Source organism: Pseudidiomarina woesei, assembly GCF_001418345.1.
GTDB lineage: Bacteria > Pseudomonadota > Gammaproteobacteria > Enterobacterales > Alteromonadaceae > Pseudidiomarina > Pseudidiomarina woesei.
In genome coordinates, this window is sequence record NZ_LIPW01000002.1 from 288,358 (window position 1) to 344,027 (window position 55,670).

The 55,670-nt window shown below is 47.8% G+C and carries 59 protein-coding genes (2 of these 59 only partly in view); 35 read left to right on the top strand and 24 right to left on the bottom strand.

Annotated features, from left to right (window positions below; all coding sequences use genetic code 11):
* On the top strand, positions 1–902 hold the 3' portion of the coding sequence (locus ASC40_RS05385) for a hypothetical protein (protein ID WP_141656111.1). The gene continues 490 nt to the left of window position 1, outside the view; 902 of the gene's 1,392 nt are visible here — the last part of the coding sequence; its start codon lies beyond the left edge, outside the window; its stop codon occupies positions 900–902.
* A gap of 13 nt (positions 903–915) precedes the next feature.
* Here the strand turns inward: ASC40_RS05385 and ASC40_RS05390 are convergent, their stop codons facing one another.
* Positions 916–1,476, bottom strand: coding sequence for an FMN-dependent NADH-azoreductase (locus ASC40_RS05390; protein WP_055438753.1), 561 nt, complete (start codon positions 1,474–1,476; stop codon positions 916–918).
* 156 nt (positions 1,477–1,632) lie between these two features.
* Here ASC40_RS05390 and ASC40_RS05395 point away from each other — a divergent pair, with 156 nt between their 5' ends.
* The 4 genes from ASC40_RS05395 (at position 1,633) to ASC40_RS05410 (ending at position 5,695) form a co-directional block, all read left to right on the top strand.
* Positions 1,633–2,565 carry a LysR substrate-binding domain-containing protein gene (locus ASC40_RS05395; RefSeq protein WP_055438754.1) on the top strand — a complete coding sequence of 311 codons (933 nt, stop codon included), beginning with the start codon at positions 1,633–1,635 and terminating at the stop codon, positions 2,563–2,565.
* A 72-nt stretch (positions 2,566–2,637) separates the two neighbouring features.
* Positions 2,638–3,864, top strand: a complete 1,227-nt coding sequence (locus tag ASC40_RS05400; RefSeq protein WP_055438755.1) for an acyl-CoA dehydrogenase family protein — start codon at positions 2,638–2,640, stop codon at positions 3,862–3,864.
* Positions 3,865–4,929: a phosphotransferase family protein gene (locus ASC40_RS05405; RefSeq protein ID WP_055438756.1), complete on the top strand. Its 1,065-nt coding sequence runs from the start codon at positions 3,865–3,867 to the stop codon at positions 4,927–4,929.
* Between the two features lie 13 nt (positions 4,930–4,942).
* Positions 4,943–5,695, top strand: a complete 753-nt coding sequence (locus ASC40_RS05410; protein ID WP_055438757.1) for an SDR family oxidoreductase — start codon at positions 4,943–4,945, stop codon at positions 5,693–5,695.
* A 32-nt stretch (positions 5,696–5,727) separates the two neighbouring features.
* Here the strand turns inward: ASC40_RS05410 and ASC40_RS05415 are convergent, their stop codons facing one another.
* The gene (locus ASC40_RS05415) at positions 5,728–6,207 is read right to left on the bottom strand and encodes a hypothetical protein (protein WP_055438758.1); all 480 of its coding nucleotides are present in this window, start codon (positions 6,205–6,207) and stop codon (positions 5,728–5,730) included.
* Positions 6,208–6,218: 11 nt separating this feature from the next.
* Positions 6,219–7,139, bottom strand: coding sequence for a pirin family protein (locus ASC40_RS05420; RefSeq protein ID WP_055438759.1), 921 nt, complete (start codon positions 7,137–7,139; stop codon positions 6,219–6,221).
* A gap of 173 nt (positions 7,140–7,312) precedes the next feature.
* Here ASC40_RS05420 and ASC40_RS11845 point away from each other — a divergent pair, with 173 nt between their 5' ends.
* The 7 genes from ASC40_RS11845 to glnS all read left to right on the top strand — a co-directional run bounded on the left by ASC40_RS11845 (position 7,313) and on the right by glnS (position 12,349).
* Positions 7,313–7,480: a hypothetical protein gene (locus tag ASC40_RS11845; protein WP_157558842.1), complete on the top strand. Its 168-nt coding sequence runs from the start codon at positions 7,313–7,315 to the stop codon at positions 7,478–7,480.
* Positions 7,481–7,482: 2 nt separating this feature from the next.
* On the top strand, positions 7,483–7,773 hold the full coding sequence (locus ASC40_RS05425) for a hypothetical protein (RefSeq protein WP_055438760.1): 291 nt from the start codon (positions 7,483–7,485) through the stop codon (positions 7,771–7,773).
* A gap of 9 nt (positions 7,774–7,782) precedes the next feature.
* Positions 7,783–8,199: a hypothetical protein gene (locus tag ASC40_RS05430; RefSeq protein ID WP_055438761.1), complete on the top strand. Its 417-nt coding sequence runs from the start codon at positions 7,783–7,785 to the stop codon at positions 8,197–8,199.
* Positions 8,186–8,947, top strand: a complete 762-nt coding sequence (locus tag ASC40_RS05435) for a 5-oxoprolinase subunit PxpA (protein WP_342666841.1) — start codon at positions 8,186–8,188, stop codon at positions 8,945–8,947. Before ASC40_RS05430 ends, ASC40_RS05435 begins: the two co-directional genes overlap by 14 nt.
* Before the next feature lie 2 nt (positions 8,948–8,949).
* The gene (pxpB, locus tag ASC40_RS05440; protein ID WP_055438763.1) at positions 8,950–9,636 is read left to right on the top strand and encodes a 5-oxoprolinase subunit PxpB; all 687 of its coding nucleotides are present in this window, start codon (positions 8,950–8,952) and stop codon (positions 9,634–9,636) included.
* Complete coding sequence (locus tag ASC40_RS05445) at positions 9,633–10,589, top strand: 5-oxoprolinase subunit C family protein (protein WP_055438764.1); 957 nt, start codon at positions 9,633–9,635, stop codon at positions 10,587–10,589. The genes pxpB and ASC40_RS05445 overlap by 4 nt, the downstream gene beginning before the upstream one ends.
* An 83-nt stretch (positions 10,590–10,672) precedes the next feature.
* Positions 10,673–12,349 (top strand): glutamine--tRNA ligase, encoded by a 1,677-nt coding sequence (glnS, locus tag ASC40_RS05450; RefSeq protein WP_055438765.1) that lies wholly within the window; start codon positions 10,673–10,675, stop codon positions 12,347–12,349.
* Between the two features lie 108 nt (positions 12,350–12,457).
* Here the strand turns inward: glnS and fur are convergent, their stop codons facing one another.
* The 4 genes from fur to ASC40_RS05470 form a co-directional block, all read right to left on the bottom strand.
* Positions 12,458–12,904 carry a ferric iron uptake transcriptional regulator gene (fur, locus tag ASC40_RS05455; protein ID WP_055438766.1) on the bottom strand — a complete coding sequence of 149 codons (447 nt, stop codon included), beginning with the start codon at positions 12,902–12,904 and terminating at the stop codon, positions 12,458–12,460.
* A gap of 25 nt (positions 12,905–12,929) precedes the next feature.
* A complete protein-coding gene (gene fldA, locus ASC40_RS05460; protein WP_055438767.1) occupies positions 12,930–13,454 on the bottom strand; it encodes a flavodoxin FldA in 525 nt (174 codons plus the stop codon).
* A gap of 40 nt (positions 13,455–13,494) precedes the next feature.
* Complete coding sequence (locus ASC40_RS05465; protein ID WP_055438768.1) at positions 13,495–13,710, bottom strand: DUF2788 domain-containing protein; 216 nt, start codon at positions 13,708–13,710, stop codon at positions 13,495–13,497.
* A gap of 79 nt (positions 13,711–13,789) precedes the next feature.
* Entirely contained in the window at positions 13,790–14,572 is a 783-nt protein-coding gene (locus ASC40_RS05470) for an alpha/beta fold hydrolase (RefSeq protein WP_055438769.1), read from the bottom strand.
* Between the two features lie 76 nt (positions 14,573–14,648).
* Here ASC40_RS05470 and seqA point away from each other — a divergent pair, with 76 nt between their 5' ends.
* Together seqA and pgm are read left to right on the top strand one after the other, a co-directional pair.
* Positions 14,649–15,206 carry a replication initiation negative regulator SeqA gene (gene seqA, locus ASC40_RS05475; protein ID WP_055438770.1) on the top strand — a complete coding sequence of 186 codons (558 nt, stop codon included), beginning with the start codon at positions 14,649–14,651 and terminating at the stop codon, positions 15,204–15,206.
* A complete protein-coding gene (gene pgm / locus ASC40_RS05480; protein ID WP_055438850.1) occupies positions 15,206–16,846 on the top strand; it encodes a phosphoglucomutase (alpha-D-glucose-1,6-bisphosphate-dependent) in 1,641 nt (546 codons plus the stop codon). The genes seqA and pgm overlap by 1 nt, the downstream gene beginning before the upstream one ends.
* Here pgm and ASC40_RS05485 read toward each other — a convergent pair.
* A complete protein-coding gene (locus ASC40_RS05485) occupies positions 16,843–18,144 on the bottom strand; it encodes an MFS transporter (protein WP_055438771.1) in 1,302 nt (433 codons plus the stop codon). The two genes, pgm and ASC40_RS05485, sit on opposite strands and share 4 nt — an antisense overlap.
* Positions 18,145–18,286: 142 nt before the next feature.
* Between ASC40_RS05485 and ASC40_RS05490 the strand changes: the two genes are divergently transcribed.
* Positions 18,287–19,348, top strand: a complete 1,062-nt coding sequence (locus ASC40_RS05490; RefSeq protein ID WP_055438772.1) for a DUF2066 domain-containing protein — start codon at positions 18,287–18,289, stop codon at positions 19,346–19,348.
* Entirely contained in the window at positions 19,345–20,028 is a 684-nt protein-coding gene (gene hda / locus ASC40_RS05495; protein WP_055438773.1) for a DnaA regulatory inactivator Hda, read from the top strand. Before ASC40_RS05490 ends, hda begins: the two co-directional genes overlap by 4 nt.
* Here the strand turns inward: hda and ASC40_RS05500 are convergent.
* The 3 genes from ASC40_RS05500 to arsC are packed head-to-tail and all read right to left on the bottom strand — an operon-like array spanning position 20,025 to position 21,367.
* On the bottom strand, positions 20,025–20,429 hold the full coding sequence (locus tag ASC40_RS05500; RefSeq protein WP_055438774.1) for a DUF2069 domain-containing protein: 405 nt from the start codon (positions 20,427–20,429) through the stop codon (positions 20,025–20,027). The genes hda and ASC40_RS05500 overlap by 4 nt on opposite strands.
* A complete protein-coding gene (locus ASC40_RS05505) occupies positions 20,426–21,013 on the bottom strand; it encodes a flavodoxin family protein (protein WP_055438775.1) in 588 nt (195 codons plus the stop codon). Before ASC40_RS05505 ends, ASC40_RS05500 begins: the two co-directional genes overlap by 4 nt.
* The gene (gene arsC, locus ASC40_RS05510; protein ID WP_055438776.1) at positions 21,014–21,367 is read right to left on the bottom strand and encodes an arsenate reductase (glutaredoxin); all 354 of its coding nucleotides are present in this window, start codon (positions 21,365–21,367) and stop codon (positions 21,014–21,016) included.
* A 49-nt stretch (positions 21,368–21,416) separates the two neighbouring features.
* Here arsC and ASC40_RS05515 point away from each other — a divergent pair, with 49 nt between their 5' ends.
* Positions 21,417–21,881, top strand: a complete 465-nt coding sequence (locus ASC40_RS05515; protein WP_055438777.1) for a TlpA family protein disulfide reductase — start codon at positions 21,417–21,419, stop codon at positions 21,879–21,881.
* Here the strand turns inward: ASC40_RS05515 and bepA are convergent.
* Positions 21,846–23,306 carry a beta-barrel assembly-enhancing protease gene (bepA, locus tag ASC40_RS05520; protein ID WP_055438778.1) on the bottom strand — a complete coding sequence of 487 codons (1,461 nt, stop codon included), beginning with the start codon at positions 23,304–23,306 and terminating at the stop codon, positions 21,846–21,848. The two genes, ASC40_RS05515 and bepA, sit on opposite strands and share 36 nt — an antisense overlap.
* Positions 23,307–23,464: 158 nt before the next feature.
* Here bepA and ASC40_RS05525 point away from each other — a divergent pair, with 158 nt between their 5' ends.
* Positions 23,465–24,541: an AI-2E family transporter gene (locus ASC40_RS05525; RefSeq protein ID WP_055438779.1), complete on the top strand. Its 1,077-nt coding sequence runs from the start codon at positions 23,465–23,467 to the stop codon at positions 24,539–24,541.
* Here the strand turns inward: ASC40_RS05525 and bcp are convergent.
* On the bottom strand, positions 24,538–25,008 hold the full coding sequence (bcp, locus tag ASC40_RS05530; RefSeq protein WP_055438780.1) for a thioredoxin-dependent thiol peroxidase: 471 nt from the start codon (positions 25,006–25,008) through the stop codon (positions 24,538–24,540). The two genes, ASC40_RS05525 and bcp, sit on opposite strands and share 4 nt — an antisense overlap.
* Before the next feature lie 145 nt (positions 25,009–25,153).
* Between bcp and dapA the strand changes: the two genes are divergently transcribed.
* Genes dapA through purC form a run of 3 tightly spaced genes read left to right on the top strand, consistent with a single transcriptional unit; the run spans position 25,154 to position 27,870 of the window.
* The gene (gene dapA / locus ASC40_RS05535; RefSeq protein WP_055438851.1) at positions 25,154–26,029 is read left to right on the top strand and encodes a 4-hydroxy-tetrahydrodipicolinate synthase; all 876 of its coding nucleotides are present in this window, start codon (positions 25,154–25,156) and stop codon (positions 26,027–26,029) included.
* 11 nt (positions 26,030–26,040) lie between these two features.
* A complete protein-coding gene (gene bamC, locus ASC40_RS05540; protein WP_055438781.1) occupies positions 26,041–27,111 on the top strand; it encodes an outer membrane protein assembly factor BamC in 1,071 nt (356 codons plus the stop codon).
* Between the two features lie 45 nt (positions 27,112–27,156).
* Entirely contained in the window at positions 27,157–27,870 is a 714-nt protein-coding gene (gene purC, locus ASC40_RS05545) for a phosphoribosylaminoimidazolesuccinocarboxamide synthase (RefSeq protein ID WP_055438782.1), read from the top strand.
* Here purC and ASC40_RS11750 read toward each other — a convergent pair.
* The 4 genes from ASC40_RS11750 to ASC40_RS05560 are packed head-to-tail and all read right to left on the bottom strand — an operon-like array spanning position 27,867 to position 30,221.
* A complete protein-coding gene (locus ASC40_RS11750) occupies positions 27,867–28,031 on the bottom strand; it encodes a DUF2897 family protein (protein WP_169782086.1) in 165 nt (54 codons plus the stop codon). The two genes, purC and ASC40_RS11750, sit on opposite strands and share 4 nt — an antisense overlap.
* On the bottom strand, positions 28,031–28,747 hold the full coding sequence (locus ASC40_RS05550; protein WP_055438783.1) for a M15 family metallopeptidase: 717 nt from the start codon (positions 28,745–28,747) through the stop codon (positions 28,031–28,033). Before ASC40_RS05550 ends, ASC40_RS11750 begins: the two co-directional genes overlap by 1 nt.
* Positions 28,741–29,865: a succinyl-diaminopimelate desuccinylase gene (gene dapE / locus ASC40_RS05555; protein ID WP_055438784.1), complete on the bottom strand. Its 1,125-nt coding sequence runs from the start codon at positions 29,863–29,865 to the stop codon at positions 28,741–28,743. The genes ASC40_RS05550 and dapE overlap by 7 nt, the downstream gene beginning before the upstream one ends.
* Complete coding sequence (locus tag ASC40_RS05560) at positions 29,865–30,221, bottom strand: Spx/MgsR family RNA polymerase-binding regulatory protein (protein WP_055438785.1); 357 nt, start codon at positions 30,219–30,221, stop codon at positions 29,865–29,867. Before ASC40_RS05560 ends, dapE begins: the two co-directional genes overlap by 1 nt.
* A gap of 169 nt (positions 30,222–30,390) precedes the next feature.
* On the opposite strand from ASC40_RS05560, the gene yfbV reads away from it, so the two are divergent.
* Positions 30,391–30,798, top strand: coding sequence for a terminus macrodomain insulation protein YfbV (gene yfbV, locus ASC40_RS05565; RefSeq protein WP_055438786.1), 408 nt, complete (start codon positions 30,391–30,393; stop codon positions 30,796–30,798).
* A gap of 22 nt (positions 30,799–30,820) precedes the next feature.
* Here yfbV and xthA read toward each other — a convergent pair whose 3' ends face one another.
* Positions 30,821–31,630: an exodeoxyribonuclease III gene (gene xthA, locus ASC40_RS05570; RefSeq protein ID WP_055438787.1), complete on the bottom strand. Its 810-nt coding sequence runs from the start codon at positions 31,628–31,630 to the stop codon at positions 30,821–30,823.
* A gap of 166 nt (positions 31,631–31,796) precedes the next feature.
* On the opposite strand from xthA, the gene ASC40_RS05575 reads away from it, so the two are divergent.
* From ASC40_RS05575 to ASC40_RS05595, 5 genes are read left to right on the top strand one after another with little or no spacing between them, the layout of a single operon-like run.
* Positions 31,797–32,864 carry a hypothetical protein gene (locus ASC40_RS05575; RefSeq protein ID WP_055438788.1) on the top strand — a complete coding sequence of 356 codons (1,068 nt, stop codon included), beginning with the start codon at positions 31,797–31,799 and terminating at the stop codon, positions 32,862–32,864.
* A 15-nt stretch (positions 32,865–32,879) separates the two neighbouring features.
* The gene (gene hemH, locus ASC40_RS05580) at positions 32,880–33,971 is read left to right on the top strand and encodes a ferrochelatase (RefSeq protein ID WP_055438789.1); all 1,092 of its coding nucleotides are present in this window, start codon (positions 32,880–32,882) and stop codon (positions 33,969–33,971) included.
* Positions 33,955–34,155, top strand: a complete 201-nt coding sequence (locus ASC40_RS05585; protein WP_055438790.1) for a hypothetical protein — start codon at positions 33,955–33,957, stop codon at positions 34,153–34,155. Before hemH ends, ASC40_RS05585 begins: the two co-directional genes overlap by 17 nt.
* Positions 34,156–34,157: 2 nt before the next feature.
* On the top strand, positions 34,158–35,624 hold the full coding sequence (locus ASC40_RS05590; RefSeq protein ID WP_055438791.1) for a phospholipase D family protein: 1,467 nt from the start codon (positions 34,158–34,160) through the stop codon (positions 35,622–35,624).
* Between the two features lie 20 nt (positions 35,625–35,644).
* Entirely contained in the window at positions 35,645–37,000 is a 1,356-nt protein-coding gene (locus ASC40_RS05595) for an MBL fold metallo-hydrolase RNA specificity domain-containing protein (protein ID WP_055438792.1), read from the top strand.
* 39 nt (positions 37,001–37,039) lie between these two features.
* Here the strand turns inward: ASC40_RS05595 and ASC40_RS05600 are convergent, their stop codons facing one another.
* Positions 37,040–38,401 (bottom strand): SLC13 family permease, encoded by a 1,362-nt coding sequence (locus ASC40_RS05600; RefSeq protein WP_055438793.1) that lies wholly within the window; start codon positions 38,399–38,401, stop codon positions 37,040–37,042.
* Between the two features lie 121 nt (positions 38,402–38,522).
* Between ASC40_RS05600 and ASC40_RS05605 the strand changes: the two genes are divergently transcribed.
* A complete protein-coding gene (locus ASC40_RS05605; RefSeq protein ID WP_055438794.1) occupies positions 38,523–40,559 on the top strand; it encodes a BCCT family transporter in 2,037 nt (678 codons plus the stop codon).
* A gap of 36 nt (positions 40,560–40,595) precedes the next feature.
* Here ASC40_RS05605 and ASC40_RS05610 read toward each other — a convergent pair whose 3' ends face one another.
* From ASC40_RS05610 to ASC40_RS05620, 3 genes are all read right to left on the bottom strand, one after another.
* On the bottom strand, positions 40,596–43,760 hold the full coding sequence (locus ASC40_RS05610; RefSeq protein ID WP_055438795.1) for a putative bifunctional diguanylate cyclase/phosphodiesterase: 3,165 nt from the start codon (positions 43,758–43,760) through the stop codon (positions 40,596–40,598).
* 63 nt (positions 43,761–43,823) lie between these two features.
* The gene (locus ASC40_RS05615) at positions 43,824–44,273 is read right to left on the bottom strand and encodes a GNAT family N-acetyltransferase (protein ID WP_055438796.1); all 450 of its coding nucleotides are present in this window, start codon (positions 44,271–44,273) and stop codon (positions 43,824–43,826) included.
* A complete protein-coding gene (locus tag ASC40_RS05620; RefSeq protein WP_055438797.1) occupies positions 44,273–44,857 on the bottom strand; it encodes a YceI family protein in 585 nt (194 codons plus the stop codon). The genes ASC40_RS05615 and ASC40_RS05620 overlap by 1 nt, the downstream gene beginning before the upstream one ends.
* Positions 44,858–44,996: 139 nt before the next feature.
* Here ASC40_RS05620 and ASC40_RS05625 point away from each other — a divergent pair, with 139 nt between their 5' ends.
* Both ASC40_RS05625 and ASC40_RS05630 read left to right on the top strand, forming a co-directional pair.
* Entirely contained in the window at positions 44,997–45,860 is an 864-nt protein-coding gene (locus ASC40_RS05625; RefSeq protein WP_055438798.1) for a mechanosensitive ion channel domain-containing protein, read from the top strand.
* 280 nt (positions 45,861–46,140) lie between these two features.
* Entirely contained in the window at positions 46,141–46,425 is a 285-nt protein-coding gene (locus ASC40_RS05630) for a hypothetical protein (protein ID WP_141656112.1), read from the top strand.
* On the opposite strand, the gene ASC40_RS05635 is transcribed toward ASC40_RS05630, so the two are convergent.
* Complete coding sequence (locus ASC40_RS05635; RefSeq protein WP_055438800.1) at positions 46,400–48,517, bottom strand: putative bifunctional diguanylate cyclase/phosphodiesterase; 2,118 nt, start codon at positions 48,515–48,517, stop codon at positions 46,400–46,402. The genes ASC40_RS05630 and ASC40_RS05635 overlap by 26 nt on opposite strands.
* 202 nt (positions 48,518–48,719) lie before the next feature.
* On the opposite strand from ASC40_RS05635, the gene ASC40_RS05640 reads away from it, so the two are divergent.
* The 5 genes from ASC40_RS05640 to prpF all read left to right on the top strand — a co-directional run bounded on the left by ASC40_RS05640 (position 48,720) and on the right by prpF (position 55,454).
* Entirely contained in the window at positions 48,720–49,430 is a 711-nt protein-coding gene (locus ASC40_RS05640; protein WP_055438801.1) for a GntR family transcriptional regulator, read from the top strand.
* Positions 49,423–50,301, top strand: a complete 879-nt coding sequence (gene prpB / locus ASC40_RS05645) for a methylisocitrate lyase (protein ID WP_055438802.1) — start codon at positions 49,423–49,425, stop codon at positions 50,299–50,301. Before ASC40_RS05640 ends, prpB begins: the two co-directional genes overlap by 8 nt.
* A gap of 165 nt (positions 50,302–50,466) precedes the next feature.
* A complete protein-coding gene (gene prpC, locus ASC40_RS05650) occupies positions 50,467–51,591 on the top strand; it encodes a bifunctional 2-methylcitrate synthase/citrate synthase (protein ID WP_055438803.1) in 1,125 nt (374 codons plus the stop codon).
* Between the two features lie 78 nt (positions 51,592–51,669).
* Complete coding sequence (acnD, locus tag ASC40_RS05655; protein ID WP_055438804.1) at positions 51,670–54,264, top strand: Fe/S-dependent 2-methylisocitrate dehydratase AcnD; 2,595 nt, start codon at positions 51,670–51,672, stop codon at positions 54,262–54,264.
* A gap of 5 nt (positions 54,265–54,269) precedes the next feature.
* Complete coding sequence (gene prpF / locus ASC40_RS05660; protein WP_055438805.1) at positions 54,270–55,454, top strand: 2-methylaconitate cis-trans isomerase PrpF; 1,185 nt, start codon at positions 54,270–54,272, stop codon at positions 55,452–55,454.
* Here the strand turns inward: prpF and ASC40_RS05665 are convergent.
* A protein-coding gene (locus ASC40_RS05665; RefSeq protein WP_055438806.1) for a type II toxin-antitoxin system RelE/ParE family toxin crosses the window boundary here: on the bottom strand, positions 55,451–55,670 show its 3' portion. 83 nt of this gene lie beyond the right edge of the window; the window shows 220 of its 303 coding nt (coding positions 84–303); its start codon lies beyond the right edge, outside the window; it ends in the stop codon at positions 55,451–55,453. The two genes, prpF and ASC40_RS05665, sit on opposite strands and share 4 nt — an antisense overlap.

Below are 55,670 nucleotides of genomic sequence, written 5' to 3' on the forward strand. Positions count from 1 at the left end.
CCATATTACAGCGGTTTCCATCGGTACGAGTTATTCATTTGAATTCGCCCGGAGGACGCATTAGCGAAGGCGTTAAGCTATATGATTTAATTCAAGAGTATCAGCTAGATACCTATGTGCCCAGTGAATGCTCAAGTGCCTGTACCATTGCTTTTATGGGGGGCCAACAACGGTACTTAAGTAAACGCGGAATTCTGGGGTTTCACAGTGCCTCGCTGCATCAACTTGACGGCGCTGATGTGCAACAAATTAATGACGACTTTAAGCGTATTTATCGCCAGCATGGTGTTTCCGAAAGCTTTATTCGCCAATCGGTGCGGGTAGATGGAGCGAACATTTGGTACCCAGGGCCGTTAGAGTTGATAGAGGCACGAGTGGTGAATGAATTAGTGCAAAGTGACCGTTTTGCACCAAGCAACGCAACCCATAACTTGGCAACTACCTGGCGTGCGGAGTTGCTCATACAGGGGCCCGATGCCGAGCTAGTCGCTTATTGGCGCGCTAATGTCGATATTATTAACTATTTGAATTATGTTGATGCACAATTCTGTGTCGATTACTTATACCCGCAGTGGGCCAAAAAACCGGTGGATGTTGAAGCGCTGATACCGATAAATTTGATCAGTTCATATCGGCAAGCCAAAACTGACTTAGTTGAACGTACACAACTACGAAACAGTTTTCGCTATCAGCCCGGTAGTGCCAACGTGATGCTAGAGCAGGTGCTCAGCGACGTTGGTCGATATGATGCGTTGTATCCTTCGGTATTTCAGCAGCCTAGCGAATACCGGGCTCATGCGCGGTTACTATGTCAGGCCTCTATAGCGGTATATGAAGGAGCTTTACGGCTGCCTACTCATGAACGGCAAGCTGCGCTGCTGCGGTTTATGCAGCAGCGCTAAGCATTAATTGAGTTTATAACGCAACAATAGCTTCTTCAGCGGCCGCTAAGGCTTGCTGCCGAGGCTCATCACCTAGGTTAACACCCTCGGCGCGCACTACATGTACGTCGGTAATGCCAATAAACGCCAGCACATGACGCAAATAGCTCTCTTGATGATCAAGGGCTGCCGCTTCGCCTTGGCTATAAACACCGCCACGACCTGAGGCGATATACGCCGTTTTGCCTTGCAATAAGCCTTGTGAGCCTTGCTCGGTGTATTTAAACGTTACGCCGGCTTTGAGAACGCGATCAAGCCAAGCTTTCAATTGCGTAGGAATAGTAAAGTTGTACATGGGGGCGCCAATCACTAACACATCGGCCGCTTGCAATTCTGCCAGTAATTCTTCGCTAAGTGCATTTTGCTCAGCCAATAGCGTTTCTGCATCTAAGTGTGGCACTGGGTTCACAACTAAATCGCGGTGGGTTACTTGGGCATTGGTATTGCGGGTTAAATGCGCAACCACGTCGCGGCTTAGTTTACGGCTCACTGATTGCTCAATAAATATACCTGAGTCAATGTGTAGAATGTTCATATAAAAACCTCTCAAAACTGTTGTGCGCTGTAGGGTAAAAAGCTGATGGGGGTCATGATATAAGCGTTCCGTTTTCAGCGGTAGTGGGCTATATTGGAAAGTGTTGTTCCAAAAATGGAACACCATCTTTGCGGCTATTTAGCTACGAGAGGCGCCATGAGCTTACCAGACTTAACCAATTACATGATATTCGCGCGGGTTGCTGCGGCGGGCAGTATTAGCGCTGGTGCGCGCGAGCTGAATATGCCCAAGTCGACCATTAGCCGCCGCTTAACCGAACTTGAAGAAGCCCAAGGCGTTCGATTACTGCACCGCAGCACGCGCGGCTTAAAGCTAACCGATATTGGGCAAGCATTTTTAGTGCATTGCGAAACCATGGTGGCCGCTGCTGAAGCGGCTCAGCAGGTCACGCAATTGGTACAAGAAACCCCACGCGGCGATATTCACGTTAGCTCGCCCTATGCTATTAGCCAGAGCATGTTGGTTCATTTGTTACCCGAGTTTTTAGCGCGATATCCCGAGGTGAGGGTCAATTTAATGGTGACCAATCGGCCAGTTAACCTTATTGACGAGGGCATTGATGTTGCGTTGCGGGTACGTGCCACAATTGAAGACTCATCACTCATTGCGCGGCCATTATCTGACGCACCGCAAACCTTGTTCAAAAGCCCCAATAAAGGAGACGTGGGGGCCATGCAGCAATCGTTACAGCATCCGCTTGATCTGGTGCATTTTCCTCACCTAAGTTTGCATTACACCAGTGGGCGATATCGATATGATTTAACGGCCAGCCATGGTGAAAAGCTGACGGTGAGCTTTCGTCCGCGGTTGATCACCGACGATATGATTGTGCTGCGCGAGGCTGCAATAGCAGGGCTTGGAATTGTTGCCTTGCCCAATTACATGTGTGAGGACGCCGTTGCGGCAGGTTTACTTGAGCCGGTACTGCCGCAGTGGTCATTACCCATGGGCATTATGCACATGGTCTATCCTTATCGAAGAGGGTTATTGCCGGCCGTGCGCGTATTTGTCGATTATCTTGCCGAACATTTGCCCGCTACGGCGCAACGCTCACTAAATACGACATAAGGGCTTTTATTTTTAAGCCAAGCCACTACAATCATTCAAACAAGCGTTTAAAAATAACAATAAGGCACGGTTATGGACTTTACTCCCAGTGACAAAACGTTGCAGTATCGCAAGCAACTCATTGCGTTTATGCGTGAACACATAGAGCCGATAGAAGCGGATTACCACAAAGAAAACCGCCGTTTAAATGGCGATGCGAACTGGTGTGAATGGCAGGTACCGCCTGTGGTTGAAACCTTGAAAGCCAAGGCAAAAGCGGCTGGCTTGTGGAACTTATTTTTGCCTGATGCGCAATTAGGTGCTGGGATGTCGACGCTAGATTATGCGCCCTTGGCGGAAGTGATGGGCCATAGCTTACTTGCGCCAGAAATATTCAATTGTAACGCGCCCGACACTGGCAATATGGAAGTGTTGTACCACTTTGGCAGTGACGCGCAACGTGAACAATGGCTGACGCCATTACTCAGTGGTGACATACGGTCAGTGTTTTGCATGACCGAGCCCGACGTGGCTTCGTCCGATGCCACCAATATGCAAGCTCGTATTGTTGCCGACGGTGATGAGGTGGTGATAACTGGCCGCAAATGGTGGTCTACTGGCCTTGGTCACCCCAATGCAAAATTTGCCATTGTGATGGGGCTTACCGACCCTGAGGCGGCCAAACATCAACGCCATTCCATGGTCATTGTGCCCTTAGATACCCCAGGTGTAACCATTGAACGTATGTTGCCGGCTTTTGGCGAATATGATGCGCCTTATGGTCACGGCGAAGTTTTCTTTGACCAAGTTCGGGTGCCAAAAGCCAATGTGATCGGAAACTTGGGTGATGGCTTCAAAATTGCCCAAGGGCGCTTAGGCCCGGGCCGCATTCATCATTGCATGCGCGCCATTGGCGCGGCAGAAAAGGCTCTGCAATTATTTATGCGCCGTGGGCAAGAGCGAATTGCCTTTGGTAAGCCATTGCTGCAACTGAATGGCAATTTAGAGCGCGTGGCGGACATGCGTATTGCCATTGATCAAGCGCGTTTACTCACCTTTTATGCAGCCTGGAAAATTGACCAAGTGGGCGCCATGAAGGCGCTGGCGGAAATCTCAGCAATTAAAGTGGTTGCCCCTAACGTGCTACAACAGGTGGTGGATGAAGCCATTCAGCTGTTTGGTGGCGCCGGCGTGAGCCATGACACGCCGTTAACTGGTTTGTTTGCTATGGCGCGTGCGCTGCGTATTGCCGATGGCCCAGACGCCGTGCATCGCAATACCATTGCTAAAGTTGAATTAGCCAAGTATCGGGAGGCATAAGTGGCCAGTCATATTGAAGACGTTGCTGGGCAAGTGCGCGAGGGCGAACAACTACCTGAGGCACAGCTAGCGGCGTGGTTACAGCAACAGCTACCCGAATTGCAGGGGGCCATGCAGGTAACCCAGTATAGTGGTGGGGCCTCAAATTGGACCTACCGTTTGCAGTTTGATAACGCCGATTTAATTCTCCGTCGTCCGCCAGCTGGCACCAAAGCCAAGTCGGCCCATGACATGGGCCGTGAGTATCGTATTCAAAAAGCGCTGAAGCCAGTATTTTCGTACGTGCCGTCTGTGCGCTTGTACACCGACGATGACAGCATTATTGGCGATGAATTTTATGTTATGGACCGGGTGGCTGGCATTATTCCGCGTAAGAATATGCCGCGCGAACTGCAGTTATCTGAGCAACAAACCCGTGAATTATGTCAAAACGCTTTAGATGTGTTAATTGAACTACACCAAGTAGATATTGAAGCTGCCGGCCTGACAGACTTAGCGAAAGGTGCCGGCTATACCGAACGCCAAGTTAGCGGCTGGTGTGAGCGTTATAAGCAAGCCAAAACCTGGAACGTGCCGTCGGGTAAGGGCATTATGCGCTGGCTAAAAGCTAATATGCCCGCCACCGAAACAATTTGCATGACGCATAACGATTTTCGCTTTGATAACCTTGTGCTTGATGTAAACGACCCAACCCGAATTATTGGTGTGTTAGATTGGGAGTTAGCCACTTTAGGCAACCCACTGATGGACCTAGGTAACAGCTTAGCGTACTGGATTCAAGCTGATGACGACCGTATTGCGCGCTCGACAAGGCGCCAACCCACCCATTTACCGGGCATGTTCACCCGCGCCGAAGTCATTAACTACTATTGCGAAAAAATGGGCGTGAATGTCGCCGATTTTCGTTTTTACGAAGTGTTTGGGCTATTTCGTTTAAGCGTTATTGCCCAACAAATTTACTACCGCTATCACCATAAGCAAACGCGCAATCCGGCCTTCAAAAACTTCTGGTTTTTGGTGAATTACTTGCATTGGCGTGCCCGTAAATTAATGAAGAATAAATAGATTAAGGAATAACATGCGTAAAACAATATTAATTACCGGCGCCAGTTCTGGCTTAGGCGAAGGTATGGCCCGTGAATTTGCCAAGCAGGGCCGTAATTTAGCCCTGTGCGCACGCCGCACTGAGCGTCTTGAGGGCTTAAAGCAAGAGCTTGAGCACCAGTACCCAAACATAAAAGTGTCCGTTAAAGCGCTTGACGTAAATAAACATGACGACGTATTTGCGGTGTTTAAAGCTTTTAAAGAAGAACTTGGCAGCATTGACCGCGTTATTGTAAATGCCGGAATGGGCAAGGGCGCCTCACTGGGTACTGGCTATTTTTATGCCAACGTGCAAACCGCACAAACCAATTTTGTTGCGGCATTGGCTCAGTGCGAAGCCGCTTTAGAAATTTTCCGTGAGCAAAACAGTGGGCATTTGGTGACTATTAGTTCAATTAGTGCGCTGCGTGGCATGCCGCGGGCAATGACGGTTTATGCTGCCACTAAAGCCGGTTTGCTAGCCTTAACCGAAGGTATTCGTGCTGATTTAATTAAATCGCGTTCACCAATTAAAGTAAGCGCAATTTTGCCTGGCTATATACGCTCAGAAATAAACGAAAAAGTAAAAAACACACCGTTTATGATCGACACCGAAACCGGCTGTCGCAAGTTAGTGCAAGCTATTGAAAAAGAGCCCGTACAGGCCTTTGTGCCTGGATGGCCTTGGGCTTTGATTGGCTTTTTAATGAAGCGATTACCGTTGAAGTGGGTCATGAAGCTGGGCTAATGCTGCGCCGTTGTTGGTTGGCAGAAGCCCACTTAAAGTGGGCATTCGGTGTCAGTGCGTTCGGCACTAATACTAATGGTGTTAGCCGGCATATTAGCCGGTTGGTAAATAACCGAGCTCTCCGCTAAATTAATGTCGCCACGGCTATGGCCGTGGTGCATTACTAATTCGCGATCGCGTTGCCAACTAACTGTTAAACACTCACCTAATTGCGCCGTCGCTAAACGGGTCCAATCGTCTAACAACGGCTCATAAAGCCATACCTCATAGCCTTGCCAGGGTGCAGAATCATCGCCCCGCTGGCACTGGTAAACATGAATTTCGCCGCCGTTATCGGGGGTACTAATGAGTTGCAGCGACTGACAGTTGGCAACTGTAGGTGGGGCAGGTTCAAAAACAGTTAATTTGTAAATTAACACCGCAGTAAATAATACCGCTAGGGTAATGCCAGCAGCGAGTAGCCATAAACCAATACGCCGAGTAAAAGCTTGAATTGATTTAATTAATCCCATGTTAATTCACACTAGTTGGAGGGTGGTTGATAATGGGCAACATGGCCAAAGCGTTCATGTTGGTTGTCCCAGTCTTGTTGCGCTTGTTTAACGCGTTGTTCAGACGCACTGACAAAATTCCACCACATTTTTACCGGTTGTTCAAAAGCTTCACCACCAAGCAGTAACACAATGCTATCGGCGCTCAACTCAAGGGTGATATGTCGGCGATTCGCACCAATGCTAAGTAGTTGATGGCTTTTTGTTTGCTTGTCTAATGCCGCCATTACGCCGCTAACAACATATAAGCCGTACTCAAAATTGCGTTCAAGTTGAATATCAACAACGGTTGCTTGCGGTGTTTGTAGCAGCAACGCCATGGTAGGGCTGAAACTTAGCGCTGGGCTTGTTAACCGACGCTGCTCAGTGGCGTACGACCCCATAATCAGCGTGGCGGTGCAGTTACCTAAGCTAAACTTAGGCACTTGCTGGTAGTGATCAAAACGTGGCTCGGTTTGCTCATGCTCTGGTGGTAGTGCACACCATAATTGTAGCCCGTGTAGCGGTTGGTCAGGATCATGGTCAGCCACTTCAGCGTGACTAATACCACGCCCGGCAGTCATTAAATTAAGTTGGCCACTGCGCAATGGTTGCTCATACCCAAGGCTGTCTTGATGCAATAGCTGCCCAGACAGCAACCACGTAATGGTTTGTAAACCTATATGCGGGTGCGGAGCAACATCGAACTGCCGGTAATTGGCTGGCGCCACTGGGCCAAAATGATCAAGAAAGCACCATGGTCCAATCATACGTATCGCCCGTTGGGGAATTATTCGATGCACGGTTAAATGCGGTGTTAACTGACGTTGTAGGGCGGTGTGAACGGTATCGTCGCGTTGTAAATGCTCTGATTCACATACTTCTAATTGATTATCTTGTGGCGCACGCGTCATGTCATTGCTCCATGTCACCCAGTTAAATCTGCTACGCTTAATGCGAAAATGTGTTTTCCAGTATGGCATTGGCCTCGACAATAGTCGAATATGTCGTACGAGTACTTTTACCGTGTCGCAGTTTTCAGTAAGGTAGGTGAATACACTGAGTACTCGATAACGAGGATTACGTTATGATATTTCCATTGTTACTCGCGGTTATTGGGTTTGCTGCCATGTTAAGTGGTATATGGGAGCAAAATTTAGGCACCATTTTTATTGGTGTAATCATGCAATTAGTGGGTTGGGTGTGGTTTTACAGCGCCTGGCGTAAAGCAAAAAAAACAAGGGCACATGCATAAGAATGAAAACAACTAGTGCAACACGAATAGCTGCTTTAGCCGTTATAGTTAGCGGTATCTTATTATTGGTCTTGGCACCGGCTGGCGACGCCGTGTCGAGCTACCGAATTCTGGGTTTCATATTGATGGGCTCAGGTATTGGCTGGTTAGTTTCGCAACGGCGGCCTGAACCGCAAGCGCCGCAACAGCAGCAATCGTATCAGCAACCGGTATTGCGCTGGTACCAGTCACCCATTTTGTGGGTTCCCATTATAGCAGCCTTGTTGGGGCTAATTTCTTGGCTGTTAATGTAAGGATAACGCATGTCTTTAACCACACGTTTGGTGATTTTAGCAGGCTTAGTCGGCTTGCTATTTTACAATGCTACTGAGACCCAATTGTGGGCCGCTATTGTTGACTGGCAATTAGGTTGGTACCAACTTGGCGTACCCATTGCATGGGGGATTATTCTGGGTGCGTTGGTTAACTTGTTAGCTGGGAACGCACTAGCAAAATGGTTAGAGCCTATTACTTTGGTCGCTGCATCGCTATTAACCCTTGGTTTAACGGGTGCCGCTGCGGTATATGCAGCTCACCAAATTGGTGGGTTAACTATTGCGCCATTGTTTATAAGTAGTATTGGGCTTGGCGTTTATTTATTTGCCTACAGTTACGCTCGCTTCGCAGGTGCGCGCGGGCGTAAAGCTGCGGAAGAGGCAAACGGGCGTGATAAAACTTAATTGCGATATGGGTGAAAGCTATGCTGCTTGGACGATGGGTGACGACCAAGCGGTGATGCCGCACATTGATATGGCTAATATTGCCTGTGGCTTTCACGCCGGTGGGCCAGCCATTATGGCCTCAACCATAGCGCTAGCGAAGCGACACGGGGTGACCATTGGCGCGCACCCGGCGTATCCCGACATTCAAGGTTTTGGGCGGCGTAGCATGGCGTTTACCGCTGCAGAGTTGCAGGCTATATTGCATTACCAAATTGGCGCCATGCAGGCATTGTGTGATGCCCAAAACGTGACACTGTGTTACGTCAAACCTCATGGTGCTTTGTACAACGACATGCAAAAGTCGCCAGAGCTGTTTCGCACAGTGTGTCAGGCCGTTGGCCAAATCAATGAGAGCCGCCAGCAGCGCCAGCAAGCGCCATTGTTTTTGGTGACTCTGGCAACCACTAATTCTGAGCCCCATCGCCATGTGGCGGCTGAATTTGGTGTCAACCTATGCTTTGAGGCATTTGCTGACCGGCGTTATGAAGCCGATGGCTCGTTACGTTCACGACATTACGATGATGCCGTGCTAACGCAGCGGCAAGATATTTTGCAACAGGTGCGAGCATTCAAAGCTGGCGAACCTATCACAGCCGCCAATGGCAGCTTATTAACCCTGCATGCCGATACTTTGTGTGTGCATGGCGATAACCCAGAGTCTATTGCAACAGTGGCTGCCATTCGTCAATTACTGCTCGAGAACTAACCATGCAAGCACGGCTAGAAGTAGCGGCCATCGATGCCGTTATGGTGGTTTTTGAAGCGCGAGTCGATCTTGCTATTAACCAAGCAGTACACCAATTTGCCGCACAATTGAAGCAGGCTAACCCCAGTTGGTTACGTGACATTGTTCCGGCCTACCATAGCGCGATGGTGGTTTATGATATTCACCAAACCGACCTACCAAGCGTAACGTACTACCTTGAGCAATTACTGCGCCAACCAACAGAACAACACCACAGCTTAGCAAGCACGCAACATCGCTTTCAGGTGTGTTATGAAGCACCCTATGCGCCCGATATGCCGCGAGTGATAGAGCACACCGGGCTAAGTGCTGCCGAGATTATCGCGCTGCACAGTGAGCGTGAATACCATGTTTACACCGTGGGGTTTGCCCCTGGCTTCGCTTATTTAGGTGATGTTGACGAGCGTATTCAAACACCTCGCTTAGCTACCCCGCGCAGTAAAGTACCCGCGGGTAGTGTGGCCATAGCGAACCAACAAACCGCAATTTATCCACGCACCTCGCCGGGTGGATGGAACCTTATTGGCCGGGTTGCGAATTGGGATATGAGGCAAGGCTTGGCCATACAGGCTGGTGACAGTGTGGTGTTTGAGGTGATCAACGCGGCCGACTTTGCCGCGCTTGAACAACAGCAAAGGCCATTGTCATGAGCACCAAGGCACATTTAAAAATAGTGCAGCCAGGCCTACTGGCTACGGTGCAAGACCGTGGGCGCTTTGGCCATAGTGCTCAGGGCGTAAGTCGCGGTGGAGCCTTAGATGAGCGCGCGTTTTTGTGGGCCAATAAATTACTCGGCAACACCCCCAATGCGTCGGCCATTGAAGTGACTCTAGGCGGATTCAAAGCCAAGGTACTCACGCCTGGTTTTGCCGTGGTGTGCGGCGCTCCGGCTAGCGTGAACCTTAACGATCAACCCCAGCCGAACTGGCAAGTTTTTGCGACAGCGCCGGGCGATGTGATTGACATTCTAGCTCCTGCACACGGTTTACGTTGCTATTTGGCTGTAGCAGGCGGCTTTGATGTGCCGCCTACCTTGGGTTCTGCCGCTACTGTGGTGCGCGACGGTTTAGGTGGGCTGCGGGGCGACGGTACACCATTGCAAGCGGGGGATGAACTAGCCAAGGGCTGCGCTTCAATGTACCCAGCTGTTGTTAATCGGCGACCCAAACATGAGCTAATACCCCGTGTTTCGGCACATAGTGAGTTGCAATTGCCCATGGTACCGGTGGCACAATTTGCCCAATTTAGTGCAGACGAGCAGCAACGATTGTTCAATCAAGCCTATACAGTCACTGCGCAGCAAGACCGCATGGGCGTTCGTTTACAGGGCGAACAAGGCATGCATTGGCCGCACCCACAAATTATCTCTGAGCCATTGCCGGTGGGCGCCATACAAATTCCACCTGATGGCCAACCTATTGTCATGCTAAACGATGCACAGTCGCTTGGTGGCTATCCGAAAGTTGGGGTGCTTAGCTGGTCAGCCCGTATGGCATTAGCCCAAGCAAGTGCCGGAACCAAGGTGCGTTTTGTAGCGCTTGAACTAAGTCATGCGCAAGATGAGTTGCGGGCGGCAGAATTGTTCTTTGGTTGTACGGGTTAAGCAACGCGTAGGCCTTGCGCAGGCTGCCAGAAACTGCGATCATAGCGGTCATTTTTAAGCACAGCATCGGAGTAACGGTATTCATGGCAGAGAAAACGGCCGCAGACACGCCTCGTAGTAACTTTATTCGTCAAATTATTGACCAAGACCTTGCTTCAGGTAAGCATCAAAGCGTGCACACGCGTTTCCCGCCGGAGCCGAATGGCTTTTTGCACATTGGCCACGCGAAATCCATCGTGCTTAATTTTGGTATCGCGCAAGACTACCAAGGTAGCTGTAACCTTCGTTTTGACGACACCAACCCATTGAAAGAAAAAGTGGACTACGTGAACTCCATTCAAGCCGATGTGCAATGGCTGGGGTACACGTGGGAAGGCAAGCCACGTTATTCGTCAGACTACTTTGACCGTTTGCATGGCTATGCGGTTGAACTAATTGAGAAGGGCTTAGCTTATTGCGACTTTTCCAGCCAAGAACAAATGCGCGAAATGCGTGGCACCTTGAAAGAGCCGGGCACTAATAGCCCATACCGCGATACCGCTGTGGAAGAAAACCTGAAAATATTTGCCGACATGACCGCCGGTAAATATCAAGAAGGTGAGGTGTGTTTGCGCGCGAAAATAGACATGAGCTCGCCGTTTATGTGTATGCGAGACCCAGTTATTTATCGGGTACGCTTTGCGCATCACCATCAAACGGGCGACAAGTGGTGCGTGTACCCAATGTATGACTTTACGCATTGTATTTCGGATGCCATTGAAGGTATTACGCACTCATTGTGTACCCTTGAGTTTCAAGATAACCGCCGTTTGTATGACTGGGTACTTGATAACATCAGCATTGACTGCCATCCGCAGCAAATTGAGTTTTCGCGGTTAAATCTGCAATACACGGTTATGAGTAAGCGCAAGCTAAACATGCTGGTTGAAGAAGGCAAAGTCAGCGGCTGGGACGACCCACGCATGCCGACCATTGCTGGTATTCGCCGTCGTGGTTATACGCCGTCTTCTATTCGTGAGTTTTGTCATCGTATTGGTGTGACCAAAATGGACAACCAAGTTGAGATGAGCATGCTCGAGGCTTGTATTCGTGACGAGTTGAACCAGAAAGCGCCGCGCGCAATGGCAGTTATTGACCCAGTGCGTTTGGTGATTGAAAATTACCCGGCGGCACACGAAGAGCAGCTTGATGCACCTAATCATCCGAATGACGACAGCATGGGTGTGCGCCAAGTGCCATTTGCACGTGAAATTTTAATTGAGCGTGAAGACTTCCGTGAAGAAGCGAACAAAAAATACAAGCGCTTGGTGCTTGGCAAAGAAGTTCGCTTGCGTAATGCCTATGTAATTAAAGCAGAGCGCGTAGAAAAAGACGCGGCCGGCGAAATAACTACAATTTATTGCTCATATGACCCCGAAACCTTAGGCAAAGACCCAGCCGATGGTCGCAAGGTGAAAGGGGTGATTCATTGGGTTGCGGCTGAGCATGCCATCGCTGCAGAGTTTCGCTTGTATGACCGCTTATTCCAAGTGCCAAACCCTGGTGCAGAAGAAGACTTTTTTGCGACATTGAATCCGCAATCATTAGTGGTTAAGCACGGCTTTGTTGAGCCAAGCCTTGCGAACGCTCAGGCTGAACAAGCGTATCAGTTTGAACGTATTGGTTATTTCTGTGCTGACAGCAAAGATAGTCAGCCCGGTGCTCTGGTGTTTAACCAAACCGTTGGCTTGCGTGATACTTGGTCAGAAAACGATAATTAAATTGCCGAAGCTTAAAAGGCATAAAAAAGCGGCGCGATGATTGACTCATCGCGCCGCTTTTTTTAATTGGCTTGTTTAACTAGCCTTTTAACTCGCTGTGAAAACGACTTAGTCGATATCCGTCTGGTTATTTTCGCAAGTATCGGGTGACTTGCATTCGCCATACAAATACAAACTGTGATTGGTCAAGCGAATATTGTTCGCTTCAGCAACGTCTAGCTGACGGCGTTCAATCACGTCATCTTCAAACTCAAATACGTGGCCGCAGGTTAAACACACCAAGTGGTCATGGTGGTCTTTCGCGCTCAGTTCGAATACAGAACGGCCACCTTCAAAATGGTGACGACTCACAATGCCGGCATCGTCGAATTGGTTGAGCACGCGATAAACCGTCGCTAAACCAATCTCTTCATTTTTTTCGAGCAGAATTTTGTACACGTCTTCCGCACTAATGTGCTGGTTCGCCGGGTTTTTCAAAATCTCTAGAATTTTGATCCGCGGTGAGGTGACTTTTAACCCTGCTTTTTTTAATTGTAATTCGTCTTTGCTGCTCATGAATCTCTTCGCTATGCGTTTTCGGTTAGCCTAATTGGTCTAAGCCCATTTCGTCGCGAATTTGTGCACACCATTGTTGTACGCGTTCCTTCGTCAGCTCGGGTTGGCGATCTTCATCAATACCTAAACCAACAAAATGCGTGTCGTCAACTAATGCGCGTGATGCTTCAAATTCGTAGCCTTCGGTTGACCAGTGACCAATAATAATGCCACCGCGTGCTTCAACGATATCACGTACGGTACCCATGGCATCTAGAAAGTACTCTGCATAATCTTCTTGGTCACCGCAACCAAAAATTGCGATTAGCTTATTATTGAAATCAATCTCTTCAAGCTCTGGGAAAAAGTCATCCCAGTCGCACTGAGCTTCGCCGTAATACCACGTTGGAATACCAAACATGAGTAAGTCATACGACGCGATGTCTTCTTTGCTTGATTTTGCGATATCAAAGACATCAATAAGTTGTTTGCCCAACTCTTTTTGAATCATTTGTGCAACAGCTTCAGTGTTTCCAGTGTCGCTACCGAAAAATATACCTACACTTGCCATAGAATCGTACTACCCGCTTGAAAATTAAACCGCTTGAAAATTAAAGACCCGCTTCCCAGAATGCTTGAATAATGCCTTTTGCAATAAAGCCGGCACACCCTAGAAACAAAACTAACCATACAAACCAACGACCAAACTTGGGTACTTCGCCTTTGTTTAAGACGTCTTGAATAGCTAACCCAATAAGCACAAATAAAAACGCAATGGCAAAATTGGTACCTAAGGTTTCAATCAATTCATAATGTTCTGACAGCATAACAGTAACACCTGATCATTGGTTATTTTGAATTTATTTGAAATCAAAAAAAGAACGCAGAGTATAGCACGCAAGCGCCCTAGGTGCGAGAATGATTCTCAACAAATGAGCGCGCCAGCCGATTGAAAACCCGTGGCTTTTCTGCGTGTAGCCAATGCCCCGTGCCCTCAATGATTTTCATGTCAATATCACGAAAGCGTTCACGAATAGCGCTTTCGTGTTCGCTTTGTAAATAATTCGAGTCGCCACCTTTAATAAACAAAATAGGCCCGTCGTATTGCCCAGAGCGAACCGCGCCAGAAATTTCGCCATAACACTGGCTTAAAGTGTCTAAATTTAATCGCCAGCTGTAGCCATTGTCGTCGCGCCGTAAATTTTTCAACAAAAACTGACGCACGCCTTTGGTTTCGATAAATTTGGCCAATTGCTTGTCTGCGTCAGTACGTGTCTTTACTTGGCCTAGATCAAGCTGCTGCAGGGCATCGAGAATGTGCCGATGCTTCGGGTCATAAGCCACCGGTGCTATGTCTGCGGCAATGACACTTAAAGCGCGTTCAGGGTAGGTTAGCGCGAACTCCATGGCTATTTTTCCGCCCATGGAATGACCAACAATATGAGCTTGTTCAACGCCAATGTCATCAAGTGTTGCGGCTAGGTCTTGGGCCATGTCGCGGTAATTCATATGGTCACTATGAAACGAATCACCGTGATTGCGCGCATCCACTAATACCACCTGATAATCCTCGCTTAAGTCGCGGCCTAAGCCTTTGAGATTATCCAAATCGCCAAATAATCCATGTAACAAAACCACGGGCTGACCGTGGCCGATAACTTCATAATTAAGAATCTGTGCTGTACTCATGTTGAATTCCTGTACCCGAGCGTATGCTTGGGTATAATAGCGCGTAACGAAAAGTCAAACTAGAAGTGAACGGGTAATGACCAAACGCATTGATATTGACGACGAATTGTATCGCTTTATTGCGAGTCACACACAACATATTGGTGAGAGTGCCTCGGCAATTTTACGGCGCTTGCTGAATTTACCAGCAGCTGAGCAAGCAACAGGGCAACCGGTACTGGCCATGCCAGAGGCAGAACCTTCGGCAAACCCAAGTAATGACGACAGCGCAACAGCAGGGCAGCAAGACCTTACCGGGCGAACCGTATTTGACGTGATGACTCGGGCTGATTTAGCTGGCCAGCGCAGCATTGTTGCGCGCTTTTTGTATATTTTGAGCATGTTGTACAAATGTCACGCCAAAAATTTCGACGCTGTGCTGCAAATTAGTGGCCGAGACCGGCAGTACTTCGCGACCAGCGAAGCCGAGTTAGAAGCAACCGGAACCAGCACCAACCCGAAACAAATACCTGACGCGCCGTATTTTGTGGTGACTAATAACAATACCACTCGTAAAAAATCGATGCTGACACAAGTAGCTATGGAACTTGGCTATTCTCAGGAACAAGCAGAAAAAATTAGGGACTTTTTATGATGGCATTGCATCCGCGCGCCGGACAACCGGCACAAGCTAGTGACTTAACCAATATTGCACAACTTGTGAGTGCTTATTTTGTCAACGAAGTAGACCCACGGAATCCCAAGCAACAGGTCAAGTTTGGCACTTCCGGGCACCGTGGTTGCGCGTTAGATAATTCGTTTAACGAAGCCCATATTTTGGCTATTAGCCAAGCGTTGGTGCGTTACCGAGAAGAGCAGGGCATTACGGGGCCATTGTTATTGGGCCGTGACACGCACGCGTTGTCTGAGTCGGCTTACATGACGGCGCTAGAAGTATTTATTGGCAACGGTATTGAGGTTCACATTCAAACCGACGATGGCTACACGCCAACCCCAGTGATTAGTCATGCTATTTTGCGTTACAACAAGGGCCGCAGTGAAGGGCTTTGTGACGGAGTGGTGATTACCCCGTCGCACAATCCGCCAAGTGACGGCGGGTTTAAATACAACCCTCCGCACGGTGGTCCGGCGGACACCGATGCCACAAAAACCATTGAGAAATATGCCAATGCGCTGTTGTCATCTGAGCTACTGGGCGTTGAGGCAGTGTCTTATGCCGAAGCGCGGGCAAGCAAGCTACTTAAGCAGGTAGATTGGCGCAAAGACTATATCGAAAGCTTAAGCGACGTCATTGATATGCAAGCCATTGCCGACGCTAAGCTACGCATTGGTGTCGACGCCATGGGCGGTGCAGGTGCTAGTTATTGGGCCCAAATTGCAGCGCATTACGGTTTAAATATGACGGTTCTGAATGCCGATGTTGATGCCAGTTTCCGTTTTATGAGCTTAGACAAAGACGGCAAAATTCGCATGGACTGTTCATCGCCATACGCCATGGCCAGTTTGTTGCAGTTGAAACAAGACTACGATATTGCTGTCGGTAATGACCCTGACTATGACCGCCACGGCATTGTTACGCCAACCCATGGCTTAATGAATCCAAACCATTACCTGGCGGTAGCCATTGATTATTTGTGCCAACACCGTAACTGGGCACCTGAATTAGCCATTGGCAAAACCTTGGTTTCTAGTGCCATGATTGACCGCGTGGTAGCTAAACATCAGCGTACCTTGCGTGAAATGCCGGTAGGTTTTAAATGGTTTGCGCAAGAGCTGCACGCAGCTACCACTGCGTTTGGCGGCGAAGAAAGTGCGGGCGCTAGCTTTTTAGACCGCCAAGGGCAACCTTGGTCAACCGACAAAGACGGTATTATTTTGGCGTTATTAGCTGCAGAAATTCGCGCCAAAACGGGTAAGAACCCAAGCCAATATTACGATGAGTTATGCGCCGAGCATGGCACCGCTTATTATCAGCGTATTGATGTGGCCTCGTCGGCAGAATTAAACGCTGGGTTTGCTGGTATTCGCGCTTATAAACTACAGCTGAGCGAATTGGCGGGCGATGAAGTGACGGCTGTCATGACCAAAGCGCCAGCTAATGATGCACTGATTGGTGGTGTGAAAGTTACCACCGCGAATGGCTGGTTTGCAGCTCGCCCATCAGGTACTGAGCCGGTATACAAAATTTATTGTGAGAGCTTTGTCAGCCAAGAGCACTTAACGCAGCTAGCTGAACAAGCGCAGCAACTTGTGAATAGCTGGATACAAGCCTAACGGCTTGTATCCGCGGTATTTTGTTCATCAAGCTCTTGCTGTAGTTCAAGCTCTTCTTCCATGTGCGCCTGCTCGTCGGCAAGTGTGGTTAATAGCTCATCAGAGGTTTGCGTAGGGGCCAACATGGCATAGGCGCTCGCTGATTGGTCGTCGGCTTTCTTGCGTTGGGTAACGCGAAATAGCGAATAACCGCAGACTATGAAGGTTAACGCCATAATTAATAGAAAGAAGTAATTCACCGCGCCAAACTGCATTAGTGCAGCAACAGCTGGCGCACCTATAATAGAGCCAATACCACCCACTTTAATAATTGCCCCGGTGGCACCAACCATTTGGTCTTTTTCAAGGTAGTCGTTGGTGTGGGCCATTCCCAATGAGTACAGGGGAAGGGCACAGGCACCGAATAAACCGACACATAAATAAATCATCCAAGCTACAGAAGCATCCAGCTGCGATAAAACAAAAGCCATGATGCCGGCTGTACCCGCGCATCCAGCCATAATAATACGACGATCGATACGATCGGAAAGTAAGCCAATAGGCGCTTGCGCTAACATACCGCCCAGTATAAATGCGGCCATAAACAAACTTACTTGGGCCACTGATAAGCCGATATAAGTGGCGTACATGGGCCCAATACCATAAAACATGGCGTAGCAAGCCTGCATAATAAATGCGTTGACCATACCAAGAGGAACTACTTTTAATAAACTACGAATAGGAACTTTCTTAGGTTCGTGGGTAGTGGGTTCAACGGTTACGCTAATTAGAATAGGAATAAGTGCTAAGTTGATCAGCAGCGCCACCAAAGCAAAAGCCACAAACCCAGCGGGATCAGTAATACCGAGAACCAACTGACCGGCTACCAAGCCGCCATAAATAAGTACTAAGTAAATCGACAGTAGGGTACCGCGGTTTTTGTTATCGGCCATGGTATTGAGCCAGCTTTCAACAATGACGAATATAGCCGAAATAGCAAAGCCGGTAAGAAAGCGCATGACAAACCACACTGTGGGGTCTATCCAAATGGCCTGGATAAGAATTGACGCAGCAGCAAGGGCAGCAAGGCCACCAAAAGCCCGAATATAACCAACACGGCGAATATCTTTCGGGGCCCGCGTGGTGCCGAACAAAAAACCAATAAAGTAGGCCGACATAATAATACCGGTAGTCAGCGTACCGAAGTTTTCTATGGTGGCGCGCAAACTTAACAAGGTACTTGTCATGCCCGTGCAAATACCGATAAGCGTAATACTTGTCAGTAGTGAACTGATAGCGCGTAATTGTTGCTTGAGCATGATGAGAAGTCCTTGTGTTGCTTCGCGAAGTTTAGCATGGAGTGAAAAAATCTTAAACGCCCAGAGGTTATCCACAGCTTGTTACTTGCCCCCTTGGCAGCAGCTGTTTATGATGGGCACAAGATGTTGTTTTGAGGTAGCTATGCGAACCCTATTTTTTGCTATTTTGCTGTCTGTTTTATGCTGCGCAACTACCGCCAAAGCCGCGGTAGAGCTGAAACAAATGTACCAAGCGCGTGTGCCCGTGGCGAGCCAAGCTGCGGCAGATCGTGATGCGGCGTTACAAGAGGCACTGCAGCGTACATTTATGCGAGTATCAGGTGACGATAGCTTGTTAGAACACCAAGAAGTGCGATTAGCATTGCAAAATGTACGTAATTTTGTGCAGCAGTATGGCTATCAACAAGGCGACGACGAGCTTATATTGTGGGTGCAATTTGACCAACCACAGGTTGATCGAACCATTCAAAGCGCCGGCTCAGGTATCTGGAGCAACCTTCGTCCCGAACTTCTGTTTTGGCTGGTGTTGGAAGATGAACGTTTACAGCGTTCAATTATTGGTACTGCGGACATCGAGCCTTTAGTTGGCCAACTTCGCGAACAAGCACAAATTCGCGGGTTACCGGTAAAGCTACCGTTGTTAGATCTGAATGATTCCATGAGTTTATCAGTGTTAGATTTATGGGCTCGATTTGACGATCGCATTGACTTTGCTAGCAGTCGCTATGACGCAGATGGTGTGGTGGTGGCTCGAATTTATCAGTCTGACAGGGCCGTAACAGACCAAGCTTGGACGCTTGATTGGACTCTAAAATTAGCGGATATGCGTTGGCGTGGTGAAGTTAGCGCCGATGAACGTGCTGATTTAGGGGCTAAACTTATTGCCGATATTTCGAAGCAGTTATCTTACCGTTATCGTATTAGTGCCAATGCCGAAGCTGCCGGGCTATGGCGTATAAATATTGTTAACTTGCCCTCAGTAACAGACGTGTTACAAGCTGAGCAGCGCCTTAACTCGGTACCTTCGGTAAATAGAGTGCAGCTAATCAGTTATGGTGAACATCAAGCGACGTTTGAGCTGTACATTCAAACGGAAACACAGCAGATTATGCGCGCTCTTGATATATCCAAGCAATTTGAACCCGTAAATCAGCAGCAACGAGATTCCTTTGCGACGCCTGTTTATCGTTGGAGACAACCTTGAGTGCAATAGCTCAGCTACCTTTGGCAATACAATTGCCAGACGATGAAACCTTTGCCACATTTGAGGCGGGAGCTAACACCGAGTTACTTGCTGTATTTAAGCAACAGCAGCACGGTTTGGTCTATTTGTGGGGGCGTCAAGGGGTCGGTAAAAGTCATTTACTCCATGCTATGTGTGCTAATACCGAACAAGCCGTGATGTATTTACCACTCGGTGAACTAAAAGACAGCATTCAACCACAAGTATTACAAGGGCTTGAGCAATATTCACTGTTGTGTTTGGATGACATTGACGCCGTAGTCGGTGATAGCCAATGGTGTTATGAGTTATTTGCGTTGTTTAATCGTGTGCGTGACTTAAACCAAGGTTTGCTGGTTATTACCGCCCAGCATGCGCCGGCGGCACTTGATGTCGCTGTTGCTGATGTGCATTCGCGTTTGCAGTGGGGCTTAACGTTACAAGTTAAACCACTCAATGATGACCACAAGGTAGCTGCTTTGCAGGCGCGAGCGAAAAATTTAGGCTTAAGCTTAAGTGAAGAAACCGCACAATTTATGGTCCAGCGATTAGGGCGCGATATGCGCAGTTTGATGCGCTGTCTGACTAAGCTTGATCGCGCCTCTATTGCCGCAAAACGTCGCTTGACGATTCCCTTTGTGAAAGACGTACTTGCTATTTAATCTTGGTCTTTTAGTTTCTTTAGGCCTAAACCCAAGGCGCGGCCTTGACGTCGAGCATACCAAGTACAACCTACAAACGCGCCTGTTGTAAGCACCAATTCAGCAATAGCGAAACCGCGCTCTGCCGGCGCAACATAAAGCATCGTTAAGCTATGCAGGTAATACCACATTAAAACGAAATTGGTCCAAGCATAGGTATAGGGCTTGCCGCGCAATAGTCCTGGTAGCGGAAACAACAGTGGTAATACCCACAAAACCAAACGAAATGTGAGGCTAAATTCGCTATCGCTTTGGCACCAAACTTGCCAAATGAGCATTAGTGCCAAAAGACCAAGATAGCTGGCCAAGGCTAAAAAACGTAGTTGACTAGTTTGTTGGTCAGCGGCTTTTAATGTATTCATATCTTTCCTTGCTGTTGCAAAGGTTTTAGTGCCGAGGCGGCATAAGTCACGCGTTTGCCCAAAGCGACGGCGGCTTGATATTCATGCTCACTCAGTGTGCTTTGTTGCTGGTGAGATACATGGCTTGCACCATAAGGAGAGCCGCCAGACTGGGTTTGCTGTATTGCTGGCTCGGTGTAGGGAATACCACAGAGCATCATACCGTGGTGCAGCAAAGGCACGCCCATGGCCAATAAAGTTGACTCTTGACCACTGTGCATACTACTGCCCGAGGTAAATACTGCCGCGGGCTTGCCTTGCAATTGGCCTTTGAGCCAGACCGAACTTGTGCGTTCCCAAAATTGTTGTAATGCGCTTGCCATATGACCAAAGCGCACAGGACTCCCCATCACCAAACCGTCACAGGGGCCTAGTTCATCAGGTTCTAGCGCTAGATCGCGTGCACTCGCCGGCTCTCCCGCCGCGGCAACGGTACGTAGTAACGCATCGCCGCCCGCTTGCGTAATGCCGGTGGCGATGGCATCAGCGAGTTTTTGAGTTCCGCCGTTACGGCTGTAATACAGAACAATAATTTGCGGGCGCATTTAGTCAAGTAACTCAAGCACAGCTTCTGGTGGACGACCTAAACGTGCTTGATCACCAACAACCACAATAGGGCGTTCAATGAGCTTAGGTTCACTTGCCATAGCTTCTAACAACGCCGACTCATCAGTCACCTCTGCCAAATTTTGCGCTTTATATGCATCTTCTTTCGAGCGCATCAGTTCTCGCGCAGAAATAAACCCAAGTTGTTTTACCAAGGTTTTTAATTCTGGCACACTAGGTGGTGTTTTAAGGTACTCAACAACCTGCGGCTCAATGCCGTTTTGTTCGAGCAACTGCAATGTTTGGCGGCTTTTTGAGCAGCGTGGGTTATGATAGATCGTGACCTGAGCCATAGCTTAAAATCCTCGAGTTCGTAAACTGTCATAGCTTAAGGGAAAGTGTATGCGTTGTCGATTTTTGCCCGTAATTTTAGCGCTAAGTGTGGGGCTTTTAAGCGCTTGCCAGCCAGCTAGCGATTTTCAAACCGATGAACGTGGTGGCTTAGCATGGCAGCAATTAAAAGGCCAATATGTTGTGGTGAATTATTTTGCTGAGTGGTGTGCTCCATGTTTGCGTGAGTTGCCTGAGCTGAACGAATTTCATCACTTATATGGTGATCAAGTGACGCTACTAGGGGTTAGCTTTGATGGCTTAAATAATGAAGAGCTTGCTGCGCTAAAGCAAAAGTACAATATAGAATTTACCCTAATTCAGAATGAACCGGCGCCTAATTTACCATTTGCAATGCCTAACGCCTTACCTGCTACCTATATTGTTACACCAGAAGGCGAAGTGAAGGGTCCGCTGCTAGGTGAGCAGACCCTACAAAGTTTAGCCGCGGCTACCGGAGCTGATACTCTCGAGTAAAGATTTTTGTGCCATAAGTTGCTCAATACGCGCCTGCAAGCGGCGTTTTTCAATCTCGATACCCGTTTGCTTGTGGGCTTTATGTAAATGCTCAATAGCCTGGTCAAAAGCGCCATATAAAGCTGCCGACTCGGCCATAACGCCATGCATGGCACTCATATCACCACTTAAACGATATGCTTTGGCTAATAGGTCAAGAGCCAATATGTGGTCGTTTTCGCGTTGCAAATATTCACGTAACAACGAAATGGCTAGGCTATATTGTTTCGCTTCAATAGCGACGTTGGCAAAATTAATCGTGATGGTTTGTTCATTGGGTTGGCGTATATAGGCTTTTTCAAGCAACGCAAGAGCTTCCTCGTAACGCTGACTCGCCAACAAAATGTCACTTTGAACATCAAGGTAGAACGTGTTGTAAGGTTGCGCAGTTATTAATGGCTTAAGTATATGCTCGGCTTCAGCATGGCGTTGATTATCCAGCATGAATATGGCTAACCCGTAGCGAGCAGCGCGTACGCGCTCAGTCGGCAAGTTAGGGTCGCTCATTTCTTGTCGCAACGTGCTTTCGGTTAGCGTTTGTGTATAACGTACTTGCACGCGGTACTTGGCCAATAAGAAAGTGCTTTCGTCGCGCGGCGCAATACGGGGCAATAGCGCTGTGCGTGCCCGCATTTCCGACAGCCGGCTTTCGCTATATGGGTGGGTTAACAAAAATTCCGGAGGCCGCGACATATAACGAAATTTTTCGGTTAACCGACTAAAAAAGTCAACTGCGCCTTGCGGGTCAAATCCAGCACGTCTTAATATATCAAAACCAACACGGTCGGCTTCTTGTTCAAACTGCCGGGTATAGTTAATTTGCATTTGCTGGCCGCCAGCAATGGTTCCGCTTAGTGCGGCCATACCAAGTTGCGGGTTAATCACTGATAATATGATCGAGCCTAATACCGCAGCCATCATGGTTGGTGAGTTATTCGACATACGCTCCATATTACGGACAATATGCCGCTGTGAAACGTGAGCCACTTCATGCGCAAGTACTGATGCAAACTCAGACTCGGTTCGCGCTTCAGTGATTAAGCCGGTGTGCATGCCGACATAGCCGCCAAAAAACGCGAATGCGTTGATATCTTTCTGATTAATCCAGAAAAACGTAAAAGGAAATTTAACACCTTCAGCTTCGCGCACAATACGTGAGCCAATATCTTGAATGTATTCGTCTAAAACGGGGTCGTGTACCATAGGGGCCATGGCCCGTAATTGGCGCATATACATGTCGCCAAAAATTTGTTCGCGCTCGATGGTCATCACCGAAGCGCCCGCAGTACCAATTTCTGGTAAGCGTTCCTGTGCCAATGAGGCTGCTGAGTAGCTTACGCCAATGGCTAAGCCGAGAGCTGAAATTGTTGAAAGTAACTGCTTCATTATTTGCGCCTGATAAACCTGCAATGTTCGAGTATAAATTTGTGAAAAGGTTCCTAATTTGCAGGCTCAATACTGTAACTTATGCGTGTTCACAGCTATGATGTGGTATCTCGAGAAAGCATGCAACGCTTTTACTCAAACAATTGGAGTGGGTTTACATGTTTAACTACATGAAACAATGGTACAACCGTAAGTTTTCAGATCCCGATGCCATCACCTTGTTTTTGTTGCTACTGACTAGCTTCGCTCTAATTATTTTATTTAGCGACATTTTGGCACCATTGCTGGTGGCATTGGTGTTAGCCTATTTACTTGAATGGCCCGTGCAACGATTAACCGCAACGGGCTTACCACGCTTAAGCGCCGTATTGGTGGTTTACACTAGTTTTATCGCTATTATTGTCGCGCTAATGCTCTTTTTAGTTCCAGTTGTTTGGCAGCAATCTGTGGCTTTAATAGGCGAACTCCCGCAAATGTTTTCGCAGTTTAAAGTGCTGTTAAACCGCCTTCCTGAATTGTTTCCTGAATATATTACGCAAGCCAATATTAACGATTTTATTGAAACCACGACCAATCGGGCATTGCTGTTTGGTGAAACCTTGTTAAGCCAATCATTAAGCCGAATTATTGGCATTATGGCATTACTGATTTACTTGATTGTGGTGCCATTGTTGGTGTTCTTTATGCTGAAAGATAAACAGCATTTATTGGAACATGTGAATAAAATCTTGCCGCAAAACCGTCGTCTTATTGCTCAAGTTAGTGACGAAATGAACGTGCAGATCATGAACTATATTCGTGGCAAAGCCGTGGAAGTTGTGGTGGTTGGCGTGTTTACCTATATTTGTTTCGCGCTTTTTGACTTGCGCTATGCGGCCTTGTTGGCCGTGCTAGTCGGGTTTTCTGTGTTAATTCCGTATATCGGTGCAGCTGTGGTTACGCTACCAGTATTCCTGGTGGCGTTGTTCCAGTTTGGTTGGACCGGCATGTTTGCTTGGGTCATGATTGTTTATCTGATCATTCAAGCGTTAGACGGGAACTTGTTGGTGCCGTTGTTGTTTTCCGAAGCGGTCAGTCTGAATCCTGTTTATATTATTGCGGCGGTGTTAGTGTTTGGTGGCTTGTGGGGCTTCTGGGGCGTGTTTTTTGCCATTCCGTTGGCCAGTTTAGTGAAGGCCGTTATTACGGCGCTGTCATCAAAATCTGAGCCAACGTCAGGCGAACATCAAACTTAAGCTTGCGCCAAGTAATCTAAAACCACTTGGTGGTGGTCTTTGGTTTTGAACTTGTTGAATACATGGGCAATGGTGCCGTCTTGGTTAACTAAAAAACTAATACGATGCAAACCGTCGTATTCGCGGCCCATAAATTTTTTCAAGCCCCATACTCCGAAGGCTTCAGCAACCTGGTGGTCAACATCACCGAGTAAGGTAAAGTTAAGTTGATCGCGTTCGGTAAATTTAGCCAAGCGCTTTGGCTCGTCAGTACTAATGCCGACTACCTGTACTTGGTGTTGTTGTAATTGTTGCATATGGTCGCGCAGTTGTTGCGCTTGCACGGTGCAGCCAGGTGTCATGGCCTTCGGGTAGAAATAGACTAGCACGCGGCCTTGTGCGAGTAGGTCGCTGAGCGATACCGGCTCATTATTCGCATTCGGAAGGGTAAATTGAGGGGCTTTATCACCTGCTTTTAAGGTATTCATAGTTTCTCCAACTAGCCAGTGTAAAAGATTTGCCACAGGCTTTTTATCATAAAAGAAGCGTTGCGAACACGCAAAGAGCAGCGCAGCCTTGTTATTACAAGGCGGTAAAAGTACCATTGCGGTAGCACAAATTATTGGGGGCAGTATGTTAACAGGTAGTATTGTTGCGTTAGTGACGCCGTTTACTCAGCAGGGGAACGTGGACTATAACGCACTTGAAGCATTGGTGAACTGGCACTGTGAAGCGGGTACTGATGCGATTGTGGCCATGGGCACCACCGGTGAATCAGCCACGATGAGTCATGATGAGCACATTTTAGTGGTATCGGCTGTGGCTGAACTTGCTGCTGGGCGTATTGATGTCATTGCGGGTAATGGTTCAAATGCTACAGCTGAAGCTGTGCATCTAACCGAGCGCATGGCAAACCTGCCTATTCAAGGCTTTTTAAACGTTAATCCTTACTATAACAAGCCATCGCAACGCGGCTTGTTGGCACATTATAAAGCCTGTGCAGAAGCGTCAGATTTACCTCAGTTGTTGTATAACGTACCTGGGCGAACAGCGGCCGATATTTTGCCTGAACAAGTTGCTGAATTAGCGCAAATTCCAAATATTGTTGGCATAAAAGAAGCGACGGGCGATGTGTCTCGAGTGGCTCAATTAAAACAGTTATGCGGCAATGAATTTATTTTGTTGAGTGGTGATGATGGCACTGGCTGTGAGTTTATGTTGCAAGGTGGCCATGGTGTGATTAGTGTCACTGCGAATGTTATGCCGGCGCAAATGAAAGCAATGGTGACTGCCGCAACCAATGGTGATGCCGCAACAGCGAAAGCCATTGACGCGCAGATGGCAGTTATTCATGAGGCTATGTTCGTACAGTCAAACCCGATACCAGTGAAGTGGGCGTTGTCACTTATGGGTAAGCTTGAAGCGAATTATCGATTACCGATGACAGAGCCGGAACTTCTGCAACAACAACATATCGAACAAGCATTAAAACAAGCAGAATTAATTTAAGCGGAGCAATAATGAAAGCGAATTTATTTGTGTTGGCCGGTGTTGCAGCAGTGCTGGTCAGTGCCTGTAGCTTTACGCCAAAAGAGCAAGCGATGGGCGACTTTGACTACCTTCATGTAAAAAGCGATAAGCAATTACAGCCAGCGCCCGGTAAACAGTTACCAAAAAGTAGCAACCGTTACGAAGTACCGCAAGCGGCACATAGCACGCCAATTGGGTCAAATGTTGTGGTGTTAGCACCAAAATTAGTGTGGCCTGTGGCCGATGGTAGTCGCGTCGAAGAAGACGAAACCAAAACACGCATCTATTTCGATGAATTAGATGGCATGGACGACGTCGAAAATTATGTCTGGCAAGGCTTGCTGCAAGGCGCGGCGACTCGCGGCTGGACTATTGCTGAACAACAAGAAAAGCAACGTTTAGTTATTGATTGGTTGTCGGAGTCATTTGAATATGGCGAAGATGACACGGAAATCGTGATTCAGCGCCAATTTGAAATCAACCTCGACACCGCCGGACATGGTCGTACCACAGCTTTGTTAAGTAATGTCTTACAACGCAATGTGAGCAGTAATGGCGTACAAGTTGATGAGGTCTATTTGGCCCATCGTGATGACGACGCAGCAGCGCAAGTGCTGAATACTCTGGTAAGTGAGATTGCAATTACTCAAGCTCGAGGTGTTGCAAGCGTCACTGATGAGGGCGCCGTGAATATTCAAGCTGGCTTTGACGAAGATGGCTTTGCCGCCATTATTGTGAGTGCGAGCTTTAATTTTACTTGGGGCGTCATGAACGAAGTACTCACCGAATTAGGCTTTGATGTTGACGATTATAACCAACAAACAGGCCGATATTATGCTTCGTATGATGCAGACAACAGCGGCAGTTCGCTGGCGTTTTGGCGTGACAACGATGGCGCTAAAGTGGCATTACCAAGCGGCGACTACGAAATTAAAGTAACGGGTAATCGGCAACGTACATCGATTACATTGTTCCGTGCTGGCGAAGCTATTTCACCTGCGCAGGTCAATGATATTTTTGCACCGTTTGCTGCTGAAATTCGCAACCAAAGTAGCTTATAATAGGCGCACTTTTAATCGCTAACTGTTTCGGAGATACAGCTGCTCATGGAAAAACGTACTGAATTATATCGGGGTAAAGCCAAAACTGTGTTCACCACGGATAACCCTGAGCGGTTAATTCTGGAGTTTCGCAATGACACCTCAGCATTTGACGGTGAAAAAGTTGAGCAGCTTGATCGCAAGGGCATGGTCAATAACAAGTTTAACAACTTTATTATGGCCAAGCTTGAGGCCGCTGGTATTCCAACTCAGCTAGACACCGTGCTGAGCGATACCGAAACCTTAGTGAAAAAACTTGCCATGATTCCGGTTGAGTGCGTGGTGCGTAATTATGCTGCAGGCTCGTTGGTGCGGCGTTTAGGTGTTACCGAAGGGCAAGCTTTAAATCCGCCAACGTTTGAACAGTTTCTTAAAAACGACGCACTTCATGACCCGATGATTAATGAGTCGTTGGCTGTTAGTTTCGGTTGGGCAACCGCCGAGCAGTTGGCACGCATGAAAGAGTTGACCTTTCAAGTGAACGACGTATTGTCTGCGTTGTTTGATGATGCGGGCATGTTGCTTGTTGATTTTAAATTAGAGTTTGGTGTTGATGGCGACGGTAACATAGTATTGGGCGACGAATTTAGCCCAGATGGTTGCCGCTTGTGGGACAAAGAAACTCGTAAGAAATTAGACAAAGACCGTTTCCGTCAAGGTCTCGGCGGTGTTGTGGAAGCGTACGAAGAAGTTGCCGCACGCTTGGGCGTGCCGCTTTAGTCTTTATTCCAGTTGTCTTTGTCCCAGTCGTCGTTGTCCCAGGCGTCTTGATCATCTGAATGCCGTGGCTGTTTGTCTTTCAGCGACGGCATTTTTATGTGTGCCGAATGGCGCAACAACATCAAATTCCCAATAATAATGCCTACTGCTACCAGTATCATTATCCAAACCATACATCCTCCGGCGCGATGTCGGCGCGACAAATAGTGTCAACATAACGTTGTTTAATATCGGCAAGCCTTTCTAATACATAGCCTTTGCCCTGAATATCGTGTTGCTGAAGACATTGCTGCAAGACGCTTAAGCTAAGCGCGGCATGAGCTTCAGTTGCGAGCGCGCAGTGGCTTAAATGCCAAGGCTCGGCAGCTACGCCACCTTGATAGCGCGCATAAGGGAAGAAAAAACCAAACTCTCGCGCATGCTGTCGAAGCCACTGGTGCATGGCGTGACAAGGGCCAGAGGCTTGGTATTCGCTCGGGACGAGTTGTAACTGCTGTTTGCCGCTAGCAAATGGTCTTGGATCATACACGTCAAAATCTGTACCCCAATGGTGCCTGCTGGCGCCAGGAAGTGCCGACCAGGTTAAAATAGCATCAACTTTTTCACCGGTGTTCAGTTGCTGATGATCAAGCTGATCGCCGTGGTCGTTGTACAAGGGGGCCTCACCGGTGAACTTACGGTTCCAAATTGCTCGCTGCCGTTGAAAGTCACGAAATGCCGAGGCAATGGCTATACTGACACCAGCTTGAGCGGCAGCCTCGCGCATAGCTTGGTATGCTTGCGCGACAGTTTCTTGTAAGCGAATACCTTCGCGTTCGCCTGCTACCTGTTGTACGTGGGAGTCAGCCAGCCCACAAAGCTGTTCGGTGGTTAGCATAGTAAATTCTCAAGTATTTTTTCGTAAACGCGCGTCAGCGTTTCCAAATCAGCCTCGCGCACGCATTCATTTACTTGGTGTATGGTTGCATTCACTGGGCCTAACTCAATAACCTGAGCACCGGTAGGCGCTATAAAGCGACCATCAGAAGTTCCGCCGGCGGTGGAAAGCTCCGGTAAGCGCCCAGTATGTTCAGCTATAGCCTGAACTGTGGCATCAACCAAATCACCCGAATCAGTCAAAAACGGTTCGCCGTTTAATTTCCATTGTAGTGAATAATCTAAATCATGCTGCTCGAGCAAGTCGGTAACACGCTGCTTCAAGCCATCAGCGGTTGACTCAGTACTAAAACGAAAGTTGAACTGAACCTGTAATTCGCCAGGAATGACATTGCCAGCACCGGTACCAGCATGAAGATTCGAAATTTGGAAGCTTGTGGGTGGGAATGAGCTATTGCCGTCGTCCCAACTCATTTGAGCCAGCGTCGCTAGTGCAGGTGCGGCTTTGTGGAATGGGTTTTCTGCCAAGTGTGGGTATGCAACGTGCCCCTGAATACCGAATACGGTTAAGTCACCCGTTAAGCTACCGCGTCGGCCATTTTTAACCACATCGCCGAGCTCTTTAGTACTCGACGGTTCGCCCACCAAACACCATTTGATTTTCTCGTTGCGCGCTTCTAAGGTTTCAACCACTTTAGGAGTGCCATTAATGAATGGGCCTTCTTCGTCACTGGTAATCAAGAAAGCTATACTGCCCTGGTGGTTGGGGTGGTTGGCAACAAAGCGTTCTGTGGCAACAACCATCGCTGCCAAACTGCCCTTCATATCAGCGGCACCGCGACCATAAATATAACCGTCTTTTTGGGTGGCTGAAAATGGTGGGTAGGTCCACGCATGTTCCGCACCGGCAGGTACCACATCGGTGTGGCCAGCAAAGCAAAATACCGGCCCTTCGCTACCGCGTCGCGCCCATAAGTTGGTCGTATCTTCAAATACCATGGTTTCTAAATTGAAACCTACTTTGGCTAAACGCTCGCCCAATAATTGTTGGCAGCCTTCGTCTTTTGGCGTGACCGAAGCACGTTTAATCAACTCACAGGTTAGGGCAATGGTGTCCATTAGCCAAGCTCCAGAGCGCTGCGCCAGTCGGCTTCTTTAAAACCGGCACAATAGCGGTTGTTAGTAACCAACAACGGGCGTTTCATAAGGGTAGGGTGACGTTGTAATAGCGCAACCACGTCAGCGTTGTCGGTAACCGATTGTTCGGTCGCAGATAATTGACGCCAAGCAGTACTTCGCTTATTCAATACAGTATCGATACCAAGCTGTTGCAGCCAATTGTGAATTTCATCGGCACTCACGGGGTCGGCTCTGACATCGTGAAATTTAAATGTTACTTGCTGTTGCTCTAGCCATTTGCGAGCTTTACGCACGGTGTCACAATTCGGAATTCCGTATACTACTGTATTAGTCATTCGTGTCATACTCGTGTTGTTTTTAAAAAGAAATGCCATTTTGGCAAAGCTGTTGTGAATTCTCCACAATTTATGTGGATAACTCTGTTAGTTAGCTGAATTGAAGTTAGTAAGCTATTGTATTGCAATATTATTTTGTGCTGATTGATAAACGTACAAAAAGGTACATATGAGCATTTTTAAAACATTAAAAACCGGCCAAGACTATGCACGCATCTGGCCTCGCCACGCCGTTGTTGCGGCGATGACAGAAACTCGAGTGATACCGGCAGTAGCATTCGCCGCCAAGTGGATGCCGGCATTGGCGGTTATAAATCTTGCTGTGCAATGGCAGTGGCAGGGCGAGCACCTGTTGCCGCAAGCATTAGTGACCTCATTGTTTTTACTTTCGATGCCATTTCAAGGGTGGTTTTGGCTAGGGCGCCGAGCGAATAGTCAGTTAACACCGCGATTGCACAAATGGTACCAAGACCTCGCACACAAATTAGGCGTACAAGCCGAACGCAAGCCTACCTATATGCACTTAGCTAAAATGCTGCGTAAAGCCTTGCATGAGTTGCCGCCAGAAGAGCATTGAGCTGGCGACAACTTACCGCGTTTTAAGCTGAGAACACGCTCCAAATAGGCGCGTGATCAGACGGCTTCTCAATACCGCGTAATTCATAGTCTATGCCGCTGTCGGTGCACTGTGCGGCAAGTTTTTCGGTGGCGAGAATAAGATCAATACGTAGCCCACGGTTATCATCAAAGCCGCGCGAGCGGTAATCAAACCAGCTGAACTGATCAGTAACATCTGGGTGTTGTTGGCGATAAGTGTCAACCAAGCCCCAATCGAGAAGGGTGTTCAACCACGCGCGTTCTTCTGGTAAGAAACTACATTTACCCGTGCGCAGCCAGCGTTTTGCATTATCGTCACCAATGCCAATGTCGCAGTCTTGATGTGAAATGTTTACGTCGCCCATTACAATAACCGGTTGCTCTGGTTTTAGCTCGGTTTGCAAATATGTCATTAAATCAGCATAAAACTTTTCTTTTGCAGGAAATTTAAGCGGATGGTCACGGCTTTCACCTTGCGGAAAGTAACCGTTTAATACGCGAACGCGCTCGCCGTTGTCGGAGACATAGTCGCCCATAATCATTCGGCGTTGAGCTTCTTCACCGTCATTAGGAAAGCCTAACATTGGGTTTTCAAGTGGCTTTTTACTCAATAACGCAACGCCATAGTGACCCTTCTGGCCATGAAAAATGACATGATAACCCATAGCTTCCACGGCTTCTTGCGGAAACTGTTCGTCATGAACTTTGGTTTCTTGTAAACCAATGATGTCTGGCTGATGCTTAGCGATTAATGCTTCAAGTTGGTGTAAACGCGCACGAATACCATTGATATTAAAAGAGATAACTTTCATTTATAGTCTCTGTTTGGTCGCAGGTGAATAATAAGAGATAAAGCATATCAGATTGCCACAATCGAGGCGACAGCAGCTGTGCCGCGGAAGGTTTTTCGATATACTCAATTGACACAATAAAAAAAGAATTTAACAGCACCAAAGTGAAGTAAAGGAAAATTGCCGTATGACCACTGATTGGTTAACTCTTAAAGCTGGGCGAGATGCTTGGCGTCAGGTACAAGAGCAAGGCCTCAAAGCTGATGATATCGGCTTGTTGTTAGGTGCCTCTGGTGGTCCCAAATGGTTTGTTTTACAAGGGCTTGATAAGTATTTGTTCGGTGAGTTTTTCAGCCAGCGCACCCGCCCACTGGATATGTTAGGTACTTCGGCAGGGGCGTGGCGCTTTGCAAGCTTAGGTCAAGCCGATCCTGTTGCTGCAAGTGACTTATTTTGTCGGTTATATCGCACTCAAACATACAGCGCAAAACCAGATGTTCGTGAAATTACTGACGAAGCAATTAAGTTGTTGCACGAATACATTCCCGATGAAGTGGTGCCGCAAATTTTGCAGCAGGACATGTTTCGTCATCATTGGATAGTTACCCGTTGCCGTGGTTTAACAGCTCACAATGGGAAACGCCAAATGGCAGGTTTACTTGGTTCTGCCGCGGCCAACGCGGTGAACCGTCGTTTTCTTGGTAAGTTTTATGACCGCGTGATATTTCATCACCCGCAGTCTGAAGTGCGTTTTGCACAAGGCTGGCACGATATTCCTACCTCATTTGCGCCATTGCGTGACGATAATTTTAAGTCTGCGCTGTTGGCTACGGGCTCTATTCCCATGGTGCTTGAAGGCGTGCGCGATATTCCTGGCGCGCCACCTGGCATGTACCGCGACGGTGGCATTACCGATTACCATTTTGATTTAGACTTTAGCCAAGTGGATGGCTTGGTGTTGTACCCGCACTTTTATCATCAAGTGGTACCGGGTTGGTTTGATAAAAGCCTGAAATGGCGACGTACCAAAGGGGAGCAATGGCCGAATGTGATCTTTATGTCGCCATCGCCCGAATTTATAGCGTCGTTACCGTATGGGAAAATTCCAGACCGTACTGATTTTGCCAAGCTGTCGGTGGAAGATCGTTTCAAGTATTGGCAGCAAGCTGTTGATCAAGGTCAACGTATGGCTGATCAACTACGCGAATGGATTACCAGCGGTGAAATTAAACGTAAAATTCAATTGTGGACCTAACACGGAGTTGTTGTTATGCGCTTTACCGGTAGCCCGAAATTTTCTCACCAGCAAACCGACCGTATTGGGGTTTTGATAACTAATCTAGGTACCCCTGATGCGCCCACAACACCAGCCTTACGCAAGTACTTGCGCGAGTTTTTGTCTGACCCTCGCGTGGTGGAAGTTCCACGCGCCCTGTGGTGGCTGATTCTTAATGGAATTATTTTACGTATTCGCCCCAAACGCTCTGCTGCGGCTTATAAAACCGTGTGGACAGAGCGCGGCTCGCCGTTGTTATTCCACACTCACGACCAGCAACAGGCGTTACAAGCTAAATTAGCAGAGCGCTACGGCGATGATGTCGTGGTTAAGTACGCGATGCGGTATGGTAACCCATCACTAGCCAGCGGCCTGCAAGAGCTATTTGATGCTGGCGCGCGTAAAATTATAGTGTTGCCGTTGTACCCGCAATATTCAGCGGCTACCAGTGGCTCAACGTTTGACGCCGTCAGCGCCGATTTTGTGAAGCGCCGTTGGTTACCGGACTTTCGCTTTGTTAGTCATTACCATGACCATCCGGCCTACATTGCTGCAGTTGTAAGCAGCATTCAACGTTTTTGGGAAACCCACGGCAAACCGCAGAAATTGGTGTTGTCATACCATGGCGTACCACTGAAATACCTGCATAACGGTGATCCATACCATTGTGAATGCCACAAAACGTCGCGTTTGATTGCCGAGCAACTAGGGCTTGAAAAAGACCAATATGTCACCACCTTTCAGTCGCGCTTTGGCCGTGAAGAGTGGCTGCAACCATATACCGACGCGACGCTTAAAGCGCTTCCTGGGCAAGGAATTAAAAATATTCAGGTAGTATGCCCTGGGTTTAGTGCCGATTGTTTGGAAACCATTGAAGAAATAGGCGAAGAAAACCGCGAGTATTTTATGGAAGCCGGTGGAAGCGACTATGCTTATATACCAGCGCTTAATGCAGAGCCACTGCATATTGATGCGCTAGCCCAGATAGTGCAAGACAACCTTCATGGCTGGGGGGTAGAGCATGATGAGCCGCAACGTGCCCAGCGTGCCAAAGATTTGGAGGTGAAGCATGAACAAAAAAGCTGAAACTAACGCCGCCGACAACGCGCCACACGCTGACGACGAGAAACGGCAACAGGTTTATCAAATATCAGCTAATCGTGGCCGTGCAAAACATAAAATGCGTTATGTTGAACGCTCACTAGAAGACACCGGCGATTGTCGCCTATGCGTTGGCGCCATTAGCCCAGAGGACGACGACACGGAATAGTCATGAAGCACGTGCCACGCGGGCGTTTTGCAGAAGTACTTGAACCGCTGCTAGCGCAGCACCCCGAGCAAAGTGGGGTGTTGCCATTAATTAAAGCGCGCGAAGCATTCGCCGCGCGCGTGTTACTGGCCCGCCAAGCGCAGTTTTCACTGGATGTGCAATATTATATTTGGCGTAACGATCGTACCGGAACTTTACTCTTTGAGGCCTTGCACGAAGCCGCTGAGCGCGGCGTGCACGTTCGTCTGTTACTAGATGACCATAGCACCGCAGGGCTAGATGCTACCTTAATTGGCTTGCAAAGCCACCCCAACATAGAAGTGCGTTTGTATAATCCGTTACGATTGCGTCGCCCTCGATTTATTAATTATTTGGTGGACTTTAAGCGCGTAAACCGGCGCATGCACAACAAGGCATTCATTGCCGATCAGCAAGTATTAATTAGCGGTGGCCGCAACATTGGGGATGAATATTTTGCGGCGCACGATGATTTGGTGTTTGCCGATTTAGATGCGTTAATGGTGGGCCCAGTCGTGGCGGAAGCCAACCATGAGTTTTCGGCCTACTGGAACAGCGCATTGGCGGTACCGCTGGCGAAGCTGTTTACCTTAACCAAGCCACAAAGCTTGGCGAAACTTGAGCGCCGTGCCAGCGTCATTGAGTCTGATCCGCAAGCGAAAAAGTATGTAGACGCCGTGCGAAATATGCCGTTTGTACAAAATTTCATGACTCGGCAAATTGAGTTTGTTTGGGCGCAAGTACACCTTGTGGTAGACGACCCGAAAAAAACCTTAGGGCTGGCCAACCAAAAGCAACACTTAGTATATCAACTACAGCAAGCGATTGGCAGCCCGCAGCAATGCGTGCGTTTGGTGTCACCTTACTTTGTACCCACCGCTGAAGGCACGCGGCAGTTATGTGAACTTGCTCAACAAGGCGTTGCAATAACCATATTAACCAACTCTTTAGAAGCCACTGACGTGGCCGTGGTGCATGCAGGATATGCGAAATGGCGCAAAGTATTATTGCGCGCAGGCATTGAAATTTACGAAGTGCAAAAAGTGTCGCCGCTGGCGCGCAAGCAAGAACGCAAGCTGCGTCGTCAACGCCTTAAAGGCAAAGAACGCTTTGGTGGGTCAGCATCAAGCTTGCATGCAAAAACTTTTAGTGTCGACAAACAACGTGTATTTTTAGGTTCGTTCAACTTTGATCCGCGCTCTCTGCAATTAAATACCGAACTGGGATTCGTTATTCATAGCAACCTCTTAGCCGAACAAATTGACCATGCGTTTATTAACACCGTACCTAATTATGCGTATCGCGTTGGCATTGACGATAATGATAACTTGTACTGGGAAGAGCGATTAGGGCCGCGGGTTACACGATATGCAAGTGAACCTGGGGTATCTTGGTGGCGGCGTTTAGGTATGCTTACCTTAGCCAAGCTGCCTATCGATTGGTTGCTGTAAGTAACCTGTAGGAGCTAGTTATGCATTTAACTTTTTTGGGTGGTTGCGAAACCGTCACTGGTTCAAAGTATTTACTGGAAACCGATACCACTCGTGTGTTAATTGATTGCGGCTTATTTCAAGGCTACAAATGGTTACGGCGGCGAAACTGGCAGCCTTTGCCTATGGGCATTCAAAACGTCGATGCTATTGTGCTGACTCATGCGCATTTAGATCATTCAGGCTTTATTCCAGTACTTTATAAACATGGTTTTCGCGGGCCAGTATTTACCCACCATGCAACTGCCGATTTGTGCGGGTTGCTGTGGCCAGATAGCGGTCGAATTCAAGAAGAAGATGCCAAATTCTATCAGCGTCACAAATTATCACGCCACCAACAACCTGAGCCCTTGTATGACGAAGCAACGGCTGACGCGGCGTTAAAATTGCTACACTCGGTTGATTTTAAAACACAGTTTAATGTGGGCGATATTACCTTTTGTTTAAACCCTGTCGGCCATATTCTGGGTGCTGCCAGTGTCATTGCTGAGCACAATGGCAAACGAATTGGCTTTAGCGGTGATGTAGGGCGGCCTAACGATATACTGATGAAGCCACCTGAGCCAATGCCTGCGGTTGACGTGCTGTTGCTCGAGTCAACTTACGGTGATAGACGTCATCATCCTGAAGACCCTTGGCAGCAGCTTACCGATGTGGTCAATGAAGCAGCCGGCAATGGCGGTGTATTGCTTATCCCGAGTTTTGCTGTGGGGCGAGCGCAAGTGCTTGAGCACATGTTGGCAACACTCATGGCTGAACGAAAAATACCGCGCTTACCAATTTTTTTAGATAGCCCAATGGCCATTAAAGCGTCCGATATTTATAGCCGCCATCATGAATTTCATAAGTTAACAGCAGCACAGTGTCATGCCGCTGACCAAGCTGTAACCGAAACCCGCAGCGTTGAAGACTCAAAAGCTATTGCCAAACAAACCGGGCCGCACATTATTATTGCCGGCAGTGGTATGGCTACAGGGGGGCGTATTTTGCACCACTTTAAACATTGGTTAGCTGATCATCGTGCAACGGTATTGTTTTCTGGTCACCAAGCTGGTGGTACTCGTGGCGCCAAAATGTCGCAAGGGGTTGAGCGCATCAAGGTACACGGGGAGTGGTTACAAGTAAAAGCCCGTATTCGCCACCTTGACGGGTTGTCGGGGCATGCTGATTACAGTGAAATTGGGGACTGGTTAAAAAACTCACAGCTGCCGCATGACTTGCAAGTTCACTTGGTACATGGCGAGCCCGACGCGCTTGAGGCGATGTCTGACTACCTAAAGCAGACCACTTCGTACGACGTTAATATAGCGGACTATATGGGTGTGTTGCATTTGTAGCCGCCCAAGCTCGATGTGTGAACGCTGAGCGGCGCACGGTTACACCAGTAACATGACTACCGCGGTGGTTAACACCGCCAAAATGATATTTAGCGCCATACCTTCGCGGACCATGGTCTTAATGGTTAATCGTTCAGCCGCAAAAACAATAGAGTTGGGTGGCGTAGCAACAGGTAAGCAAAACGCACAGCTACAGGCAATTGCTGCTGGAATCATCAACATTTCAGGTGGCAACTCTAAAGCAAAAGCCGCGGCAGCAAGCACCGGCATCAGTAACGTCGCGGTAGCGGTATTTGATGTGACTTCGGTTAAGAAACTGACAGCCAGCGCCAAACTTAAAATAAGTAACCACAAGGGGAGGCCGGCAAGCCCTTGCAGGCCGTCACCAATAATAGTGCTTAGGCCGCTGCTCACAAAACCATTTGCAAGTGCAATACCGCCAGCAAATAACAACAAAATTCCCCAAGGAATAGCGACAGCATCGCGCCATTCAAGCAACGCATTGTTGTTATTATCTTGCCAGATAAACAACGCAAGAACGCCCATAAATGCCACTGTGGCGTCGCCAACACCCCCCAGCCCGAGCCATGAGCTCCAACCACCAAACGGGGCAGTGCGGGTCATCCACAACACAATAACTACCCCAAAAACAAGTAACACCCGTTTTTCAGCGCTTCGCATTGGCCCAACCGCTTCAATATGTAGCGAATTTTGTGCGGTTAAGTTGCGCGTAAGCCACCAAGCCATTACCGGAATAGCAACAACCACAAGGGGCAAACCAATAGTCATCCAGCGCATAAAACCAAAGTTAGTGCCGGTCATATTTTCATAAACAGAAGCAAAAATAAGGTTGGGGGGAGTACCTATGAGAGTTGCGATACCGCCTACCGAAGCAGAATAGGCTAAACCGAGCAGCAAAGCGCGCTGAAAATTAATGTCGTCACTGCTGTCTGCAAGTGCCAAGGCCACAGGAAGTAGGGCCAAGACAGCCGCCGTGTTAGAGATCCACATTGATAAGAACGCCGTAGCCACCATAAAGGCGAACACCATACGCCGTGCACTGGTTTGCCCAAGGCGGCGTACCACACCCATGGCAATACGTTTGTGCACACCACTAATTTCAACCGCTTTGGCGAGCATAAACGCTGCCATAAACAATAAGATTATTGGGTTACCCAGTGCTGCAGATACCTCACCAACATTGGCAATGTTGCCCAACGGTAACAGCACAAAGGGCAGCAGCGAGGTTACTGGTAGCGGCAAGGCTTCGGTTATCCACCACCAAGCCACCCAAATGGTGGTGGCAAGTGTCCATGCGGCCGCTGGCGGCATATTAAAGCCAAAAACAGCGATAAAATAGCCAATAATGGCAGCCGCTGGGCCGGCAATGCGATGCAGCATGAATTTTTTCCTTTTATGGGTGAATAACCTAAGCTAATAAATTATCAGAACTGAACGCGATTTGAAATTTTTGCTTTATACGCATAGGGTTAAATAACAAATTCAACAAGGAGTAAGGCGAATGGCACATACCAAACCTAAATGGAACTCCGCAATACTACTTCCGGTTTTTATACCGGCTGTAGCTGTTATTGCTTTGTTGGTGATTGGTACTTTAAGTAACCCAGAATTAGCTGGCAATGTTTTTAGTGACGTACTGGCCTGGATAACGAAAGACTTTGGCTGGTTTTACATGCTTGCTGTAGCCATCTTTCTGGTGTTCATCGTTGGGGTTGCGGTATCAAAGTGGGGGCGTATTAAACTTGGCCCTGATCACGCAGAGCCCGAATATAGTTTCCCTGCATGGTTTGCGATGCTGTTTTCAGCCGGTTATGGTATTGCCTTGCTGTTTTTTGGTGTGGCAGAGCCCGTGCTGCATTACGCCAACCCTCCAGTCGGGGCTGCAGAAACCGTTGACTCGGCTAAGCAAGCTATGCAAATAGCTTACTTTCACTGGGGTTTCCATATTTGGGCCATATACGGTTTAGTTGGTTTGGTGTTGGCATACTTTTCGTTTCGTCATGGCTTGCCATTATCAATGCGTTCTACGTTGTACCCTATTATTGGTGAGAAAATTCATGGGCCAGCCGGGCATGCGGTAGACACCTTTGCTATTTTGGGCACCATGTTCGGTATTGCCACCACATTGGGTCTGTCGGTCATTCAAATAAACGCTGGCTTGAACTACTTGTGGCCCGAAATACCTATTAGTACCACAGTACAAGTTATCGCTATTGGCGTGATCACGTTGTTTGCCATTATGTCGGTGGTTGCCGGCTTAGACAAAGGCGTGAAGCGTTTATCTTATGTGAATATGGTTTTGGTACTGCTTATTTTATTCTTTGTGTTCTTCTCGGGGCCAACAGTACATATTCTAGAAACTTACTTGCAGAATACAGGCTCGTACTTGAATAATATTGTTGAGCGTACCTTTAATCTGCAAGCTTATTCACGCAGCGACTGGATTGGTAACTGGACGCTATTCATCTTCGGTTGGACTATTGCTTGGGCGCCGTTTGTCGGCCTCTTTATCGCGAAAATTAGCCGCGGCCGCACAATTCGCCAATTTGTGTTTGGCGTTATGTTTGTTCCTACCATGTTTACCTTCTTCTGGTTTAGCGTATTTGGCGACACCGCGCTAAATATGATCATGAATGAAGGTTATACAACGCTGATTACCGAAGTACAAAATGATGAAGCTATTGCGTTATTTAAGCTTTATGAAAACTTACCGTGGACGAATCTATTGTCTATTGCCACTGTAATTCTTATTGTAACTTTCTTTGTTACGTCATCAGATTCAGGCTCCTTGGTTATTGACTCGCTAGCTTCAGGTGGTGTGAGTGAAACTCCTGTATGGCAACGCGTGTTTTGGGCAACCCTTGAAGGTTTAGTGGCCGGTGTGCTGTTATTAGCTGGTGGGTTAGGGGCACTGCAAACAGCGTCAATAACCAGTGCTTTACCGTTTGCCGTGATTATTCTGATAGCAGCCTTTGGCATGTGGCGAGCCCTCGTTATTGAAGGGCATCAATACCAAAGCTTGAAAACCGCTATGCGCACACATCGACGTGGTGTTCACGCTGGGCCTGGGTACTGGAAGAAGCGTCTAGCTGGAGTGGTTGATTTTCCGCGACAAACCGAAGTGCGTGAGTTCATTGAGCATACGGTTACGGAGTGTCTTGGCGATGTTGCCAAAGAGCTAGGTGGTAAAGGCTGGGATGCTAAAACACACTATGAAGCGGAGAACATTCGCGCAATTTTGACGGTACAGAAGGAAAATGAAGTCGACTTTAATTATGAAGTTCGCATGCGTGCGTACCAACGACCTCAGTTCGCTATGAGTGGTGATAAAAGCGATAAGCGCGATCGTGAGTATTATCGTGCCGAAGTGTTTTTGCGCCAAGGCGGGCAAGCCTATGACTTATATGGTTATGAACCGAATGATATTATCAATGACGTGATTAACCAGTTTGAGAACTACTTGCAGTTTATGCATATTTCACCGGCCAGCTTGCCGTGGAACTTGCAAGAGCATGATGACGACTTAAAAACGTCGTAGCACTCGTTGCTCTGCCAACGATGAAAAACCACCGGCCTAAACCAGGTCGGTGGTTTTTAAATACATAATTAAATCGGCTAAAGCCATGGGGCGCACATAGTAAAAACCTTGGGCAAAGCCACAGCCATATTGTTTCAATAACTGCACTTGCTCGCCAGTTTCAACCCCTTCAGCAACCACTTCAAGCCCCACTTGATGAGCCATATTGATAATACCTTGCGTAATGACTTGGTCGCTAGAAGACTCACTCAGTTCTTTAATGAAAGCACGGTCTACTTTTAATTTAGATACAGGTAAAGTTTTTAAGTAACTCAAGCCTGAGAAACCGGTACCAAAATCATCAATGGCAACGCCAATGCCTAAATTTCGCAACCGCTCAAGAACCTGAATGGCATTTGATGTATTTTCCATCAAAATACTCTCGGTTAACTCCAGCTCCAGCATGTGAGTTGGTGTGTTAGTTTCGGCTAAAATTTGCTCAATTTGGTCGAAAAAATTGGCTCTATGAAACTGCAACGCTGATAGGTTAACCGCGACACGGGGCACTCCATGCTGCTGCAAAATGTGAATATCAGTACATGCTTGCCGCAATGACCAAGCTCCGGCCGGAATGATCTGCCCTGTAGCTTCAGCTAGGGGAATAAATTCACCTGGCGATACACTACTTCCGTCTTCTTTGGTCCAGCGCATAAGCGCTTCTACAGAGGCTAATTTACCCGTGTTTAGATCGATAATCGGTTGATAGTGTAACTGCAAGCTTTCAGTATCGATGGCATGCTGAAACTGACTACGCAAGATAATATCGCTTTGCGACATTGATTTACGCTGACTACTGAAAAACTGGTAGTGATTGCGACCTTGTTGTTTAGCGCGAGCCATAGCCACATCAGCTTGCTGTATCAAGGTAACCGCTTGTTTCACTTGTGGGGTATAAAGAGTCACCCCAATGCTTGCGGTGAGGTAGATTTTTTGCTGGCTGCCAAGTGCACCCACCTGGTAGGGTTCATCAATGAACTGCATGGTGTGTTTTACGAATTCTTCTACCTGCGCTTGCGAGCTGAAATTGAACCGTACAAACACAAATTCATCGCCGCCAAAACGTGCCACCAAATCATTTTTCTGGCTTAAAGACTCTAACCGTGCTGCGGCTTGGCGCAATATTTCATCGCCTACTTCAAGCCCTAATTTGTCATTAACTGGCTTAAAACCATCTAAATCGATAAACAGCACAGCCATAACGCCATCGTGTGGACCTTGCTGCTGCTTTTGAATGAGCTCGTGCAGGTGTTGCTCAAGGGCGGCCCGATTTAGTAGGCCGGTTAAACCGTCATGGCCAGCTTGATACGCTAACAGCGCCGCTTGCTCTTTCAGGTGGGTGACATCTTTTCCGATACCAAAGGTGCCGAGTATTTTGCCACTAACGATGATTGGTAAATTGGTAATATCGAAAATCTTTGGGGTTTTAGTGGTATAGGTTGCAATTTGAGTCTCATAACGTTGACTCTCACCTTCACTCGTTACTTGCTTAAAAATGTTACCGACTCTAATTAATTCTTGGTCATTTAAAAACACCCCAAAGTGCAATTGCAGTGCTTGTTCACGGGTAACTTCCACTTGCTCACAGAACGCATCGTTGACATGAGTAAATTGCCCATCACAGTCTAATGAAAAGACCGGATCGGGGTGGTGACTGAATAAGCTTTTAAAGCGCTGCTCGTTTAGCGTAAGTTCATGTTGCTGTTGTCGTAATTTTCGTTGTGTACGTGCCAAGCGCAAACTGTGGCGGCGCAGCGCAGCGTTTTGCTCAATCATAAGTACAAATGCAAGGCTAAATAAAATACCAAGCGCCACGATAGCGGTACGCATGTTTGCTGCGGTGCTAAGCTCTTTGAAGTCGTACAACGTGGCATGCAAGGTTAGCTCAGGCCCGTGCGACATAGCTAGAGTCGTGCTTGCCAATACTAATTCATTATTATGGCTTGGTTTATTGCTTTCAAAACTACGCTCAACAGTTTCGTTTAGTTGCGTATAAATTTTAATATGGTCATTGATTAGGCGTATGGTAGGGTTCATCATGCGATTTAAATCGAACACCGCAAACAGAAATCGAACGTCGCTAACTTCCTCACCAATTGGCACCATCATCACAGCCAATGCGGTAAACTGCGTATTTATAAAAGGTACCTCGGGAATTAAAAAAGAAGTATCTGAATGGTCTTCCATCAACCATTGCTGAACTTCTGCATCGGCCAGTATGCTATGACCGGACTTTAGTGCTGATTCGCTAAACTGATGCCACATTGATGAACGAGATTCATTTAACGCGGTCACGCTCAATAAATGCGGAATGTCGCGCAGGTAAGCTTGAACATCGGCATGTTTATTGAAAGGTTGGTTATTGCGAGCAGCTACTTCCCAGCGTTCGGTCATGCGTTCCATTAATTGCACATTAACCATTGCCATGGTAGCGCGAGCATTGGCGATGCGTTCAATTTCACGTTCAGCTTCGTTCTGAATATCTTTTAAACTGTGGTAGCCCATGAAATACCAGAGCGACCCGGTTAGCACAATACACAGAGTGCCAACCAACATGGCGGGCTTTGATGGCAGTGCAGGGCGTTGGTTTCGCTGTAATGAAAGCAACTGATAGGCAATACCGATAATTAGGAACAGTACCCCAGCCAAACTGGTTATATCAGGGTGTGGGCCAACCAGCATAAAGCCATCGGGAGTGGCGTGCAGGGCTAACATGGCGGTTGAGACAATAATAACCAGTGCGGAGGTGACACGTATCCACAGCCGTTGTATGGGATGATCTGGATTCAACCCCAGCATAACACTGAGTATGGTACACAAAACAATAGTGGCGGACGAAAACGTGGCTTCTACCTGGTTTAGCCACGACATAAACAAAATGTTCGCTAAGTTCGTTCCAACTAACAGGCTGTGCAGAGCAAGCAATAAAATGCCAATACAAGCTGCTCGCTGTATTGCTGGGCGTTTAAACAATAGTCCGGCAATGGCTAAACCAATGGCAATGCTCAGTAGTGAGGCTGTGTTTGATAACATGCGCTCAAACAAGCTCTCAGGTTCTACTACTGTATTCATCAAAAAACCAAGCGCACCTATGGTTAAGGTTGCGATGAGCATGGTGAATAAGGCCGCCGAGACGACATAAGGATTTACGCGAAGCTTGGCCAAGATGATTGCCTTTTATTATTTATGTTCTTATTTCGTCACTATATGTAACAAGCCAGTTGTCGGTCAACTAGCTTGCAACGCCATAAGTATACGATCGGCATCTGGGCCTAAAAATTTAGGTAAAAAGTCGATTTTTTTAAAGCCATACTTTTCATACAAGGCAATTGCTGCATGGTTGTATGGCGCAACAGTAAGCTTTATTTGTGTTGCTGACTCTGACTTGGCCGCCAAGCCATTTAAATAATAGGCCAACAGCTGTTTACCGACGCCTTTCCCTCGGGTTTGTTCAGCAATTAACACAGACATAATCCACTGTTCATTAGCTTGCCCAGGGGCTGCTAACAAATACCCAAGAACACAGTCGGCTTCGCAGTACACAATGAAACCGGCTGGCCATTGTGCAAGAGCTTGGTAAAAAAGAGCGGCGGGGTAGCCCTCGTGCGCGTAGGTCGCTAACTCGAGGGCTTCAATTTGCGCAATGTCCTGCGCTTGTGCCAAACGAACCTCAGCCATTAGCGAGTAAACTGTACGCTGAAGGTAACAGGCACGTTGTAGTCAATACGTTGCAGACCCGCAATTTCACGCAGTTGGTCAATTCCTGCAACTAAACCAAAAGCTTTGGCGTCGATATTTATCGGTTGAGTTGTGGTCGCCAAAAAGCGGTCGCTGCCCAAGCGAGTTACTTGCAGGGCGCTTTGTATGGTTTCGCTTTTACCGGCAATGAACACTGTAATATCAACCATTAGCTGCAACGAGTCGCTAACCGGCATGTCAGTCAATAGCTTCTCTTCTAAATTCGCCGTTGCGCTGACTATACTGTAGTCTTCAGCATTGAATAAATGCTTTAACATACGCTCGTTACGAATCGGAATTTGTGTGTCTAGGCTAGTCACCGGTATTTCAATGGTCACTTCGTTATCTGCCCATGAGCCTTGAATGTCAGTAAAACGGTGGGTTTCATCAACATGGTCATTTTTGACGGACACAAAATTCAGTACAGAGCTATCGCTGTCTAATTGCCAAGTGTCGGCCAGTGCGGCAGTTGATGCGATGCCTAAAGAAGCGGCGCTTGCTAAAAAAATATGTTTCAGAGACATACATTTACTCCTCTTGTTGGGCTATACAAGATAGCATAAAGTGGGACTTTGCTCGAGCCTTACGCTGAAGCTGCAGCTTAAATTCGTGTTTAGGTGTATCATGTCGCTGCACATCACACAGGAGACAGGATTAACAACCATGTATACGGACTCACTAACAAACTTGTTCAATGAATTTCAATTTTCCGAGCAACTGTTTCGTCCGGTTATTGCGACGTTAATTCTTATTTCCGCAATTTTGCTTATTCGAGCAATTTTAGCCAAATTTATTCGAAAAAGTGTCAAAGCTACCGATCTACGCCGGCGCTGGTTAGTGCAGACGCGGAATGTTCTTTTATTGTTCATGGTGCTTGGCTTAATGCTAATTTGGGCTGAAGAGCTGCGTACGTTAGCGTTGGGTATTGTAGCGATAGCTGTGGCCTTTGTGGTGGCCACAAAAGAACTCATTATGTGCTTAACCGGCAGTCTAGTAAAGTCGGGCGGAAGTGCTTTTAGTATCGGTGACCGTATTCAAATAAAAGAGTTTCGCGGTGACGTGATTGATCAGAATTTGCTGGCAACCACTATTTTAGAGGTTGGCCCTGGCAAGTTTTCTCATCAACGCACCGGACGCATGATAGCGATTCCTAATTCGTTGTTTGTGTCTGAACCTGTGGTGAATGAAAGCTACACCCATGACTTTGTACTTCACGTTTTTACCGTTCCGTTTAAGCGTGAAGATGACTGGCCTGCCGCGCAACAGGCTTTGTTAGAGTCGGCCAATCGTCATTGTGCAGATTATGTGGAACAAGCGAAGCGTTACATGCAGCGTATGAGTGATCACCGCGGTATTGACGTTCCCTCAGCCGAACCTCGAGTAACAATATCTGTACCTGCCGCGGGCGAAATTCATCTAATTATTCGTTTCCCTACCAAATCTGGAATGCGTAGTTATATGGAGCAATCGATACTCAATGATGTGTTTCAAAACAATACGTTTACCCGAGTTACTGAGAAAAACTAACACCTTGGCACATGCCTAAATAGCGAATGTTATATTGCTTTTCATTGCAAAGATTTCTATGCTTTTCCGGTGTCAATCATAATATACGAATGTTTATAAAAAGTTATCTATCTCCCGATAGATGAGTAGGGATACAGCACTAGGAAAGGACTCCAACTAATTCGGCTGCCTAGTTTGCGGCATAGTTTGCCGCTAAGTTTGCAGTGAGTATGTAGAGGTTTATGCGGTAATCATTGGTTTTCAACGTACACGAATTGCAGCAAGTGCTATGGTCGCTTGTTTGTCGACGGCTGCATGCGCGGATTTTACCCCCGGCTGCGGTTCTGACAAAGCCGTCGATGAGGTGGTGCGCGTTATCAAGAACCAAGCGCCAACCATGCAAGAAATAAAAATTGAACGTGTGCATACGTTACGAACTAATTTCGCAACGGGCGAAGTTTTGTGTAGCGCTGCGGTTATTAAAACGGACAGCAGTGCAGCCAAAAAACGCGTGTCTGTTGGTTATAACGTGTACTATGACACAAACCGTCGATTGGCTGTCAGCGTTTATGGCGCTCCTGAGTAAAAACCTCTGCTGGTGTTGGTCGGCTGAATAGAAAACCTTGAAACGTATGGCAGCCAAGTTGCTTTAAATAGGCTGCTTGCTCGTGCGTTTCTACGCCCTCAGCAACCGTTGTTAGCTGTAAACTTTCAGCAAGCTGAATAATGGCTTTTACAATAGAAGCCATAGAGGGTTGGGTTAACATGTCGCGGACAAATGAAATATCAATTTTGAGTGTTTCAAACGGTAATTCAGCTAAGTACGACAATGACGAATAACCAGTACCAAAGTCATCAATTGCAAAGTGAACCCCAAACTCGGTCAGAAGTTTCATTTTTTCTGCCACTAATTCAACATCGTGCAGTAATAAGCTCTCGGTTATTTCAAGTTTTAATTGGTTCGGGTTAATACCAGTTTGTTGAATTTGACGGATTAGATTATCAACGAAGTCTGGTTGCTGAAATTGTCGACCACTGACGTTAATTGCCAGTGTTAAGTTCTGTGTTTCAGCACGTTCTTGCCATCGTTTAAGTATGACGCAGGCCTGCTCAATAACCCAACGGCCAATAGGAATAATTAAACCAGTGTCTTCTGCCAATGGAATGAATTCAGCTGGTGAGACAAAACCTCGTTGTGGGTGTTGCCAACGCAGTAACCCTTCGGCACCTGCAACCTCACCTTGAATGTTCACTTGGCTTTGTAAAAACAACTGCAATTGGTTGTGTTTCAAGGCCTGACGTAAATCCGTTTCTAAGGCAATGCGCTGCGCTGCTTGTTCGGCTAATTCAGGGCGAAATATTTCAATACCGCTATGATGATGATTCAATTTAGCTTGGGCAAGGGCAAGACTGGCCTCGCCCAATATTATGTCTGGCTTGCCACCAGCCTGAAAGCGCGTAATACCAATTGACACCGTACATAAATAGGTGAAGTGACCAAGTTGATAGGGCGCTTCAAGCTGCTCTTGAATTGCCTCAATGCGCGCCAAGGTGGTGTTCTTTGAAAGACTAACGTCATGGTCGTGAGGACAAGGCAGCACTAATACAAATTCATTGCCTCCTATGCGAGCACAAAACACACCTAGATTGCGCAAGCGTTCGCCAACCTGGCGTAACAACATATCACCGTAAGAGGCGCCATAGGTATTGTTAAGTGTCTTAAACTTATCAAGGTCGAAAATAACCAAGGCATAAAATTGCACTGCTAAGTTCTCAAGGTGCTCAAGCAGTTGCTGTCGGTTGGCAAGCCCAGTGAGTGTGTCTTGTGTTGCTAAGTGATGAATGATTTGTTTTGCTTCGCGTTGTGATTTGGCTTGCAAGTACAAGCGTTTATCTACTTTAGTACCCACAACAGCGACAAAAGCTGCAATAACGGTGGCAAAACCAATCACATAAGCTAACCAATTAGAATGAGCGTGGGAGCCTTGCACCTCAACAATTCCATAAAACCGCGCTGCGGTCATTGCCGTGTAGTGCATTCCACTAATCGCTACGGCGATAACAGTTGCGGGTAGCAAGCGGCTTGCGAAACGGTCGATCGACGAGCGCTGTTCATAACGGGCTAAGCTGCGATAAGTCAGCATGGCAATGACACCCAATGAAAGTGCTACAACCAATGAAATAAGAAACCAACCGACATGATAGAGCAATACTCCGTTAAATTGCATGGCTGCCATGCCAATATAATGCATGCCACCAATACCAATACCAAGCACCCCGCCAGCCATTAAGGTTTTTGTTATGCTCGGCACGTACTGTGGGTTCAACTTAAGTTGTGTCCCTAACGCATACCAATTGGCAAGTACGGCGGGAACCACGGAAATTATTGTGAGCCCTAGCTGATGTTCAATTGCTAAGGGAATTTTGAAGGCGAGCATGCCAATAAAATGCATGCTCCATACTGTTAAGCCAGCAATGATTGCACTCACAAACAACCAACCGTGGCGATATAATGGATTTCTGTATGAATTGGCTCGCACTAAGGTAAGCAACGACGTATAGGCACCTAGTAATGCAATTGCGAATGATAAAATGACCAGCCCAACATGATGCTCTCCAGCAATAAGCGGCAGTGCAGACTGCCCGAGGTCAAAAAACTGCTGCCAATGTTGGGTCATACTCGTTGTGTCCTTGGTTTTTCAAACCTATTTTTATCCGACGTGGTACGTAGTTAGCAACGTTTTAGTTCAATGTTTTAGTTGAACTTTAGTTTAACTTTGAAGCGATTTGCAAAATTGTCGACAATTAGTTTGGTTTTAAGCTTGGAATTTATAAAATATCCCCTTAAAATAACTGAATTGTTCAATTGAAGAGGTTTTCATGTCGACAATTATAGGTGAAACCTTTCAAAGTCTTTTAGGGCGCTTGCCGGTGACATCTTCAGACCGCCTGCTACTAGAAATGCAGCGCGCTATTGTTGAAGGTGAACTGCCTGCTGGTAGTAAAATTAGCGAACCCGAGCTAGCACGTAAATTCAACGTTAGTCGAGCACCGCTGCGCGAAGCTATGGCGCGTTTAGAGCGTTGTCATTTAATTGAGCGTATACCAAATGCCGGTGCACGGGTCGTTAAATTGTCGGCAGAAGGGCTACAAGCGCTATACCAAATTCGCGAAGAGCTTGAAGGGCTTGCTTGCCGACTAGCAGCCGAAAACATGGATGAACATGAAATTGAACAGTTACGTGCGTTGCTTGACCAGCACCTGAAGTCACAACGGGTTCGCGAAGGCGAAAGCTATTATCAAGAAGCCGGCGATCTCGACTTTCACTATCGTATTATTCTAGGCAGCAAAAACCCGTATTTGATTAACATGCTGTGCGACGAGCTGTACTTTTTAGTGCGCATGTATCGTGTTCAGTTGGGCATGAATGGCCCACGCGTGTCACGCGCATTTGACGAACACAAAGCAATTATTAATGCCATCGCCAGTCGCGATGGCGAATTGGCGGATCTCTTGATGCGCCGTCACATTGCCGCTTCGCGCGGCAACATCGAATTAAAACTGCAACAAGTAGGAAAGCAACATGATTAAAGTTCACAGTGCTGGCGCTAAATTCCGCCAGGCCATAGCCAATAACAAGCCACTACAAATTGTTGGTACCATTAACGCCTACACAGCCATGATGGCTGAGCGTGTTGGTCACCAAGCTTTATATTTGTCAGGTGCAGGTGTGGCGAACGCATCATTTGGCTTGCCAGACTTAGGCATGACCTCATTAAACGATGTGTGCGAAGACATTCGCCGTATTACAGGCGCTACCGACGTGCCATTGCTAGTTGATGCCGACACCGGTTGGGGTGGAGCGTTTAACATTGCTCGCACCGTTAAAGAAATGACCCGCGCTGGCGCAGCAGGCTTCCACATTGAAGACCAAGTAGCTCAGAAGCGTTGTGGCCACCGCCCTAACAAAGAGATCGTTTCGCAAGCAGAAATGGTCGATCGCGTAAAAGCGGCAGTAGATGCACGTATTGATGACCAGTTTTATATTATGGCCCGTACCGATGCATTCCAACAAGAAGGCTTAGAAGCTGCGATTGAGCGCGCCCAAGCCTGCGTTGAAGCTGGCGCCGACGCCATTTTTGCCGAAGCCGTACACACGTTAGAACACTATCAAGCATTTACTAACGCGCTAAACGTACCAGTTCTTGCTAACATTACTGAGTTTGGCGCCACGCCACTGTTCAGCAAAGACGAATTAGCCGAAGTTGGCATTGAATTAGTGCTGTACCCGTTAAGTGCTTTCCGTGCCATGAACAAAGCGGCATTAAATGTGTATGAGAGCATTTTAACGAACGGTCACCAAAAAGAGGTGGTCGATAGCATGCAGACGCGTGCGGAGTTGTATGATTTCTTAAATTATCACGCGTTCGAAGACAAACTCGATTCATTGTTCAAAAAATAAACGCAAAAGCGCTATTAGATAATCGATATTGGATATTAGAGTAAATTCAACGGCGCTATTAGAGGATAGATATTGGATATTAGAGCGATAGTCGAGCTTGGTTTTCTGATATCTAATATCAGATAGCTAATATCGCCTTAAGGTTTTAATAATAAGGAGTTAAAGATGGCTGAGAAGAAATTGACAGGCGCCGGTTTACGCGGCCAAGTAGCGGGCGAGACCGCTCTTTGTACCGTTGGGAAAAGCGGTTCTGGTTTAACCTATTACGGTTATGACATTAAAGAATTAGCTGACAAAGTCACGTTTGAAGAAGTGGCATATTTGTTGTCTCGTGGTGAATTACCAAACAAAGACCAGTTAGCTGAGTACAAAACGCGTTTGAAAAAGCAACGCGGCCTGCCACAGGCGCTGAAAGATGTGTTAGAGCGCATTCCAGCAGACGCGCACCCAATGGACGTGATGCGTACCGGTTGTTCGTTTTTGGGCAACATTGAGCCGGAAGAAGACTTCAGCCAAGCGGACGACAAAATTGAGCGAATGCTAGCAACTTTCCCGAGCATTTTGCTGTATTGGTACCGTTTCAGCCATGAAGGCAAGCGCATTGAAACCCAAACTGACGACGACTCAATTGGTGCACACTTCTTGCACTTGTTGCACGACAAAGCGCCGTCGAAGTTGCACACTGACGTGATGAACACCTCGCTGATTTTGTATGCAGAGCACGAATTTAATGCGTCAACCTTTACTGCTCGCGTGTGCGCATCAACCTTGTCAGACATTTTCTCATGCGTTACCGGCGCGATTGGTTCATTGCGTGGGCCATTACATGGCGGCGCGAACGAAGCGGCCATGGAACTCATTGAAAACATGAAAGACGCCGACGATGCCGAGCAAACCTTAACGGGCATGCTTGAGCGCAAAGAGAAAATTATGGGCTTTGGTCACGCCATTTATCGTGAGTTTGACCCGCGTAATGACATTATTAAAGAGTGGTCAGAAAAGCTTTCGCAAGAGTTTGGCGATACCCGTTTGTACGATGTGTCAGTGCGTTGTGAAGAGGTTATGTGGCGTGAGAAGAAACTGTTCCCAAATGCGGACTTTTTCCATGCGTCGGCATACCACTACATGGGCATTCCAACCAAGTTGTTTACGCCTATTTTCGTGATGTCGCGGGTAACCGGCTGGACTGCACACGTAAAAGAACAGCGTGCCAATAACCGTATTATTCGCCCAAGTGCGGACTACACCGGCCCAGGCCCTCGCCCTGTACCTGCTTTAGAAGACCGTTAAGCAGAGATTAAAGAGGCACTTCGGTGCCTCTTTTTGGCTGTTCTGTAGTAACCACTCATTCACTAAAGAGGCATAGCCATGAACACTGAATTTCGTAAACCGCTCCCGGGCACCACGCTGCAATATTATGACACGCGTGCCGCGGTAGAAGCGATTAAACCAGGCGCTTATGACGGCCTGCCATACACATCTAAAATTTTAGCTGAGCAGTTGGTGCGTCGCTGCAACCCAGAAGACTTAACCGCAAGCTTAGTGCAGTTAATTGATCGCAAACGTGATCTCGACTTTCCTTGGTATCCAGCACGAGTTGTGTGCCACGATATTTTGGGCCAAACCGCACTGGTTGACTTGGCCGGCTTGCGTGACGCTATTGCCGCTAAAGGCGGTGATCCAGCCAAAGTAAACCCAGTGGTGCCAACCCAGTTGATAGTTGACCACTCATTAGCGGTAGAACACGCTGGTTTTGACAAAGACGCGTTTGAGAAAAATCGTCAAATTGAAGACCGTCGTAACGACGACCGTTTTCACTTTATTAACTGGACCAAAACAGCGTTCAAAAACGTTGATGTTATTCCGCCGGGTAACGGCATTATGCACCAAATTAACCTAGAGAAAATGTCACCTGTGGTGCAAGTGCGCGACAACGTGGCGTTTCCTGACACCTGTGTGGGCACCGATAGCCATACCCCAATGGTTGACGCCTTGGGCGTTATTTCTGTGGGCGTGGGCGGCTTAGAAGCGGAAAGCGTTATGCTTGGCCGCGCGTCGTACATGCGCCTGCCGGATATTATTGGCGTCGAGCTCAAAGGAAAACTCAAACCTGGCATTACCGGCACCGACTTAGTGCTCGCCATTACTCACTTCTTGCGCAAAGAGCGGGTGGTTGGTGCTTACCTTGAATTCTTTGGTGAAGGTGCGGATGCCTTGTCGGTGGGTGACCGAGCGACCATTTCAAACATGACGCCTGAATATGGTGCCACCGCCGCCATGTTCTACATTGATCAGCAAACTATTGATTACTTAAAGTTAACTGGCCGCGACGACAAGCAAGTAGAGTTGGTTGAGCATTATGCCAAGCACACTGGCTTGTGGGCTGACAGCATGAAAGGCGCCGAATACGAGCGCGTGTTGACCTTTGATTTGTCCAAAGTTGAACGCAACCTGGCGGGGCCTTCAAACCCGCACGCGTTATTGCCAGCAGCCGAGCTCAGCTCGCGTGGTATTGCCAAGCATATTGAGCAACCAGAAGGCGGCTTAATGCCTGACGGTGCGGTGATTATTGCGGCCATTACCAGCTGTACCAACACCAGCAACCCGCGCAACATGATTGCCGCAGGTTTGATTGCTCGCAATGCGAATAAACTAGGCCTAACTCGCAAGCCGTGGGTGAAAACCTCGTTAGCGCCGGGCTCAAAAACCGTCAAAATGTACTTAGAAGACGCTAACCTTTTGCCTGAGTTAGAAAACTTAGGTTTTGGTGTGGTTGGCTTTGCCTGCACCACTTGTAACGGTATGAGCGGCGCGCTCGACCCGAAAATTCAGCAAGAAATTATTGAGCGCGATTTGTTCTCAACCGCCGTACTTTCGGGTAACCGTAACTTTGACGGCCGTATTCACCCGTATGCCAAACAGGCATTCTTGGCGTCACCGCCATTAGTGGTGGCGTACGCGATAGCCGGTACCATTCGTTTTGACATTGAAAAAGACGTGTTGGGCTTAGACCAAAACGGTAACCCAGTCACCCTGAAAGACATTTGGCCAAGCGACGAAGAAATTGACGCCATTGTGAAGCAGGCGGTTAAGCCAGAGCAGTTCCGTACTGTGTATGACCCGATGTTTAGCTTAAACGTTGAGTATGGCGAAAAAATTAACCCACTGTATGACTGGCGTCCGCAAAGTACGTATATTCGCCGTCCACCATACTGGGAAGGTTCGTTTGCCTCGGCCAATAGCTTAAAAGGCTTACGTCCGTTGGCCGTATTAGGTGACAACATCACCACCGACCATTTGTCACCGTCTAACGCGATATTGCCAGACAGCGCTGCGGGCGAATACTTGGCGAAAATGGGCTTACCAGAAGAAGACTTCAACAGCTACGCCACGCATCGCGGTGACCATTTAACCGCGCAACGCGCCACCTTTGCCAACCCGAAACTATTTAACGAAATGGTTAAAAACGACGCGGGCGAGGTTATTCAAGGCTCACTAGCTCGGGTTGAACCAGACGGTAAAACCATGCGCATGTGGGAAGCCATTGAAACCTACATGGAGCGCAAGCAGCCGTTGATCATTGTCGCTGGCGCTGACTATGGCCAGGGGTCGTCACGCGACTGGGCCGCGAAAGGTGTTCGTTTGGCCGGTGTTGAATGTATTGTTGCCGAGGGCTTTGAGCGCATTCACCGTACCAATCTTATTGGTATGGGCGTACTGCCGCTTGAGTTTGAAGCCGGTACTACGCGCAAAACCTTGAACATTGACGGTACCGAAACCTTTGATGTGGAAGGTGACGTACAGCCAGGCGCAGAAATGACGTTAGTTATTCATCGCGCCAACGGTGACACCGTCAAAGTGCCCACCAAGTGTCGCTTAGATACCGCTGAAGAAGTGTCGATTTACTCGGCTGGTGGTGTGTTGCAGCGCTTTGCCCAAGACTTTTTAGCGGGTGAGGTGTAATTGCGATGGCTTTCCCTCCACAACTAAAAATTGCCGCCACGTACATGCGTGGCGGCACCTCGAAAGGGGTGTTTTTTAAACTGGATGACTTACCTGCTGCGGCACAAACGCCAGGCCCAGCGCGCGATAAACTGTTGTTGCGCGTTATTGGCAGCCCAGATCCGTACGCTAAACACACCGATGGTATGGGGGGCGCAACCTCAAGTACCAGTAAAACGGTGATTCTGTCGCGCAGCTCACGGCCAGAGCATGATGTCGATTATCTGTTTGGTCAGGTTTCAATTGATAAGCCATTTATTGATTGGAGCGGTAACTGCGGCAACTTAACCGCGGCAGTTGGCTCATTTGCTATTAGCAATGGCTTGGTTGACTCATCGCGTATACCCGATAACGGTACCTGCGTGGTGCGCATTTGGCAGGCCAATATTCAGAAAACCATTGTGGCGCATGTGCCTATCACTAACGGTGAAGTGCAAGAAACGGGTGACTTTGAGCTTGACGGCGTGACCTTTCCAGCCGCCGAAGTGCAAGTGGAATTTATGGACCCAGCCGCCGATGACGATGGCGAGGGCGGTTCCATGTTCCCCACCGGCAACGTGGTTGACGAGTTTGAAGTGCCAGGCTTGGGTAAGTTACAAGCAACGTTTATTAATGCAGGCATTCCGACTATTTTCGTCAACGCTGCGGACATTGGCTACACCGGCACGGAACTGCAGGGTGCAATTAACGAAAACGCCGATGCCTTGCTAATGTTTGAGAACTTGCGTGCGCACGGTGCTGTGAAAATGGGCTTAATTGCTTCTGTTGACGAAGCCGCCGCGCGCCAACATACGCCGAAAATTGCCTTTGTGGCACCGCCAGCTGACTATGTGTCGTCTAGTGGCAAAGCCATTAACGCCACTGACATTGACGTGTTAGTGCGTGCCATGTCGATGGGCAAACTGCACCACGCCATGATGGGCACAGCCGCTGTCGCCATTGCCACAGCTGCCGCAGTGCCTGGCACTTTGGTGAACTTAGCAGCCGGTGGTGGCGACCGTAATCAAGTGGTGTTTGGTCACCCATCGGGTACCTTACGCGTGGGTGCCGAAGCCAAGCAAGTGAACGGTGAGTGGACGGTCACTAAAGCCATCATGAGCCGCAGCGCGCGGGTACTCATGGAAGGCTGGGTTCGCGTACCACACGACTAAAGCCAAGTATCGAGATCATGGCCACCTAGAATGGCCATGATCTCGACACTGAATGAATTCTCGCCTGATTCGTTGATACGATAATAAATGCTATCAACGCCACATACGCTGCGACGATAGCCTTGTCTAATGTGACTTACTGTGGGATAGCTTAAAGGATTTTGAGCGATACGTTCGAAGGCTTCGAAAAATTGGTAGAAATAGACATCTGCGGCG

What these genes read in the sequence shown, in the direction of transcription:
- ASC40_RS05390 (WP_055438753.1), bottom strand. Translation starts at nt 1,476, where the DNA reads ATGAACATTCTACACATTGACTCAGGTATATTTATTGAGCAATCAGTG.
- ASC40_RS05395 (WP_055438754.1), top strand. Translation starts at nt 1,633, where the DNA reads ATGAGCTTACCAGACTTAACCAATTACATGATATTCGCGCGGGTTGCT.
- ASC40_RS05400 (WP_055438755.1), top strand. Translation starts at nt 2,638, where the DNA reads ATGGACTTTACTCCCAGTGACAAAACGTTGCAGTATCGCAAGCAACTC.
- ASC40_RS05410 (WP_055438757.1), top strand. Translation starts at nt 4,943, where the DNA reads ATGCGTAAAACAATATTAATTACCGGCGCCAGTTCTGGCTTAGGCGAA.
- ASC40_RS05415 (WP_055438758.1), bottom strand. Translation starts at nt 6,207, where the DNA reads ATGGGATTAATTAAATCAATTCAAGCTTTTACTCGGCGTATTGGTTTA.
- ASC40_RS05420 (WP_055438759.1), bottom strand. Translation starts at nt 7,139, where the DNA reads ATGACGCGTGCGCCACAAGATAATCAATTAGAAGTATGTGAATCAGAG.
- ASC40_RS11845 (WP_157558842.1), top strand. Translation starts at nt 7,313, where the DNA reads ATGATATTTCCATTGTTACTCGCGGTTATTGGGTTTGCTGCCATGTTA.
- ASC40_RS05425 (WP_055438760.1), top strand. Translation starts at nt 7,483, where the DNA reads ATGAAAACAACTAGTGCAACACGAATAGCTGCTTTAGCCGTTATAGTT.
- ASC40_RS05430 (WP_055438761.1), top strand. Translation starts at nt 7,783, where the DNA reads ATGTCTTTAACCACACGTTTGGTGATTTTAGCAGGCTTAGTCGGCTTG.
- pxpB (WP_055438763.1), top strand. Translation starts at nt 8,950, where the DNA reads ATGCAAGCACGGCTAGAAGTAGCGGCCATCGATGCCGTTATGGTGGTT.
- ASC40_RS05445 (WP_055438764.1), top strand. Translation starts at nt 9,633, where the DNA reads ATGAGCACCAAGGCACATTTAAAAATAGTGCAGCCAGGCCTACTGGCT.
- glnS (WP_055438765.1), top strand. Translation starts at nt 10,673, where the DNA reads ATGGCAGAGAAAACGGCCGCAGACACGCCTCGTAGTAACTTTATTCGT.
- fur (WP_055438766.1), bottom strand. Translation starts at nt 12,904, where the DNA reads ATGAGCAGCAAAGACGAATTACAATTAAAAAAAGCAGGGTTAAAAGTC.
- fldA (WP_055438767.1), bottom strand. Translation starts at nt 13,454, where the DNA reads ATGGCAAGTGTAGGTATATTTTTCGGTAGCGACACTGGAAACACTGAA.
- ASC40_RS05465 (WP_055438768.1), bottom strand. Translation starts at nt 13,710, where the DNA reads ATGCTGTCAGAACATTATGAATTGATTGAAACCTTAGGTACCAATTTT.
- ASC40_RS05470 (WP_055438769.1), bottom strand. Translation starts at nt 14,572, where the DNA reads ATGAGTACAGCACAGATTCTTAATTATGAAGTTATCGGCCACGGTCAG.
- seqA (WP_055438770.1), top strand. Translation starts at nt 14,649, where the DNA reads ATGACCAAACGCATTGATATTGACGACGAATTGTATCGCTTTATTGCG.
- pgm (WP_055438850.1), top strand. Translation starts at nt 15,206, where the DNA reads ATGGCATTGCATCCGCGCGCCGGACAACCGGCACAAGCTAGTGACTTA.
- ASC40_RS05485 (WP_055438771.1), bottom strand. Translation starts at nt 18,144, where the DNA reads ATGCTCAAGCAACAATTACGCGCTATCAGTTCACTACTGACAAGTATT.
- ASC40_RS05490 (WP_055438772.1), top strand. Translation starts at nt 18,287, where the DNA reads ATGCGAACCCTATTTTTTGCTATTTTGCTGTCTGTTTTATGCTGCGCA.
- ASC40_RS05500 (WP_055438774.1), bottom strand. Translation starts at nt 20,429, where the DNA reads ATGAATACATTAAAAGCCGCTGACCAACAAACTAGTCAACTACGTTTT.
- ASC40_RS05505 (WP_055438775.1), bottom strand. Translation starts at nt 21,013, where the DNA reads ATGCGCCCGCAAATTATTGTTCTGTATTACAGCCGTAACGGCGGAACT.
- arsC (WP_055438776.1), bottom strand. Translation starts at nt 21,367, where the DNA reads ATGGCTCAGGTCACGATCTATCATAACCCACGCTGCTCAAAAAGCCGC.
- ASC40_RS05515 (WP_055438777.1), top strand. Translation starts at nt 21,417, where the DNA reads ATGCGTTGTCGATTTTTGCCCGTAATTTTAGCGCTAAGTGTGGGGCTT.
- bepA (WP_055438778.1), bottom strand. Translation starts at nt 23,306, where the DNA reads ATGAAGCAGTTACTTTCAACAATTTCAGCTCTCGGCTTAGCCATTGGC.
- ASC40_RS05525 (WP_055438779.1), top strand. Translation starts at nt 23,465, where the DNA reads ATGTTTAACTACATGAAACAATGGTACAACCGTAAGTTTTCAGATCCC.
- bcp (WP_055438780.1), bottom strand. Translation starts at nt 25,008, where the DNA reads ATGAATACCTTAAAAGCAGGTGATAAAGCCCCTCAATTTACCCTTCCG.
- dapA (WP_055438851.1), top strand. Translation starts at nt 25,154, where the DNA reads ATGTTAACAGGTAGTATTGTTGCGTTAGTGACGCCGTTTACTCAGCAG.
- bamC (WP_055438781.1), top strand. Translation starts at nt 26,041, where the DNA reads ATGAAAGCGAATTTATTTGTGTTGGCCGGTGTTGCAGCAGTGCTGGTC.
- purC (WP_055438782.1), top strand. Translation starts at nt 27,157, where the DNA reads ATGGAAAAACGTACTGAATTATATCGGGGTAAAGCCAAAACTGTGTTC.
- ASC40_RS11750 (WP_169782086.1), bottom strand. Translation starts at nt 28,031, where the DNA reads ATGATACTGGTAGCAGTAGGCATTATTATTGGGAATTTGATGTTGTTG.
- ASC40_RS05550 (WP_055438783.1), bottom strand. Translation starts at nt 28,747, where the DNA reads ATGCTAACCACCGAACAGCTTTGTGGGCTGGCTGACTCCCACGTACAA.
- dapE (WP_055438784.1), bottom strand. Translation starts at nt 29,865, where the DNA reads ATGGACACCATTGCCCTAACCTGTGAGTTGATTAAACGTGCTTCGGTC.
- ASC40_RS05560 (WP_055438785.1), bottom strand. Translation starts at nt 30,221, where the DNA reads ATGACTAATACAGTAGTATACGGAATTCCGAATTGTGACACCGTGCGT.
- yfbV (WP_055438786.1), top strand. Translation starts at nt 30,391, where the DNA reads ATGAGCATTTTTAAAACATTAAAAACCGGCCAAGACTATGCACGCATC.
- xthA (WP_055438787.1), bottom strand. Translation starts at nt 31,630, where the DNA reads ATGAAAGTTATCTCTTTTAATATCAATGGTATTCGTGCGCGTTTACAC.
- ASC40_RS05575 (WP_055438788.1), top strand. Translation starts at nt 31,797, where the DNA reads ATGACCACTGATTGGTTAACTCTTAAAGCTGGGCGAGATGCTTGGCGT.
- hemH (WP_055438789.1), top strand. Translation starts at nt 32,880, where the DNA reads ATGCGCTTTACCGGTAGCCCGAAATTTTCTCACCAGCAAACCGACCGT.
- ASC40_RS05585 (WP_055438790.1), top strand. Translation starts at nt 33,955, where the DNA reads ATGAACAAAAAAGCTGAAACTAACGCCGCCGACAACGCGCCACACGCT.
- ASC40_RS05590 (WP_055438791.1), top strand. Translation starts at nt 34,158, where the DNA reads ATGAAGCACGTGCCACGCGGGCGTTTTGCAGAAGTACTTGAACCGCTG.
- ASC40_RS05595 (WP_055438792.1), top strand. Translation starts at nt 35,645, where the DNA reads ATGCATTTAACTTTTTTGGGTGGTTGCGAAACCGTCACTGGTTCAAAG.
- ASC40_RS05600 (WP_055438793.1), bottom strand. Translation starts at nt 38,401, where the DNA reads ATGCTGCATCGCATTGCCGGCCCAGCGGCTGCCATTATTGGCTATTTT.
- ASC40_RS05605 (WP_055438794.1), top strand. Translation starts at nt 38,523, where the DNA reads ATGGCACATACCAAACCTAAATGGAACTCCGCAATACTACTTCCGGTT.
- ASC40_RS05615 (WP_055438796.1), bottom strand. Translation starts at nt 44,273, where the DNA reads ATGGCTGAGGTTCGTTTGGCACAAGCGCAGGACATTGCGCAAATTGAA.
- ASC40_RS05620 (WP_055438797.1), bottom strand. Translation starts at nt 44,857, where the DNA reads ATGTCTCTGAAACATATTTTTTTAGCAAGCGCCGCTTCTTTAGGCATC.
- ASC40_RS05625 (WP_055438798.1), top strand. Translation starts at nt 44,997, where the DNA reads ATGTATACGGACTCACTAACAAACTTGTTCAATGAATTTCAATTTTCC.
- ASC40_RS05635 (WP_055438800.1), bottom strand. Translation starts at nt 48,517, where the DNA reads ATGACCCAACATTGGCAGCAGTTTTTTGACCTCGGGCAGTCTGCACTG.
- ASC40_RS05640 (WP_055438801.1), top strand. Translation starts at nt 48,720, where the DNA reads ATGTCGACAATTATAGGTGAAACCTTTCAAAGTCTTTTAGGGCGCTTG.
- prpB (WP_055438802.1), top strand. Translation starts at nt 49,423, where the DNA reads ATGATTAAAGTTCACAGTGCTGGCGCTAAATTCCGCCAGGCCATAGCC.
- prpC (WP_055438803.1), top strand. Translation starts at nt 50,467, where the DNA reads ATGGCTGAGAAGAAATTGACAGGCGCCGGTTTACGCGGCCAAGTAGCG.
- acnD (WP_055438804.1), top strand. Translation starts at nt 51,670, where the DNA reads ATGAACACTGAATTTCGTAAACCGCTCCCGGGCACCACGCTGCAATAT.
- prpF (WP_055438805.1), top strand. Translation starts at nt 54,270, where the DNA reads ATGGCTTTCCCTCCACAACTAAAAATTGCCGCCACGTACATGCGTGGC.